Source organism: Rhizobium sp. YIM 134829 (genome assembly GCF_046546455.1).
This window is the reverse complement of the sequence record NZ_JBKHKI010000005.1, coordinates 282746-323762: the sequence shown is the minus strand read 5'-3', so window position 1 is coordinate 323762 and position 41017 is coordinate 282746. Positions and strand designations below refer to the sequence as shown.

Genomic DNA, 41017 nt, shown 5'->3' with positions numbered 1-41017 from the left:
CAGCCCGCTTGCCAGACCCGTGGTCGCTTCGGCCATGGCCTGCGCCCGGCGGCGATCCTCTTCCTCGCGGGCCAGGCGTTCCTGATCCGACAGGCTGCGCTGACGCTCGGCTTCGGATTCCATCTCGATCTTGGTCAGCGCGTTCTGTCGGAAGACCTCGACGGCTTCCGCCATCTTGCCGATCTCGTCGGCGCGGCCGGAGAAGGGGATGATGCTCTGAACATCGCCGCTAGCCAAGCCGTTCATCGAGCCAGTGATGCGCGTAATCGGGCGGCCAATCTGCGACAGCGCAAACCAGACGGCGCCGCAAATGATGAGAAATACGAATGCTGTCACAACTGACGCAATCATTACTGTCGTTTTATAAGCGTCCTGTGCCGAGGCATAAGCTTCAGCTGATCCCCTCTTCACGAAAGCCACCAGCCCATCGGTGTTGGCTTTGACTGCATCAGCGCGCTTGACAAGTTTTTCGCGCAAGATGGCGTTAGCTTCTTGCGATTGCCCAGCTTTGGACAGAGCCAGCACCTCTTTGCCGGCCTCCACGTAATCATGAGCGCCCATCTTGATATTGTCGAGGTAGCGAGACTCCTCTGCCGTCGCTGGAGTGGCCAGATACCTGGCAATATCCTCATCGATAGTCGCAATCGCCTCGGCAATTGAAGCCTCTGCGGCTGCCTTTCCTTCAGCGTCATCCCGGAGAATATGGCTTCGATACGCAATCCGCAGGTCGGCGACGCGCGCTTCGAGATCCTTAGCAATCTCAACGCTCGGCATCCAATCTCCGGCAATTGAATCGAGGTTTTGATCCAGCGTGTTCATGCTCGTCAGCGCGAGTGCAGCGAAGCCGGAAAACGACACAGCCAGAAGGGTGAAGGTGCACGCGAGTGCGACTTTGATGGTTGGGCGTCTCATGGGATCTCCGCTTCTGGGTTCACTCGCCGCGACCAAAAGTGGCAGTGATCAGTTGCGAGTGTCGGACGCCGCTACCTACAGAAGCGTAAAGGCCCTTCTAGCCAGAATTAGCGATGCGCTGCGCCTATTGTGTCATTTTGGTTGGATTTTTCGCCGATCTATTGACTGGAATAATTGCATTGGCATTTTAGCGTACGCTCCGAGTTTACCTCGAACCCAGCCCTGAGCGGTTGCTGAAGCTAAATTTGCCCTTCCAGGGCCAGCTTTCTGTTCGAGTTGCTGAGCAGAGATGGCCAGGTCACCCTTGCCGAACAGGACGTGGGTTGGACCCGCAGCCGTGTTTGTCTCCAGCGCATTACGAAAGGCTTTGCTAAGGGGATCGCGAGTTGCTCGCGCTGGAACCTTGCAGAGAAGGTGCAGGGCCATATTGCCCCCCACACGTAATGACCGGTGCCGTTAGAACTCAGCGGAACAAGAGTGTAAAGCAATTATCAGGTTCCAACTGTCAGCCATGATTGCCGATTGTCAGTATGCAATTCACTGAAGCCAACAGTCGTAGCAATGTACTGCTCTCGGGACTTTTCGATCGGGAGCATCGCCTCCGCTCGCTTGATCGCCATCTTTTGACCAGTGCTCTCGGTAATTTTCTGTTGGCTCGGGCGGGTCGTGTTGCAAACAGGCGTGATCCGTGGAATGTCTCCCGGTCAGTGCATCCTCACTTTGATCTCCGCTCAAAACCGTTCGGCAGCAGCCTTTAGAGGCGTGACATGGACGGCTGAAGGCGAGTTCAGACAGGAATTGGTACCCGGACTTGATCGCAAGCCCTGCCGCTCTCGACGTGCGTGATTTACGCGTTGCCTATGGCCGCAACGAGGTTATCCGTCGCGTTAGTCTGACCATTGGGCAAGGCGAGATATTCGGGCTGCTGGGGCGAAACGGGGTCGGCAAGACGACGCTGGTTCGTGCGATCTGCGGACGCCTAGACCCCATCAGCGGTGCCGTAAACATCGCTGGGCGGTCTGGCCGTCGTGCCCGCGAGCGCATCGGCCTGGTGCCACAGGAAATCGCGCTCTACACACACCTGACCGTTCGAGAAAATCTGCTTCTTTTCGGACGCCTTTCAGGACTCGGTGCGGACGACACCATCGCATCGGTGGATGAGATCGCAATGGCGACCGGGTTACGGCCGCGCCTGGCCGATCGGATTGCGACGCTGTCGGGCGGCTGGAAGCGACGCGTTAATCTAGCCGCTGCCCTCCTGCATAGACCGGCCTTGCTGATCCTCGACGAACCGATGGCCGGCATTGACCTCGACGCGCGCCTGACGTTGGAGGCGATGATCCAGACCCTTCAGCGCTCCGGCCTGGGTATCCTGCTGATCACCCATGATCTGCCGCAGGCCGAAGCGCTGTGCAGCCGAGTCGGCTTCCTCCAAAATGGCGCTATTGGACTGCAAGGTCGGCCAGAGGCGCTGCTGGATAGCGCCTTTGGACAAAAATACGAGATGATGGTGGAGTTCCGCGACATGGTCCCGAACGAGCATCGGCAGGCCCTTGAACGAATGGGCTTCCGGCGGATCCGTGACGAGAGGCTCTGGTCCATCATTGCTGACGACCCGTCGACCACTCTCCCGACCGAGCTTCGCAACGCCGGCATCTCGCCTACCGAAATGCGCTTTCGCAAGCCCGGGCTCGATACGCTCTTTCGTGGACTATCCGATCCGTCGCTGCCTCAGATGAATGGAGTGGCCCCATGATCCTAGCCATCGTGCGCGTCATGCTCTTGGGGCTGCTGCGCGACCGCGGTGCGGTGCTGCTCGCCTTCGTCCTGCCGCCGATGATCTTCCTAATCTTTGCATCGATCTTTTCGGGGGCGAGCCGGGATCGGTTGCCGCTCAAACTGGTGGTCGTCCGCCTGGACGGCGCGGCGATCACCATCCGGCTGGACCAGACGCTGCGGAGGGAACCCTCGTTGCAAGTGCTGGGAGACGAAGGCCTGCGGCGGGAAGACGCGGCACGCCTCATTCGCCAGGGTATCGTCGATGTCGGCCTGATCATCGGTCGCAGGGATCAAGCGAATGGCGATCCCGAGATGACCGTTCTCGTCGACCCGTCGAAGCCGATGGCCGGCGCTTTGCTCTTAGGCCAGATCCAGGAAATGGTCGCGCGCCACCTGCCGGATCTGATCCTGACACGAACGGCAGCCTCGTTCGAAACGATCGTCGGCCCGCTGACATCTGATCAACAAGCGCGCCTTGCAACCGCGGCGACCGCGCTGTCGAAGGAACCGCCAGGCGGACGGCCCCTCGGGTCACCGCTGATCGACGTGCGGACGGTGGACGGGCCGACCGGGCTCAATGCCACCATCACCTATTATTCCGGCGCGGTCGCCATTCTCTTCCTGCTCCTTTCCTCCATGCAAAGCGCGGCCACGCTCATCGAAGAGCGCTCGGCGGGCATCCTGGACCGCATTGCAGTCGGGCCTGGCGGCACGGATGTGGTCGTACTCGGCAAGTTTCTCTTCCTGACTCTCCAGGGGATGCTGCAGGTCGGCTTGATTTTCACGGTCGCCGCCCTGATCTACAAGGTTGACGTCACCGCGAGCCTCGGGCTCTGGATGCTGATCACCTTTGCGGCTGCCGCTGCGGCCGCTGGCTTGGCGCTTGTGGTGGCTGCGGTATGCACAACGCGGTATCAGGCGCAGACGGTTTCGACCTTCCTCGTGTTGGTCTGTTCGGCAATCGGCGGGTCCATGGTTCCGCGCTTCATGATGCCCGAATGGGCGCAGAGCCTTGGCCGCTTTACCCCGAATGCGTGGGCGATCGAGGCCTATTATGGCGCTGTCGGACGCGCCGAGGGGTTGCCGGATGTGTTTCCTGAGATAGTTCGGCTGATAGCACTGGCAGTGGTCGGGACGATGCTTTCGCTGATCATCTCTCGGATGCGGCTGCGCTTTTAGCATTTGATCGCTCGCGAGAAGCCCGAACCTTTCGGGCTCCTCATCATCCAGACCGCAGCGGACGTTCCGCTCCGTCCGGGACCGAGTAGAGAGGACACGTCAATGACGGCACGCGCGACCGACACGCGGCTTGGCGAAGATGACATGCTGACCGGGCTGACTTTGGCAGCGGCCATCGTCCTTGCCTGGTCCAGTCTTCATGTAGCAGCAATCTTCTTCATCGACTGGCATGGCCGGACACTGATGCTGGCGCCGTTCGTCGTTCTCCTGCAATGCTGGCTCAGTGTTGGCCTCTTCATCATCGCCCACGACACCATGCATGGCACGCTGGCGCCGGGGCATCCGCGTCTCAACCGCGCAATCGGGCGAGCCTGCGTGTTCATCTATGCCGGTTTTTCCTACCAGAAACTCTACACCAATCATCATGCCCACCACCGCCATGCCGGCACGGCCGACGATCCAGATTTCGACGTCGGGCATCCCTCCAGCTTCTGGCCCTGGTATCTGCGGTTCTTCCGCTACTATTTCGGCTGGCGCGAGTTCGGCATCCTCACCATCGCTGTCGTCGCCTATCTGATCATCCTGCGGGAGCGTTTCCCCACCATGCTGATCTTCTGGGCGCTGCCCGCCATCCTTTCCTCTCTGCAGCTCTTCTACTTCGGGACCTACCGTCCCCACCGCATCGATACCGAACCTTTCGCTGATCGGCACCGTGCGCGCAGCAACGATTTTGCACCCTGGCTATCCCTGCTAACCTGCTTTCATTTCGGCTATCATCATGAGCATCACGACGCCCCTTGGGTGCCGTGGTGGAAGCTGCCTCGGCATCGCCGGGCCCCCGGCGTCGTCCACGCTGAACTGAGATCGCAAGAATGACCCTGTTGATGACTTATCTTGTTCCTCTCGCGCTGGTCGTTTTCACCGTCGTTTTCATGGAGTGGTTTGCGGCCTGGTCGCACGAGCACATCATGCATGGCTGGGGCTGGCGCTGGCACAAGTCGCATCATGAGCCGCATGATGACACTCTGGAGAAGAACGATCTCTATGCAGTGGTCTTCGCGCTCTTCGCCATCGGCCTCTTCTGGATCGGCTCGGCCTGGTTCTGGCCGATCTGGTGGATCGCCGTCGGCATCTCGATCTATGGCCTTCTTTATTTCTTCATGCATGACGGGCTGGTTCACCAGCGCTGGCCGTTCCGCTACGTGCCGCGCAAGGGCTACCTCAAGCGCGTCTATCAGGCACATCGTCTGCATCATGCCGTGGAAGGTCGCGATGGCTGCGTGTCCTTCGGCTTCGTCTACGCCGAACCGGTCGATAGCCTGGTTAAGAAGCTGCAGAAGAACCGGCGCCAGCCGATCGACCCGCCGGTCGAGCCCGAGCAGCACCTGCCGCACTAGTCAGGGACGCTGCCACAGGTCGGTCCGCGGCCGGCCGCGTCCGGACACGCGACTGACGGCGACATCGCCGAGCGCTTGGGCGAGCAAGGCGGCCTTCTCGACCGCTGTCGTCGAAACCCGCCTCTCCCAAGCACGCGGACCCTTGGCGCGCAGTTTGCTGCCGATTTCCCGATAGACGCGACGAGCCGCTGCGATCGCCCAAGCCGAACGAGGCGGAAGGGCCGCAAGCCCGTGATAGGCCGAATAATAATAGCCCTCGGCCAAATCGAGCAGATCGAGCGCTGCGGCATGGAGCGCCGGTCGCTGCGTCGGATCCTCCGCATTCACCCTGGCGATGCCATGGCGGACGAGCAGTTCGGACGGCAGATAGACACGCCCGACGCGCGCATCGTCGATAATGTCTCGGGCTATATTGGTGAGTTGGAAGGCAAGGCCGAGATCGCAAGCACGATCGAGCGTCCTCTCGTCCCTGACCCCCATGATCATGGCCATCATCACGCCGACCACACCGGCCACATGATAGCAATAGTCCAGCGTATCATCGACGGTGTCGTAGCGACGGTTGATCACGTCCATCTCGAAGCCTTTGAGAAGCTCTTCGGGATGGCGAGTCGGGATCCGATGGCGCTCTGCCACTCTCCGCAACGCCTCGAACACTGGCTGCGGATGTTGCGCTCCCGTCAGTGCTCGTCTCGTTTCGCTCCGCAGCGCTTCCAGTCGCTGCTGCTGACCAAGGCGAAAATCGGCCTGCTGCTCCTGTCCGCCAGTCTGCCCATCGATGACATCGTCGCAGTAGCGGCACCATGCATAGAGCATCACCGCATCGGTGCGCGTCTGGCGGTCGAACAGGCGGGCAGCGGCGGCGAAGCTTTGCGATCCTTGCGCGATCGACCCTTCGCTCATGGTGAGCACTGTGTCGCTCATCCCCGTGCGTCCTCAATCATCAGCTGCGCCGTGGCCTTGGCCGAGCCGACGACGCCGGGAATACCGGCGCCAGGATGCGTGCCGGCGCCGACGATATAGAGGTTGCTGATCTGGTCGTCGCGGTTGTGGGGACGGAACCAGGCGCTCTGTGTCAGGATCGGTTCGACGGAAAAGGCGGAACCCAGATGCGCGTTCAGCTCGTCCCGGAAATCGAAGGGCGTGAAATGCCGGACCGTGACGAGATCGTCGAGAAGGCCCGGCATGTAGCGATCCTGCAGGTAGCGCAGGATCCGATCTCGATAGCGCGGCCCTTCCACGGCCCAGTCGATCTCGGCAGTTCCGAGATGCGGCACCGGCGACAAGACGTAGTAGGCGCTGCTTCCAGCAGGGGCCAGACTGTCATCGGTTACCGATGGCGCGTGGAGATAGAGCGAGAAATCATCGGCAAGCTGCGCCGTTTCGAAAATATCGGCGATCAGATCGCGATAGCGGGGACCGAAGAGCACCATATGATGCTTAAGTTCAGGATGTGTGGTCTTAAGGCCGAAATAGATGACGAATAGCGACATGGAGAAGCTCTTCTTCTCAAGTGAGCGGCCATAGCTGCGACCGCGGGCCGTGTCGCGCAGCATGTGCTTGTAGGTATGCACCACATCAGCATTCGATGCGATCTGATCGAATTCGTGGCGGGTGCCATCCTTGAGGACGAGAGCATGAACCTGTCCCTCATCCGCCTCGATCTTGTCGATCTCGGCCTTGAGGTGGATGTGACCACCGAGATCCTCAAAGAGCCGGGCCATGCCCTGGATCAGCGCGCCTGTCCCGCCCTTTGCGAACCACACACCGCCATTGCGCTCCAGTGCGTGGATCAGCCCGTATATCGAAGACGTGCGAAAGGGGTTGCCGCCGACCAGGAGTGAGTGGAAGCTGAAGGCCTGTCGCAGCTGTTCGTCCTTGATGAACTGGCTTACCTTCGAATAGACGCTGCGATAGCTTTCCAGCCGGACCAGCTGCGGCGCGGCCTTGATCATCGAGGAAAACTGCAGGAACGGCACCGTCCCAAGTTTCTTATAGCCTTCACGATAGAGGTCTTGCGAATAGGCAAGGAAGCGACGATAGCCCTCGACATCGTCCGGCGATTTGGCGGCGATCTGGCGATCGATCTCCGTCTGGTCGTTGGCATAATCGAAGCGATAGCCATCCTCCCAGCACAATTGGTAGAAGGGAAAGACCGGCAGCAGCGTCACATAATCGGACAGTTTCCGACCGGAGAGCGCCCATAATTGCTCCAGGCAGTCCGGATCCGTGATGACCGTGGGGCCGGCGTCGAACTTGAAGCCGGCATCTTCATAGACATAGGCGCGCCCGCCGGGCTTGTCGCGCCGTTCGAACAGGGTGGTCGCGATGCCGGCACTCTGGAGGCGAATGGCCAGGGCCAGGCCACCGAACCCGGCGCCGATGACGGCGGCTGACTTGGTCTCGATACTCATGGTGATCCGTTTCCTAAGAGCGGGGCTTCGCGCAGACAGGCTAGAGCCCTCAGAAGGGGAACAGGCGGCTTACCCGTCAGAATTCGGGCGGCATCACGTGCTGTTGTGCGCCCGGCATAGAAGCGCTCGATCAGCGGCGTCGGCAGCCGATAGAACCGTTCCAGAACACGATGACGCTCAGCAGGTGGAGCCGCCAGAAACAGCATGCGGTTGAGGAGACGGTAGAAGCGTTGAGCGCGATGACGCTCAAGGGCGAAGGCTTCGATCACGCGCGAGAGCTCGGGGCTGGACGCCGGCCAGTGCTCGGCGACGAGCCTTGCCAGCCGGACGGCATCCGGCAGGCTGTAGCCTGTCGTTGGGTGGAACAGTGCCGCGCGCAGCCCCGCCTGCGGAATTCCGCATGGCACTTCCGACCAGAAGCGCTTGGCATCATGGGCGAGCGTGATCGGCAGCACGCCCTCCTCTCGGCGAAGAACCTGGCGAATGGCAAAGCCCTGCCCAGTCGCGTAGGCCTCGATATCTTGGCCGAGCGCTTGCTGGTCTAGATCCGGCCCATCGGCGTAGCGCGTGTCTTCGATTAGGAGCCGGCTCGTCGACAGCGGCAGGACATAGACAAAACGGTAACCATCCTTCTGGTCGACCGTTGCATCCATGATGATCGGATGGGCAACATCATGCGGTGCTGCAAGCTCCACCTCCAGGCCAAGAAACTTCTGAAAACCAAGGACCAAGCTGCTGCTCGGCCGGAAGCCGCGGCAGTCGATCACACAGGCCGCCTCGATCCGCTGGCCGTCGGAAAGCACCACATGGTCTTCCGCCAGATGAGCCGCGGCAGCGTGCGTCTTCAGCGTCACGGCATCCAGTCCGCAAACCGCGTGAAAGACCGAGTCCGACGTCAGCGAGGCATAGCCGGACGGCAGATAGCGTCGGTGAGCGCGGAAGCGAACCTCTTGACCAGACCAGCGATGCGCCACGAGCGGCGAGAGCCAGGCCTGCTCCTCCTCCGCCACATCAGCATCGTGGAACGACCAGGTGTGAACGCCGAAGGGGCGGCCGGTTCCCTCCAGGATAAGGATCCGCGTGTTTGGATGTCGCCGGGCAAGACAGCAGGCGATCAGCGCGCTAGAAAGACCCGCTCCGACGAGAACCAGAGGCGGTCGATCGCTGCCGGCTCTTTCGAAATGCTGCGCAGTCGGTCCTGCCGCGCCGGCGCGCTGCAAGGTTTCGGCCAGAGCCTCGTGTGGTGTGGGATCGGTGTCGGTCATCCCCAGACTGGAGCGGCCTCCAGCTTCGCCTCGCGCAGCTCTTTCAAGTTCGACGATCCTGTGCAGAAACAGGCGACCCGCAGCTGCGCCGCCATGATGTCGAAATGCTCGGCGATCTGTTCCGGCGACGTGATGGCCGAGGACAGCACGGATGCGGCCTGTCCGACGAGATCTGCTCCAAGCCGAATGGCCTTCGCCGCATCGACCCCATTCCGCACGCCGCCGGAACCGATGATGAAGAGATCCGGCATTGCGCGCCGCAGAGCCGCGATCGCGAAGGCGGTCGGCTGTCCCCAGTCACTGAAGGCTGAGGCAATAGCCGCTTCGGCGGGTGTCCGCGCCCGCTGCGCTTCGACGGAGGCCCAACTGGTTCCGCCTGCTCCGGCTACGTCGATGACAGCAACGCCAAGCTCCATCAGCACGGCCGCGACCGAGGGGGAGATTGAGGAACCGACCTCCTTGACGACCACGGGTACAGGCAGGGCTCGACAAAGCGCGCCGATCTTGCCTGCCAACCCGCGCCAGTCTCGATCCCCTTCCGGCTGCACCGCTTCTTGCAAGGGGTTGAGATGAATGATCAGCGCGTCTCCCTCGATCATCTCCACCGCGCGGCGGGCATGATCGATGCCGAACCCGGTATTTAGCTGGGCTGCACCGATATTGCCGAGGATAGGAACAGAGGGCGCAAGGCGTCGCAACTCGCGGCTCATGCCCCAATCGCTGCTGGTCTCAATCGCTACCCGCTGCGAGCCTATTGCAAAGGGGATCGACTGGGCCTCGCACGCGATAGCGATATTGTGATTGATCCGTTGAGCCTGCTCCGCTCCACCGGTCATCGAGCTTACCAGGAAGGGGAAAGCCACTCTCCGGCCAAGGAACTCCGTCGATAAATCAATAGCTTCCATATCGATTTCGGGAAGGGCGGCATGCTCGAAGCGGACTGCCGCGAAGCCTGATCCGATGCTCGAGGAGATGGCCTGGCCAGCCAGCACAATGTCTAGATGCTGTTTTTTTCGATCCGCGAGCATAGGGTCCTTTGATCCGAAAACCGGTGCTACACATACCTGAGGGAAGCCGGCAAGCCGGATCACGATCGAGATATAGGTTAGGCTTGCGGAACGTCCTTCATGTTAGATCAAATTTCTTCGCAGCATCACAATAAACTTAACGAGAGAGCGCAGACTCCGTGGCTAGAGAGGGTGACCACGGAACAGGACAGCCGCTTGACCTTGCAACTTTTAAAATCTGACATCGAGAAGCGGCTAGAGGCGCTTCTCGAGAGTACAGACTATACACCGCCGAATCTCGCTGCAGCGATGCGGCATGCCATGTTGAGCGGCGGCAAGCGCTTTCGTCCGCTCCTTTTCGTCTTGACGGTGCCGCAGCTGAACCATCGGAAGGCGGCGATCGATATCGGCTGCGCCGTAGAGATGGTCCATACCGCCTCGCTGATCCTCGACGACCTACCATGTATGGATGACGCTGCCCTGCGTCGTGAAAAGCCAACGACGCACATCGTCTTCGGTCAGGCGACGGCCATTCTCGCTGGAATCTCACTGCTAACGCGCGGCATCAACATACTGGCAACGGTCGAGGGCGTGTCGGGGGAGGCGCGGGCTCGCCTTGTTGCTTCACTCAGTTTAGCGGTCGGCGCCACCGGTCTTGCCGCCGGCCAAGAGGTCGATCTCAACGGAGCTTATGCACAGGATGTCGATGTCGAGCGTAAGAATTGGCTGAAGACCGGCAAGCTATTCGCGGCCATGGCGGAGATGTCCAGCATTCTCGATGTTCGGCCGGACCATCAGTCGGAAGCATTGACCGAAATGGCCTTTCATATCGGCTCCGCCTTCCAGGCTCTCGATGATCTCCTAGACGTGATCGCGCTTAAGGAGACGCTTGGCAAGGACATCGGCAAAGATCTGGGCAAGATGACAATGGTGAGCGATCGCGGCGAGGCGGCGACGCGTTGTCTCTACATATCGCATCTCGAGGCCGCCGAGCGCGCGCTCGGCAGATGCGGTGTCGAGCAAGAGTCGATCCGTCACATGCTGCGCTCCATCCACCTGCTTGTACCGCCGCAGATCAAAGCTTTCTGAGCGGAGCGAGAGACCGCCCCACGACCGCGTTCCCGGCCGGACGTTGATCGGCTGAACCGAGTGAATTACCTCGCCGCAGGCTCGCCGCAGATGGTTTCGATCAAGGACACTGCCGCCTGCAGACCGCCCGTGCCAGCGATCGTCCGTCCGACCTCCCACGCACGGGTGGCGTAAGCGGGATCACCGAGCAGACGGGTTATGGCCGCTTTCATGGCCCGCTCAGTAAGCAGATGTGGCGAGAGGCGCAGCCCTACTCCGTGATGGACGATGCGGGCGCCAAGCCCCGGCTGATCGAAAGCAATGGGTAGCGCAAGCACAGGCGTTCCGGCGCTCAGCGCATCCATGACCGTGTTGATGCCGCCATGGGTGATGCAAAGGTCCGCCCGCGCCAGAACGGCCCGTTGCGGGGCATAATCGGTGACCCAGGTCGCCCCGAGCCCTGCTTCCTGCCGCGCATTGAGGCCGCCGCAATGGGCGACGAGCATCTGAACACCGAGTGCTTGGCAGGCTTTTGCAGCCGTTCTGAAAAGCCGGTAGCGATGTCCCTGCAGGGTGCCGAGAGACATGAACACGAAAGGCCGGTTCGGATCCACTTCAATGGGAAGATCATGAAGAGGGCCTTCGTGGCGTAGCGGTCCAAGCAGATGCAGCCGGCTTTGGTTAGAACAGCGAGGAAAGTCGATACCTTCGGTCAGCTGCGCGATGGTTGCGCGATCGGACATGCAGGAGCGGAGGTCGTGACAGCGCTCCTCCAATCCGAACCGGATAGACCACCGCTTGATCATCCGCCGCTGCTCGGTCATGAGCAGACGGGACACGCGCTCACCGCCAGCATTGCGCTTTAGACCCTTTTCGCTCCGGTCATAGGGCCAAGAAAGGAAGGGGAGCGGGACACCGTCGTCTTGCTCCATAGGGACGGCACAGGCGAGCGTGATGTGCGGACAGCCGAGGTGGCGGGCAATCAGGCCGGCGGCCGGCTCCATCTGGTCTCCGACGATGGCGTCAACTCCAAGGCGGCGGAGCATTGCCGGCCCATGGCGACACAGGGCCTCCGATAAAATGACTCCATCGTGCACCGTGCGGAGGATGCCGAGCGGACCAGCCGGTCGAGCTGCGCGGGCAATGATCGCCGCGATCTGTGAATGATTGGTTCCCTCTACCGCCTCCACCGAAAGGTCGGTGCTGATCATCGGTTCAACACCACGGTTGACCACAATGCTGATGCGATGGCCACGTCGCGCCAGCGCAACAGCCAGGGTCTCGAAGACAGCGATGTGGCTCTGGTAGGGCAAGCAGAGGAGAGCGAAATGCACGATGCCACCTTCGGTTCTGGCGTATCGAAGCTCATCCGACGCGCTCCAGGCCTAGAACGGAGTTTGCCTACGGACTGACCGTCACGCGCAGAAGACGCAGAGCGCCAGCCAGGATGCTGTCACCGATGGTGAAAAAGGTGAGGCACTCAAGGCCTATGACAAGGGCAGCGGTGAGAGATTTGGCCAATCGGGCGGAGACCGAAAAGCCAATGCAGACAGCTACCGTGTCCGAAAGGGAATTGCCGATGCTGTCGCCAGAGTAGTGTAGACTGCCCCCTTCATTAGAAAAAAGCCGGACCATCAGCGGGACGTTCTCAATGATCTCCCAGATCACGCTGCTTGCGACGGCATAGCAAACCATACGGCCAAGAGGCCATCGCGGACGGACCGAAGACAGCCAGAGGAAGAGCACACAGCCAAAGACCACATGCAGGAGTGTGTAGGGATCAGCCAGCTGTTGAGAGTTGTGAACTGGATCGAGTGTGCCTTGCCAGAGCCGGATCTCGCCGCAGGAACACACCCAGTTCCGACCAAGGAGCACGAGAAAGCTCACCTGCAACAGGAGGAGGCTTCCGCAAACCAACAGGCAGAAGATGAGAGCCGCGTCAGCTTCTCTGTCACTACATGATGTCAGCTTGTTCTTGTCGTACATCCATACCCGTTAGACGATCAAAGAGCCTCTACCGCTTTCACACGATCGCTGCAGACGTTGCTCATGCAGGCCCTGATGTTGCAGGCTCCTGTAGGGATTTCATGGGGGAGCTCGCGTCCCGAAGCGGGACCTCAAGGAGCAAAGTTCCGTCCTCCGATGAGATTTCGAACCGAACATTCCCGTCCAGTTCGTCATCGACACCATCAGGCCCGGTGATCAAAAGGGCGCTGCGCAGTGCCTCCGCTCGGGCGGCTCGCAAATCCGGCAGCACGACCCCGCCGTCGTCCTCAACGACAAGATCGTTGATTCGCAAGTTGAAATAATAGGTCGGCATCAGGGTCTCCGCTCTCGCTGCTCTCAACCTGATCTGCCGATGGGAGTTCCCTCGACTCTTCGAGAAACTCTGCAATTTTCGCAGACCACACACTAGCCAGATCGCCGCCGTGCTTAGGTGGACGGCGCCGTTTGCCCTAAGCACCCGTTGGAACAATTAAGCGGCGTCGTGGCCCCAATGGTCGCCGAGCCTGGAGGCCGTTGTTGCGAATTACGAGCGGATTACTCGCTAGCTGCAACTGGCTGAAATATAGGCGGGAGTCCGCCATCGGTGCATCGTTTGTGGCATTGTCGTCAGTAGTTTTCTATGGTGTCAGCAATGCGTTGATAGATCGAATCGTTCGTCGTCGCTAACGTAACGATTGCTAGGGTGCCCTTTTGCCTGAGACACCAGAACCTGAGGCATTGTCCTCTGCATTATTGTTTTCCGGGCCTGGAGAAGTACGGGGCCTCGGCCGCGCATTGGATTGGAGTGAGACTCCGCTGGGCGCCGTTCAAGGCTGGTCGCAGAGCTTGCGATCGACCGTCCGCACGCTCCTATCGTCACAATATCCGATGGTTCTCACCTGGGGGAAGGACTTTACCCAGATCTACAATGATGCCTACTCTAAACTAATAGGCGATCGTCACCCGTCAGGTCTTGGTGGCGATATTCGCGTGACGCTTGCGGAGGCTTGGCCGACGCTCGGGCCGATGATCGAACGGGTAATGGCGACGGGCGCTGCGAACTGGACGCCAGCTTTGCCGCTTGAAATGCATCGCTCCGGTTATCGAGAAGAAGCCTATTTTTCAGTGAGCCACGCGCCAGCGGAAGACGATCTCGGCCGGATCGTCGGCATGCTCGCCGTCTGCTCAGAGGTAACCGAGCAGATCGTTGGAGAGCGGCGCCTGCGCTTGCTGCGTGAGCTTGCGGCACGTGCCGGGGATGCCGAGGAAACGTCGCAGGCAGCCGGTGATCTAGTTGCGGCGCTTTCTGAAGGTCGGTTAGATGTTCCCTTCGCATGCCTCTACCTCTACGACAGCGACGGCCTGCACCTCGCGGCGTCGTATGGTCTGTCGGCATCTGACGTGGCGTTGAAGCAAGACTGGACGAGCGTTGATGCTCCTCACTCACCCTTGGACCGCGCACTCAAGGGAGAAACCTCGCTTCTCCATCATGTGGACGGTCTAGTCTTGGCTCGCGGCGGCGCCTATGACGATCCGGTCACGGCGGCGATCTGTTTGCCTATCATCGGAGCGCATGGAGCGGTCCTTGGCGCAGTCCTTGCCGGTATCTCTCCTAACCGCGCACTGGACGACGCCTACCGTTCCTTCTACGAGCTCCTTGCTACGCAGGTGTCGGTGGCCATTCGGAACGCGCGGGCTCGCGAAGACGAGCGTCGTCGGGCAGAAGATCTCGCAGAACTGGATCGAGCGAAGACGACCTTCTTCTCCAATGTCTCGCACGAGTTTCGCACGCCGCTAACGCTGCTGCTTGGTCCGCTTGAGCGCGCGGTTTCCGATCTCCCGGAGCGGATGCCAGCTCATCGCGAAGAGCTTGAGATCGCCCATCGCAACGCTCTGCGGCTTCTGCGTTTGGTCAACACGCTGCTTGATTTTTCTCGTGTCGAAGCGAAGCGGGTCGATGCTCACATGGCACCTTGGGACCTCGCCCGGCTTACAGCAGACCTCGCGTCAACTTTCCGCTCGACGATTGAGCGGGCCGGGCTGGAGCTTGTCGTTGACACGCCGCCTCTGTCGCGACCGGTTCTCGTTGATCGAGACATGTACGAAAAGATCATCCTAAACCTTCTTTCGAACGCCTTCAAATTCACCTTGGAAGGAACGATCAAGATCCGGCTCGAAGATATCAGTGGTAGGGCCGTGTCCATTACAGTCGAAGACACTGGCGTGGGGATCCCTGCCGCTGAACGCGATCGGGTCTTCGAGCGTTTTCACCGGATCGAGGCTCAAAGCGCAAGAAGCTATGAGGGCTCTGGCATCGGGCTTGCCTTGGTTAAGCAGTTGGTGGAACTGCACTCCGGGACGATAACGGTCGAGAGCGAAGGGTCTGGTCGGGGCACGACTTTCACCGTGATCCTACCTTATGGCGACGAGACACTGGCGCCGGACACTGAAGCTATCGACCGGCCACTCGCTACGCGCTCCGAGAGCCGGGCCTATGTCGAGGAAGCTCTTCGCTGGCTTCCTGACCCTCAAGACGAGCTTGCTGTCCCGGTCCGTTCTGAGGATCAGCGGCGTGTTCTTGTCGTTGACGACAATCAGGACATGCGCGCTTATATTCAACGTCTCCTGCACAGCCGTTACAGAGTTGCCGTGGCCTCGGACGGGGAGGAAGCGCTGTCGATCATCCAAGCCTTCCGACCTGACCTAGTCCTGTGCGACATCATGATGCCGAAGATGGACGGGTTTGCCTTGCTCGCCCACCTAAGGGCGCAGGAATCGACGGCAACCTTGCCGGTCATATTCGTGTCCGCGCGTGCTGTCGAGGAGGCGCGGGTGGAGAGCCTGACTGCGGGTGCGGACGACCATATCGTCAAACCCTTCGGCGCCCAGGAGCTACTCGCCCGCATCGACGGCGCCCTGCGTCTCGCTGCCTTACGCGGCGAAGCTGCGTCGCGCCAACGCGTTCTAGAAGCTGAACTAAGTGCTGAGAAATCGGCCAGCGCGCTAGCGCGGAGCGAACAGCATCTGCAGACCCTGACTGACGCTCTGCCGGTTCTGATAGCGCATGTCGGAAAGGATCTGCACTACCGCTTCGTGAACCGCACCTACGAGTCTTGGTTTCAACGCGAGAAGGGCAGCGTGATCGGCCGATCTGTCGCTGAGGTAATTGGCGCAGAGGCTTTCGCCAAGTTCCTGCCGAGACTGGAAGCTGTGATGGCCGGCGAGCGCCTTTGTTTCGAGGAGACGGTCTGCTATCCCGGCTTGGGCATCCGCCACGTCCGCGCCGATTACATCCCCGAGAAAAACGCTGACGGCCAAGTCGAGGGGCTCTACGGGCTTGTACAGGACGTTACCGAAGAGCGAAATCAATCGCAGCGCCTGGCTGACAGCGAACGACGGGTGCGCACGGTGCTCGATGCCGTCTCGGACGGCTTTTTCGCCGTAAATGAAGACTGGCAGGTCACGCTGTTCAACAAAGCTGCCGAAAAGGCACTTGGCGCTTCAAGAGAAGCGGTTATAGGCCGGCCGCTTGCCGAGGTTGTTCCAGAGCTCCTTCGGCCACCCTATATCACACACCTCGAAGCTGTCATGACTGCTGGTGAGGAGCGTCTGTTCGAGCTGATCGATCTGTGGGGTGCTGACCAGGTCATCGAAGTTCGGCTCGCTCCAAAGGAGGGAGGTGGCATCGCGGCATCGTTCTCCGACATCACTGAGCGAAGGCTTGCCGAGCGACACCGTGAACTGCTCGTGAACGAGCTCAATCATCGTGTCAAAAACACGTTGGCAGTCGTCCAGTCGATCGCCGTTCAGTCGTTTAAAGGCGATCTCCTGTCGGCCAATGCAAAGGCTGCATTCCAAGGGCGATTGCTTGCACTCTCGCAGGCGCACAATCTTCTGACTCGGGAAAGCTGGGACTCGGCACCCCTACAGCAGCTTATCGAGATGGCCATTAACCCGTTCGGCGACGTAAGCCGCTTCGTTCTGCAAGGTCCTGCGCTTCGCATCGCTCCCAAGGCAGCAGTCAGCCTGTCGCTTGCTTTCCATGAGCTGTGCACGAACGCCGCGAAGTACGGCTCACTGAGCGTTTCCGCCGGACGAGTTCAGATCACGTGGCGCCGGGGGTGCGAGCCGGTTCCAGTGTTCCATCTCACTTGGAGGGAGGAGGATGGCCCCTCGGTTGTCCGGCCAAGCCGCACGGGCTTTGGGTCTCGCCTCGTAGAGAAGGGGCTGGCCGCCGAGCTGCGGGGAGAGGTTGTCATCGACTATCGTATGGACGGCCTCATCTGCGAGATCACAGCGCCTCTTGCGAGCATTGAAAGTCGCTGATGCTCCTAACTGGAAGACGCGTCCTTGTGGTCGAGGACGAAATGCTTATCGCAATGACACTCGAAGATGCCTTGATCGACCTCGGTCTTGAGGTAATTGGTATCGCAATGCATCTTGACGAGGCGTTGACGCTCGCCTCCACGGAGCGGATAGACGTCGCTGTGCTCGATATCAATTTGGATGGCAGGCGGTCTTATCCAGTCGCAGACAAGCTTCAAGCACGTGGCATTCCCTTCATCTTTGCATCTGGCTATGGGCACACAGAAGACAATACAACTTTCCCGGCCGCACCCACCCTCAGCAAGCCTTACAAAACAAACGATCTGGCAGAAGCGCTCGCCCGAGTTCTAACGCCGAATGAGGGGTAGTGAGCGGAGACGCCTTGCCTGAGCTGGTATGACTTGCGCTGCCGGGCATTGCTAAGGCGGAAGGAAGTGTTTCGTAAAACAAGTAATCGTCGATCTCAGTGCAATGATATCCCGGTGCTGAACGCGCGAGCCGTCATAGTGATTATAGAAGACGCCGTTCTAATACGGCTTAGGTCAGGGTTTTCGATACGACAACAGTAAGATATACTGCCCATCCACGCAAGGTGCTTTCGGAGGAGCAGGCTGATTCATCAGCCAACGATATCAGACGGTCGAGCAGCCCCTCTAGCAGCTCTTCGGAGCAAACCGTTTAATGAGCAATAAAATCTGCATCCTGAGCACATCTAGATCCTCTACGGCAGTCTGACAGAGCCCGACCCTTCAGATAGCGCTTTACAAAGCTCACCTCCCGCTTCCAGGTTAGTACGACAAGCAAATCATCGGGCCGTAAGTAAACCGAGCAGGATCTTTGCGGCATCAAATCTCAGTTTATCCTGCTGAAAGCTTTCCAAACACACGGCCGAGCGCCTTTGCCGAATGGGCAACTAAGGTTTTCAAGCCATTCGACATGCGTCAGCAGATGCGTGGCGTTATCCGTCCAGCTGAATAATCTCTCCAAAAAGCCCGTCTTCCGGCAGTAGGCCGGGTCGCCTAGAGTGTGCGGCCGAACCGCAGACGTCCCAACTTACCGCCGGTGAACTAGGGACTTCGTCCGTGGGCGAGTGTTCTGTTATCACCTTGGGCCAACATCAAGTCCTTTCGCTCGAGATCCAAGCGTAAGCTTAAGACGACATATATCCTTGAAGGAGAAGAACGAGCTCCTAGAGATTTCCTGCGATCAATTTCCAGGAGGATCGCGATGAGTGAAGAAAAGAAGGAGCGTCGTCCGCGAGGGCAAGCCGCACTCGGCGACATCGACGAGACGAGACGTGTGGTCGAGACAATGCTCAGCCACGAATAGGAACAGCGTCGAGCTAAGACGGAACGGTTGAGGCAGCTTAGGTTGACTGCAGAAAGAGGTTCTACGAATGACGCCTGACAGGACGATGCGCTTCGAGAGGAGAGGAAGCCCGCAGACACCGCTGCTGCGGGCCTCATTGCCATGACGTCAGATTGACGATACCGAGAAGGACAGTGTCCTCTGACCTCACATCCGCAAATTAGCCCCACGACCTTGCGCTTTGCTTACGGTCACCGTCCTCAGATCGGAGTGCAGGGTCATGACCGCCAGGTGAACTTGTGGTGAGGTTCTCGTTATGAAAAAACGTCCGCCTCGCCACTGGCTCTTCCAGCTTGATGCGGAAACCTTCGTCAGTTGGATGTTTCTGCAGATTATGGTTCTTCTCGCTGGAAGCTTGCTCCTAGAGGCTGACGACGCAGCTATCTGGTTACTCGGTCAAATTCTCTAGGCTATTACCTGTCCCCGCTTCAGGTTCGCTCACCTCTTGATGCTGGGCCGTAAGCGGAAATAGTTTCCGCGATGGGGCCGCAAGCAGACTGTCCGCTCTTGGAGGGCTTCTGCCGAGAAACAGACATCTTGAGGATGTGGCTGGGCAAGCCCAGACGGCGTCAATTCGTCATGTTTGGCTGTACGGCACTCCCAACACCCGGCGAACGAAAATCATTGCTGGCACGCTGGTGGCTCCGTAAGACACCTTCGTTGCGACCATCATTGATGACCCAATGCCGCCGATTGTCTCGAACTGACGGAGGTAAGCCAGCCTGCGGGAAAGGCCACCCCCGCTTCTCGATCAACTTCTAAGCGGAGTCACGCTCAGGCTGTCCTTGCCATGGGCGGCCGGCCAAGAGACATGTTCCCTCTGAGATGGCGCGAGGTGAGACCCATTGCCTCATCGCCAATATGGAAATGCTGAATAAGTTCGCGCAACCGTGCCGTTTCCTGAGCAAGGGTGGCGCTGGCCGCGTTCGTTTCTTCCACCATAGCGGCGTTCTGTTGCGTTACTTGATCCATCTGGTTGACTGCCGAATTGACCTCTGCAAGACCGGTCGCCTGCTCCCTGGCAGAGGAGGTTATCGCCTCCATATGGTCATTGACGAGCACGATGTTCTCTCTGATCATCTGGAGCGCCTGACCAGTCTCACTGACGAGCCTAACGCCGACCGTCACTTCGGACGACGAGTTGCGGATCAGCTCCTTGATCTCCTTTGCGGCCTGGGCCGAACGTTGTGCGAGTTCCCGCACTTCCTGCGCTACTACAGCAAAACCCTTGCCCGCTTCACCGGCACGCGCAGCCTCGACTCCGGCGTTGAGCGCGAGCAGATTGGTCTGGAACGCGATCTCGTCGATGACGCCAATGATGTTGGAAATCTCGTTGGAGGATGCTTCGATCCGAGACATCGCGCCTACGGCATCGGCAACGACATTACCGGAGCGCTCAGCATTCTGGCTTGCCGTCGAAGCGGCATAACGTGCTTCCTCCGCACGTTTGGAGGCGTTGGTTACGTTGACTGTAATCTGATCAAGAGCAGCCGCGGTTTCCTCCAGCGAGGCAGCCTGCTGTTCGGTTCGCTTCGAAAGATCGTCGGCGCTCTGGCTGATTTCCCGTGTTCCAGTATCGATCTGGCCTGTCGATACGGCTACCGCACCGAGCGTGCTCCGCATCTGCGCCAGAGCATCGTTCATCGATGTCCGCAAACCTTCGAAATCCGGAGCGAAGGGGGTTTCGATGCTAAACGAAAGATCGCCGCTCGCGAGCTTCTTCAGTGCCGCCGCAATCGCATCGACAGCCTGAACGCGATGGGTCACATCGGTTGCGAACTTAACGACCTTGGTGACATTTCCCTTTGAATCGAGGATCGGGTTATAGGAGGCGTTGATCACTACGGTCTTGCCATTTCTGCCGTAGCGGGTGAATTCGGCAGCCTGGACCTCGCCGCGGCGCAACGTGTCCCAAAACGCCTTGTATTCGACCGACTGAGCATAGGCCTTGTCGACTAGCATGCTGTGATTGCATCCCTTGATCTCGTCCAGGGTGTAGCCGATAGCGTTCAGGAAATTTGCATTGGCGGTGACGATCGTACCGTCGACGGTGAATTCAATAACCCCCTGCGCGCGACTGATGGCGACCATCTGCGCATGGTAGTCAAGATTCTGCAGCCGCTCTTTAGCGTCGGCCCACTCGACTGCGAAGCCAACGGATTTATCCCGCTTGAAAAGCGGAGTGACGATCAAGTCGAACGCGCGGTGACCGACCCAGATCGTCGCGCGGTGCTGCGTTTTCAGAGCAGCGAGCATGTTGCGCTGATGAAGCGGATTTTTATGGAAGATATCGATGTTGCTACCGATGAGCTTGTCGAAGTCGAAGCGTGGCAGCTCCTTCTTCAGGTCTGGCTCCGCTTGCTTCAACAAGTTCCTGACTGCATCGTTCATATAACGAATGTTGAGACCGCTATCCGCGATCATGATGTTCGCCGTAACCAAGGCCATGGCATTGCGTTGCATGTCGGATACGGCAGAAATGTTGAACATCGTGAAAACCCTATTCAGTAACAGCAAAGGGCTTCAAGCCCAAGGCCTCGCTAATGGAATTAGACTGAATGTAGATAATTAAAATTTAGATAAAATCTTGGTAGCGAAGTTAGCGATATGTATGCACGAGCTACCCTAATTTAGGCATACGCGCTATTTCTAGTCGCTCCCTCGGTCGGGGCCTGGCATCTATCTAAGAAGGTCCATCAAACGACCGACTGATGGACATCGCATATACACCTCGTCGCGGTACCGTGTCTGAGAGCATTTTGTCCAAAAACATTTCATGAAATTCAAAGACCGGGTACGACTTGAGGTAGAAAGTAGACATATTCACTGCCGATCCGGCGGCCGCATGTAAACTTTAAGCGGACCACGGGAGGACGCCGTTGCAAATGACCGACTATAAGCGTGCGCATATGCTGCTATCCCGCCCGACTGTCTGTCCGGGCGCTGCGCTCCGGCGCGTCCGGACCAACTGGAAGAGCACGAGACAGTGAGCATGCGCTACCAGAGCGTGGCCAGTTGTTCCGCTGGCCTTCCGCCTCGGCGACGAGGAAATAGAGATCTTGCCCTCCTCCGGCATCGTCGTCGACGCAAGTAAAACCGTCTTTGCGACAATTGCAGCAGGAGCAGGCACTGAAATGGCAACCCGTTTAAAGCCGAAGTTTAGGTCAAGTTTGGTTCCTTGTCCCGGTGCTAGCTGAATATGCAGTGGATGGGCACACTATCACGGCGCTCCGGCCCGAGAGCCACCTGCCCTAATCGGCCACCCGCGTCTTCCGCGACACACTGGCAAAGTTATCCTCACACTGACACTAGACATCCGCTCATGGCGCGTTCTGGTTATTCTAGCTCAGCATGAGCGACGTCCGCTTCAGGCAGAAGCCAAATCAGACTCACCGACCGAATTGGAGGCGCAAAGCGGAAATCATTTCCGTAACGGGGGCCGAGGTATGCCGGTCTTCGGCCGCGTCTCAGGGTGGCCCCGTTGCTCGCAGCTACGATCAAGGTCTTGAAGTGCCGGTTACCTCGAAACGGGCTACGATGTCACGCATCAGCTGTTTCGCCTCAGGCGGCGTTGCGGTGTCTGTCGCCGCCGATCCCGTCCGCCTGCTGGTGCGGACGTCGCTCGCCGGTCTTGAAACGAGCGATCTTCGAGGTCAGAGCCTCGACCCGCCGGCGCAACCCGTGAATCTCTGCATTGTTCTCCTCGACCATCGCCGCGTTACGCTGGGTGATCAGCTCGACCTCCTGTACGCCGCGGGTCACCTGCGTCAGCTCGGTTGACTGTTCCTCGGCGGCGGCGGAAATCTGCGCCACCAGTTTGCGCACGTCCGATATATGGGCGATGATCTGGCTAAGCGCCCCGCCGGTTTCCTCGACCAGATGAACACCGCTTTCCACCTGCGCCGAACTAGCCGAGATCAGGGTCTTGATCTCGCGGGCGGCGCTGGCGCAACGCTGCGCCAGCTCGCGGACTTCCTGAGCAACGACGGCAAATCCACGGCCCGCCTCACCCGCGCGAGCGGCCTCGACTCCCGCGTTCAAGGCCAGAAGGTTGGTCTGGAAAGCGATCTCGTCGATGACGCCGATGATCCGCGCGATATTCTCGGACGAACGGCTGATTACACCCATCGCCTCTACGGCCCGCGCGACTACCTCGCCAGAGCGGACCGCGAATGCCTCGGTCTCGTTGACCGATTTCGACGTCTGGTGCGCGCTCAAGGCCGTGCTTCTGACGATCTCGCTCAGATGGCGCAGCGCCCGCGAACTCTGTTCGAGAGCTGCGGCCTGCTGTTCGGTGCGGTGCGCCAGTTCATCAGCCGAAGTCGCCAGATTGCCGGTCCCGCCGTCGATTTCCGAGGTTGCGGAGCGAACGTCCGACAAGGTCGCGCGCAGCGCCTCGACAGCCAGATTGTAGGTACTTGCCATCTCGGCGAAGTCGTCAGGAAGTTTTTCGTCCATTAGCGTCTCGAGGTCGCCTTCGGCAAGGCTCGCCAGCACTCCGGCCAATGCGGTCAGCGCCTGACGCTGTTCTGCGGCGATACGCCCCCGCTCGGCGCTACGGCGCTCCGCTTCTGCGCTCGACAGTTCTCGCGCCGCCTTGGCCTCCTGGTCGAGCCGAATGTTTTCGAGTGCAGCGTTGCGGAAGACACTCACCGAACGTACCATTTCGCCGATCTCGTCGCCTCGCTCACGACCCTCGATCTGTACGTCGAGATCGCCGTCCGCCAGACGCTTCATCACTTCGGTGACCCGGCGAAGCGGACCGCGCAGCGTCTCCACCAACATCAGCCCCCCGGCGATCGCCAGGAGCGTTCCGAGCACCATCGCTACGACAGAGACGTTCGCCGACCATTCGCTGTCTTCCTTGCCGACCTCCTGAGCCTGGGCGACGAAGTTCTTGAGGCCGCTCATGCCCTGCTTCAGAGTTTCCGTCGCTTCGTCCCGCGCCATGTGCCAATCGCCCTCAATGGCCAGGATGGCGCGGCTCTCGGGCTCCAGGACGTTGAGCGGCTGGCCGAGCTTGCGGGCAAAGTCCTTTAGGTGCTCGTCAGAGCTGCCAAGCTCGGACACTCTGGCGGCAGCGGCCCGCAGGGCAGCGATGTCGGCGGCCACGACCTTCTGCGCCTCGGCGCTTAGCTGGCCGCGCAGCCGTTCCATGTGCAGGTTGAGCGAATCGATAAGCGTTGAGGACTGTTCCACCTGAGCCAGCAGTTCCCTTAGCGTGTTCACCTCGCCCTCGAGCCCTGCGAACCGATCGGCCGCGTCACCCGACTTCTTGACGATCTTGGCCTGAAGATCCGACTGGAAGCGCTGGAACGTGCTCATAGCCTCGCGGACCTGCTGGCCCTTCGCGGCGACGTCACCGGCAGCGGCACCAACCCGCTGAAGATCGACGGCTGCCTTGAGAATAGGATCGAGTCCTTTCATTACCTTGGCGGCCACCAGCGGCCGGACATTCTCGAATTCCTTGATCAGCGGACCGACATAGAGGGCAGCGGATTGAACCACGCCATCGTCGCTGAAACTGCCGCGAACGGCGTTCTGCATGTTAGCGATGCGGTCCAAGATCGCCTTGAAAGCGAAGGATTCCAGCACCGCCGACTTGGCGAAGCGTTCCCTGCCCTCGAACTGCTTGCGGATGTCAACGATCCGCTGCTCGATCGCTCCGCCGAGCGCGACGATCTCGGTTGTCTGGGCGCTGATCGACGCGGCGCTGGTGTCGCGTTTCTGCTTGATCGACCACAATACGTCAGCCTTCTGGTGCATCGTTTCCGCCAAGCCGTCGATTGCGGCGAGCCGTTCGCGATCGCCTGGTGACACAATCAGCGCGTCGAGGGTTGCGACGCCTTTGCCCTGCCGATCGATCGCTGCGTCGAGAGCCGCCCTGGACGCATCGTCCGGCCGGTCGGCGAATATCTGCAAGGCCGCCTGAACGTTCTCGAAATCGTCGATGTTCTCGATCGTTGCGCGGGTGACGGTCATGTGGCCGTTGAGCGTGCTCGCCGTATAATAGCCCGCCAGTCCGACACCGGCGATCAGCAGGATGAGCGGCACCACGAAGAGAAGCACTTTCGTAACAATCTTGCGGCTTTGGAGAAGACGATCGATCAGCGACATAAAACCCTCGGGGCGACGGTTGTGCCGGCTGCGCATCGGAAGATCTGCGAGCGTCGTGCAGGATCCCCCGCTTCATGCCGGGACGATGTCCGTAGCATTGGGGATATTGCGTTGAGCAAACGTTAAACGTTACCGCGTCAGGGCTCTAAAGTGAGTAGAATCTCCGACTGATGCACACGCCGGGAGAGCCTGCCAGAGACTATTGGCCGCCATCTCGATCTGACCAAGCGAAACTTCGGCATCCATTTGACGGGAGGCCTTCAAGGTTCTGTTTTCTAAGACCTTGGCAAGAGCGGTCCGACGGTGCCGGGCCGCTGAGGACTTTGGGTGCTTGGTTGTCAAACCACATCGAACCACACGATCTTTCCTTCGCTCATCCGGAAGACGGGCTTCACCGTCTTATGCTTCAGATCATGGTAGTCCCGATTGAGGGAATTGAAGCTTGCAGCTTTAGATGGTCTGGCCGCCCGAAACCTCGATTCGTTGGCCGGTGACCCACCGGTTATCCGGTCCAAGGAGGCTGGCGACCATTGGGCCGATATCGTCGGGCAGCCCGACGCGGCCGAGTGCGGTCATGTTGGCAAACGCCGTATTGTAATCCGGAATGTCGCGCACGGCACCGCCGAGGAAATCGGTCTCGATCGCACCGGGGGCAACCGTGTTGGCAGTGATACCGCGGGCACCAAGCTCTTTGGCCAGATAGACCGTCAGCACCTCGACGGCGCCCTTGGCGGCCGAGTAGGCCGAGAAACCGGGGAAGGACACGCGGGTCAGCCCGGACGAGAAGTTCACGATGCGCCCGCCGTCTGTCAGCACTGGCAGAAGCGCTTGGGTCAGGAAGAACACACCTTTCACATGAACGTTAAACAGCGTGTCGAATTGCTCCTCGGTCGTCGACGCGAAGTCCGCCATATCGCCGTGACCAGCATTGTTGACAAGATGATCCAAGGTGTCGCGGCCCCAAGTGGCAAGCAAGGCGTTGCGAAGCCTTTCCACAAAGGCGGACAGGGAAGCGACGTTTCCGGTGTCGAGTTGCAGGGCAACCGCTTTGCGACCGACCGCTTCGATCTCGGCGACGACCGCCCGCGCGTCGGCTTCGTTGCTAAGGTAGGTCAAAACGACATCGCCGCCATGACGTGCGATGCTGATCGCTGTGTTGCGGCCGAGGCCGCGGCTGCCGCCTGTGACGAGGGAAATCGTGGTCATGGGAAATCTCCGAGTTGGTTGGGCCTTCCTTTTGCCGCATCCATCTCAATCCGCGTTGCGTAATCATGCGGAAAACTTGCCTAATTATCCAATCCTGTTGGCATCATCCCTGGCAATGTCTAGGGTAGGCATATGCCTGACACTCTTCTTGACCATGCCCGCCGCTACGCTGACGTCCATGCTGACGAGAACGGCGTGGCGGCAACATCGGTGGATGGTCTCGCGGTCCTTCGCGAAACCGCACCCACCATGCTGCAATATGCCGTATCAAAGCCGTTGGTGGCTCTGGTTCTGCAAGGCGGCAAACGCGTGTCGATGGGAAGCCGGACCTTCGACTTTGGAGCCGGCGAGTCCCTCCTTATCTCCAGCGATGTCCCGACCGTCAGCCAAATCACGACCGCCAGCCCGGCATTGCCCTACTACTCACTCGTTCTCGAACTCGATCCCGCCATCATCGCAGGCCTGGTCAGCCAGATGGGATCGTCCCCTTCGGCCAAAACTGAGCCGGTGCGCGTCGATCGGACCGACGACGATCTTGCCGATGCGGCTCGCCGACTGCTCGGCTTGCTCGATAAGCCGGACAGCCTTTCAATATTGGGGCAGCAGCTTATTCATGAGATGCACTACTGGCTCCTGAAAGGGCACCATGGAAGCGCGATCAAAACGCTTGGCGTCAGCGACAGCCACGCCCGACGCATCGGCCGCGCCGTCATGCTCCTGCGATCCCACTATGCCGAGGCAATCAAGATCGAAACCTTGGCAAATGCCGCGAACATGAGCCTGTCCGCCTTTCATGAGCACTTCCGTGCCATCACTTCGTTAACGCCGCTTCAGTTCCAGAAGCAGCTACGGCTGATCGAAGCACGACGCCGCATGTTGGTGGAAGGACGAGCTGTCGCGGAGGTGGCTTATGATGTGGGCTACGAGAGCGTGCCGCAATTCACGCGAGAATATGCTCGCCTGTTCGGGCAGCCACCCGGCCGGGACATTCGCCAGGCACGTTCGCAGACGAAGGCGGCAGCCTGACATCCTTGCAGCCTTCTTGCGTTTGCTGAAGGCAGCGCACTGGGCGATGGCTCGGGAGGCGGACATTCGGGCTTCCACCACAAAGCAGAACGTCCGTCTGTTTGGGAATCGGGCACAGGCGTTCTTGCAGCTCTGGTGGATTTCACAGAAGGTCCTCAACGCGGATCGGGAGATGGCGCACGCGGACGCCTGTGGCGTGATACACGGCGTTCGCGATCGCCGACGAGGCACCGACCATAGCGCCGTTGCCGAGCCCCTTAACACCCGCTTCGTTCGTGATGAGGTCGGGCTCGTCGATCATAGCTACCTCGATGTTTCCCACATCGGCATGAACGGCAACTAGATAGTCCGCGAGATCGCAGTTCAAATATCCCCCGAAGCGGCCATCGACATGGGTTTCCTCGAGCAAGGCGCCGCCAATACCCCAGACGACGCAGCCTTGGATCTGACTGCGGGCTGTCTTCGGGCTAACCACGCGACCGCAATCGGCAACGGTGACGAAGCGCGGGACACGAATGCGACGTGTCCGTGGCTCCACTGTCACTTCGGCAAAATGCGCGACATAGCTCATGGTGGTGAACGAGGGATAGGCGGGGCCCGCGGGGGTGAAGCCTGCCTGCCGCAGGTCATCGAGAGCGGACGCGTCCTGACCGGGCGCAAGCTGCGAGATCTCAACTTCGAGGAAGGGGCGTCTGACAGCCGCAAGCTGGCGATGCGCGTTTCCTTCGATGGCGCGGCCGGCGAGCAGTTCGGTCAGCCGTTGCTGCATGCGCCGCCCTGCGACTTCACTCGCAGGCACGACGCTCGCGGTGCCCCACGATCCAGCGGTCATATGTTGTGGCGCCGCCGATGTGTCACCGATCGCGATCTCGAGGCGATCAGGATCGATGTCGATGTGTTTCAGGAGTGCCTGGACGATGGCGGTGCGCATGCCCTGCCCCATCTCGTGGCCTGAGAGCGCGATCCGTGCGCTTCCATTTGCATTGACGCGGAAGGTGACGATGTTGGGCGTCATGCTCGACGGATAGGCCCCGCAAGCGACGCCCCAGCCGATCTGCGTCCCATCGGCAGCCACCATCGACTGCGGTGCAGGCGAGCGATTGGACCAGCCGAAGCGCCGAGCCCCTTCCTCCAAGCAGCGGTTCAGAAAGCGGGAGGACAGCGGGTTGCCGCTTACAGGGTCCCGCTTCGTGTCGTGGGCAAGGCGGAAATCGAGGGGGTCTCTTCCCAGCGCGTAGGCCATCTCGTCCACAGCGCTTTCGAAGGCGAAGCACGAGGCCTGTGGATGTGGAGCCCGCATGTAACCGGGATCCTGCCGGTCGATGCGCAGGTTGGCGGCGGTACCTAGATAGTTCGGGATATCGTACAGCCGGCATGGCACTTCGTGATACTCGTTGGGAGGGAAGAACCCGTTGCGGGATTGCTCATGTTCCGCGTTGTAGTGGACTGCGATCATCCGCCCGTCGACATCAGCGCCAAGCCTGATCCGATGAACGCTCTGCGGGCGAAACGTGGCCGTGTGGAAGATCTGGCTACGCGGCGTCACGAGTTTGACGGGGCGACCAGTGATGATCGCTGCGCGGGCAACGATGGCAGATTGGCGGAGCGCAATGCCCTTCTGCCCGAAACCGCCGCCAATGGAGGGGCTTTTCACGACGACAACCGCGGGATCGATGCCCAGAGCGCCAGCAATTGCGTTTCTCGTGCCCGTCGTGTTCTGGCACCCTTCGAAGATGGTGAGTTGGCCGTCGTGCCAGACAGCGGTGGTCGACAGGAGCTCGATCGGATTATGGTGTTGAGGGGGAGACCGATAGGTCTGGTCAATGATCGTCGTGGCGGTCTGGAGAACAGACATGGCGTCGCCAGCAATAATGTCTTCGACCGGTTCCCTTACGGCGCCATCGCTGTCCATGAAGGGCACGAAGTCTCGTGCTGAGTATTCGGGTCGGATTGCTTCGGCGCCTTCGATTGCAGCTTCAATGGTCTCTGCCAGTACAAGCGCGACAGGCTGGCCACGATAGGCGATTTCCCAAGTCAGGGTTGGCGGCGGCGGGAAGCCTTCCGACTGCTCCGGCGGCGGAGGGAAATCATTTGGCGTTAAAACGCGGACGACGCCGGGCACGGCCATGGCCGTGTCTGTCGATAGTGCGGTCATCGTGCCGAGCGCGATGCGGGCCGGCACGGTCATCGCATGAAGAACACCGGCCGCGGGGATATCGGCGGCATAGATGGGTTTTCCTCGTACCTTGTCCAGGGCGTCGATCCGAGGTCGTTCCTTGAAGGGTGTGGAAGGCATAGGTTTTCCTTTCGAAAGGCTGATACAGGCATCAGGTATCGAAGACGCTTGCTCGTTCGTTGGCAGTAGTCGTCGACTCTCACAGGAGCCGGGAGGGGTGGCGAGCAGGAACTCGGCTGCAGGTACCCAGTCAGATATCTCCGACCTCCCCGATGGGGATCTGGTCGACGCTCGTGGAATTCTAAACTAAATCGCTCTACCAGCTGCGATGAGGATTGCGTCAGCCACGGTTCGCACGCCAAGCTCGATTTTGAAGCTGTTCGAGTGTCCTGGACGGGCGTCCGAAAAGGCGGCTTGGCCGGCAGCAAGCGCTAGCTGGTTCGTCAGATTCCGCCCGTTTAGTACTGCTTCGGCACCGGCCGCGCGCCACGGACGCGTCGCCACGCCGCCGAGGGCAATGTGGGCCGCATCGACTCGGTCACCGGTCATATCGAGTGCGATCGCTGCAGAGGCGAGTGCGAAGGCAAAGGAATCGCGATCCCTGATCTTGTGATAGGTCGATTTTATGCCCGCCTTGGTGCGCGGCACCGCAAGACCGATGATGATCTCGCCCGGTTGAAGCGTAAACTCGATATGCGGTGTCGTGCCCGGAAGACTGTAGAGATTCTCAACCGGCAGAGCACGCCGGCCGTTTGGACCGATGATGTCTACGACGGCATCCATGGCCACCAGCGCAACTGGCCAGTCGCCCGGCGAAACGGCGTTGCAGGCTTCGCTGGCGCCAAGGACGGACTGACTGCGGTCGAGCCCGCCGATCGCCGCACAGCCGCTGCCGGGCACGCGCTTGTTGCAAGGATAGCCCGCACTGCCACTGCTTGTTCCGCCATATCCGTTGCGAAAGTACAGGCAGCGGGTGCGTTGGAGCAGGTTGCCTCCGACGGTCGCCATGTTGCGCAACTGCTGAGACGCCGCCTTGGAGAGCGCTTGCGAGAGAACCGGATAATCGTTTTCGATGACCGGATCGACGGCAAGGTCGCTCATGCGAACATTCGCACCGAACCGGAGTACATCGCCGTCAGTGTCGATCCTGTCGAGACCATCGATTGCGGTCAGGTCGATCAGCGTGGTTGGCCGCTCGATGTCGAGTTTCATGAGATCGTAGAGGTTTGTCCCTCCAGCCACATAACGTGCACCTTCTCCGCCGCGATGGTGCGCGGCAATGGCATCGTCAATCGAGCTGGGTCTCAGGAAGGCGATCGGCTGCATCACGTCCTCCGCATCTGGACGGCTGCGTCCTGAATGGCGGCGAGGATCCCGACATAAGCGCCGCACCGACAAATATTGCCGCTCATGGACTCGCGTATCCGCTCGGCAGAGGTCGCATTTCCTTCCTGGACGCAGGCCACAGCCGCCATGATCTGCCCCGGCGTGCAGTAGCCGCATTGAAGCGCGTCATGATCGATAAAGGCCTTCTGCATCGGGTGCAGCGACCCATCATCGCTCAGACCTTCGATGGTCGTCACCGCGTGACCATCGATCTTGGCTGCGAAGGTAAGGCAGGACGCAATGCGGCGACCGTCGACCAGAACCGTACAGGCGCCACACTGTCCATGGTCGCAGCCTTTTTTGGCGCCGGTGAGGCCCAGCCTATCGCGCAACAGGTCGAGCAGGGACGTGCGAGCATCGACTTGGATGTCGAAGGCCATACCATTGATCGTCGTCTGAACGAGGCAGGTTTTCTCCGCAGAAACAGGCAGGGCGGCCTCGTCGGCGATGGTCTGAGCTTGCATTGGCTGAGCGGTATTGACGGCGACCGCCACCGCAGCACTGCCCATCATGACGTCTCGCCTGGAGATCAGAAAGCTGCTCTTCGCGGCGTCCTGATCAGGATGGGGATCTTCGCGCATTTTCGTTCCTTTCGGTAAGACCCTGGCGGCGACCGTAAGTCCTCGACATGGCCTTCACTGCCGCTGTCAAACCAGGCTGTTCATGCTTGCGAAGATCTGGCCGTAACGCCCTCCTTTCTCCGCGGTTCGCAACGCCCGCACCCGCTCCACCAGGATTTCTCCGTCCGGGTGATCTTCATGCCCGAGGAGGTCCATGACTTCGGCAATATAGTCGGCAAGTGGCATGGCGTTCGGATCGATCGCCTGCGCCGCGCCAGCCAGTTCGGTCTGCACATAGGGAGGGGCGAGTTCCAAGACTTCGATCGAGCTCGTTCGGAGCTGAACCCGAAGCGACTGCAGCCAGGAGTGCAGGAAGGCCTTGCTGGCGCAATAGGTCGGGTAAGCCGAGCGCGGCACGAAGGCCAGACCTGACGTCGTGGTGATGACGGTCGAATGTGACTGGCCGGCGAGCAGTGGCAGAAGTTCTGCGGTTACCCTCAGCACCCCAAGGATATTCGTGGATATGACCGACTCGGCGACGCCCAACCAGTCTTTGCTGCTCGACAGATCCTCTGAGCGGGAAATGCCGGCATTGTTGACAAGAACGTTAAGCGCGGGAAAGCGCTTCCTGATGTCCGCCGCAAATGCGGATATGGCCTCAGGACTGTCGACGTCCAGCGCGAAACCCTCGACACGAGGATACGCAGTTTTGATCTCGTCCAACCGCTCTCGTCGGCGGCCCGCTATGACGACCGTGTTACCTCGGCTTTCGAAAGCTTCGGCAAGGGCAAGGCCGATTCCGCTGGTGCCACCGATGATAAGAATAGTGTTGCCGGTCAGCTTCATGACGTCTCCTTCCCAGTTTTCTTTGCTTCCACTCGCTGCTCTTGCATTCAGATGAAGGGGATCCACCGACCCGCGAACACCGCACTGATCCAGAGCAGCAAGGACATGATGGCGGAAAGTTGCGCCCTCCCCGTTCCGACGATGGCGGATAGATCGACCCCTAAATGGCCAAGGCGCAGAACAAGGGCGTTGAGACCTGCGACGGAGAGGATCGCCATTTTCATCAGGAACGCAGGATTCCCTGCGTAACTCGTGATTCTTACGGAAACGAGCAGTGACCCTGTCGAGGCAGCCAGAACGAAACCGACAAGCGCTATTCTGACCAAAGTCGGCAAGGCGCTGTCGAGGTCCCGCCCAAGCAGGCCCATGAGCCGTAGGTCTGCCACTGCGATCGAGCCGAAAAGCGTAGCGATCCCAAGGATATGCAGGGCCGAGAGGGCAGGATAGATCCAGGGTACCGTCACGATGAGCCGAACAGGGACGGACGCCTCGATCTGCTCGAGCAGCGCGATCAGCATCCGTCGACCCTCGGGGCCCAGTCTCCTGTATAGGAAGCAACTTCACCATTTGTCAGACGAAGCCAGGTACTGCGCAGTTGATGCGGCGACAGGCAATTGCGAAGCGCGACCACTGTCACGCGGTCGCCAGGCTTCAGTTTGCGTGCGAGATCATAGAACATGCGCACCGGGGACAGCTCGATGGTACGAACCTCTCCGACGTCCTCGGGCCGGACTGCCACCGGACCAAAATACTCGCCTGGGCGTCCAAGCTCGGCATCTGGAACTTCTTTTTGCCCAACACGAACGGAAAGGACCGGATGGGGAGGCGCGAAGGTCGTGGCGGTCACGACGCCTGAGATCAGGATTGGTCTGGAGGCGTCGTAGCGGCCCGTGACACCGTGATGAGCAAGCACACTACCTGCAAAACCCAAGGTGAAAATCAGGACGATGACCCTACGGGGAAATAAGCCAGACAACATGCAACGCTCCTTGGTCAAGTGCTTCGCTTTTGCGTCGAGATCAGACTAGGCGGTTGTGCTCACACGATCTATGGCCTAAGGTCCGCAATATCGTCGCAATCGTCCGGAATTGACCTTGGATCCTCTCTCAGATGTCTTGTCGCTGTTGAAGACACGCAGCTACGTCTCCTCCGGTTTCAGCGCCGGCGGTGCATGGTCGCTTCACTTCGCGATCCATAACGACGTGATCAAATGCTACGCGGTCGAGGCCGGCGGATGTTGGCTGGTGGTCGAGGGAGTAGCCGAACCCACCAAACTGGAAGCTGGCGACTGCTTCGTACTGCCGAGCGGGCGTCCGTTCCGCCTGACGAGCGATGTGACACTCGCTTCAATGGACGCCAAGTCTGCCTTTCCCCCTGCCAGCCTTGGTGGGACGGTCACGCTGAACGGGGGTGGCGACCTGCTGCTGGTCGGCAGCCGGTTCACGGTCGCCGGGCATCATGCAGGCATGCTGCTGAAGATGATGCCGGCGATTGTCCATATTCGAAAGGATGCGGACCAGGCCGCCTTGCGGTGGTCGGTATCCAGAATGCGCGAGGAGCTGCGTGATGGCAGACCCGGCGGATCTTTGATCGCGCAGCAACTCGCCCACATGATGCTCGTCCAGGCGCTGCGCCTTCATCTTGCGGAAGGGACCCATGAAATGGGATGGTTTGCCGCATTGGCCGACAACCGCCTGAGTGCTGCGCTCCTGGCCATCCACACCGATCCTGCGAGGCGGTGGACACTCCAAGAGCTTGCCACGCAGGCAGGCATGTCGCGATCGGTGTTCGCACAGCGGTTTCGGGAGGCCACCGGCGAAACGGCGATGGACTATCTCACTCGTTGGAGGATGCTTCTCGCCGGCGAGCAGCTCGAACAGTCCAGTCGGCCGCTGTCGATGATCGCTCCCTCGCTCGGCTATGAGTCCGAAAGCGCCTTCACCAACGCCTTCAAGCGCGTGATGGGCTGTCCGCCGAGGGACTTTCTCCGGACCCAGCGGCAATCGCGCCTCGAGAGTCGGGAAATACGCTGAGGAGAGCAAGAATAGGTTTCGGTAGAAGATGTTACAGCCGGTCGGATTGGAGTCATTCGAACGCCCGCCCCCAAGTCCCTAACGTGGAGATCAACGGCTACGTAGCAGGGTCGATGCCGTGATTTGATAGTTTCATTGCATTCTTTTTACTGCACTCAACCTGCCTTACAGTTCAGGTCAGTTTGCTTCTGTCATTATCTGTCAGGCCATTGTTGCGTCGGGGATGCTGAACAGCCTGCCTGATGAGGTTGAGCCCGACATAAAGCTTTCGAGGCTCCAGCGTAATCGATACCAACTCTCTGAGCCCTAAGTGTCACTGGTACATCCTGATAAAGTGACTGGCGCCCCCGGGCAGCAAAAGCTGCTTTGTCAAGGCATGCAGCGTCTCCCTGGCACCTTCACCTGATGCAACAAATCATTGCATCCCGACCACGCGGTCTCTGCTCTACCGTTGCTGTCGTACACACAGCAATTTCGGACCCGACTGAAATGGACCCGCTGATCATCACACTCTCGACGATCCCGCCGCGCTTCCGGGACCTCGACCGCACGCTCGGCTCGCTCCTTGACCAGCACGCCCCTGCCCGCGACATCCGGCTCCATATCCCGCTTCGCTACAAGCGGTACCACGATTGGGACGGACGGCTCCCCAGGGTGCCGCAGGGCGTGACGCTCGTGCGGACCGCGTTCGATTACGGTCCGGCGACGAAGATCTTGCCGGCCGTCCGAGAATTTCGAAACCAGCCGGTTGAACTCCTGCTTTGCGACGACGACCGGATCTACGATCCGGGCTGGACCAAGCGATTCCTCGCGGCGCGCAGCCTCTATCCAAGCCATGTCATCACCGAGGATGGCGGGCAGATGGCGCGGCGGTCCAACGAATGGGGCCCGAGAGCGACCCCGCGCCGGAAGGACTGGCGGTTCCGGATGAATCGTGCCGTGACGTTTGGGGCCTACCGGCCGCCGAAATGGGTCCAGTCCGGCTTCGTCGATGTGTTCAAGGGCTATTCCGGCGTCCTTCTCAAGCCGGACTTCTTGCCCGCCTTCGCCTTCGATATCCCTGACATTCTCTGGACCGTCGATGATGTCTGGCTTTCGGGCTGCCTTGCGGCCAATGGCGTTGGCATATGGGTCAACGCCAACGCGCCCCTGCCCCGCGAAGCGCGCGCCGCGCGCAAGGATCCGCTGCTGCGCTTTTCTCATCGGGGGCATGATCGCCGGCTGGCAAATCGCGCCTGCCGAACCTGGTTCCAGGACAATTTGGGGATCTGGACGGCGCAGACGCCGCGGGGAGCTGGGACGTCGGGATCGAGCGAGCTTATCCAGGGAGCGTGATGCGAACCCGCAGACCATTGGGCTCGCGATCGAGGAGGTCGATTCGTCCGCGATGCGAGTGCACGATCTCGGCGACGATCGAGAGGCCCAGTCCGAAGCCGGCGATCGTACCGCCACGGGCGGTATCGGCCTTGTAGAACGGCTCCATCACGCGCGAACGATGTTCCGGCCCGATGCCCGGACCGTTGTCGGCAACCTCGATGACAACCTCCGAGCCGAGCGTGCGAAGCGCGACCTCGACACGGGTGCCGAACTTCGAGGCGTTGTCGCACAGATTCGTCACGGCGCGCATCATGCTCAGCGGCTTGAACGACAGGATGAGCTTGGCCGGGCCGTCATAGGCGATGTCGTGGCCCATATCGCTGAACTCGGCGCAAACGGTCTGCAGAACCGAAGCAAGATCCGCCCTTTGCACGGCCTCCTGCTCGTGACCGTCCCGCATATAGCTCAGGCTCTCGTTCAAGAGATGATCGATCCGCTCGATGTCTCCTAGAAGCGGGTCGCGGATTTCGTTTTGCGGGATACGCTCGGCCCGCAGACGCAGGCGGGTCAGGGGTGTTCGCAGATCGTGACTAATGCCGCGCAGCATACGCGTTCGCGAATCCGCCATGATCGAGATGCGCCGCTGCATGCCGTTGAGCGCACGCGCCAGGGCCACGATCTCGACGCTGCCCTGCTCTTCGAAGGGGGCCGTGCCGAGCGAGAGGTCGACGCTCGCCGCCGCGGAGGCGATCCGGCGCAGCGGTCGGGTGATGGCCCAGACGGCAAAGAGCGAGAAGAGCAGGATCAGCGTCACGAGGGCGACCAGGTAGTTCGATCCGAAACTCAGTGCGTCGCTGCGGAGGAAGCCCTCCGGCAGATCTTCCAGAATCAGCATCTGCTCTTTGTCCACCTGCGCAGCCAGGACGCGCTTGCCCTCCCAGAAGGTGCGCCAGCCACCGAGCGGGACGACGCCATTGTCCGGCGGAAAGATCCAGTCGAGAACGACATGCACCAGGCGCTCGTTGGGCGAGGAGGTGGTGAAGCTCTCAGCGATCGACAGGGGCCGGAGCTGCAGCTTGAACCCGCTTCGGTTGGCGACATCGACGATCAACCGGCGCTCCTCATCCGTTGCCGACGATAGCATAATCGCCAGCGTCGTCACGCGCTCCGACAGTTCCTCGACGTCCGGCGCATTATAGTCTTGCTTGACCCAGCGCTCGAGCGTCGACCCCGCAAAGAGAACGATCACCAGGCAGATCAGAACAAGCCCGGTGATCTGCCCGAGGATCGTCGATGCAGATAGAGCAAGCAGGCGGGCCAAGTTTTCCCTCGCGGCGATGGTCGTTGCGTTAGCAGCCACTGTCCCATGGATCGTCCGCAAGATGCAGCGGTCTCTGAAAGTTTGTCGTTAAATTTTGTTTCGGGCCGTCCCGGAGCCCGGCGGCGCGAAGGAAACAATCCGCAACACAAAGACATGCCGGTCCGGCATCGCGCATGGGAGGACACTGCGTCGAACCCACTGGCTCGCTGCCCTGCGCAGCTGGCCTCGTGTCCAACGCAATGGAGCATCCATGTCTCTTCCTTCATCAACCGGCCGGCTCTTTTCCTCCTCGGCGCTCCTTGCGACGCTGTGGCTGGCAGGCATGACTTCGAATGCCGTGGCTGCCGATGCAGACGCGGTCACCCCACCGCCCGAGCCCGCCTTCGACCAGGCGCGCCTCTATCCGGAAAAGGCCGGGAAAAACTGGAGCCTGATCCTCGGCGCCGGAGCGAGCTACGAGCCCGAATATGAGGGTGCGGACTCGTTCAAGATCAGCCCGATCCCGCTCGTCGTCTTCACCTACGGGAAGTGGCTGGAGATCGATCCGACGGGCGTGACGATCAGGGCCTTCGAGCGGGACGGGTTCGCGCTCGCCGCCAAGGTCGGATATGAGGATGGGCGCGACGAGGACGATGCTGATCGGCTCGATGGGCTGGGCGACATCGATTTCGCGGCGACGGTCGGCGCCAAGGCGTACTATACGTGGAACGGCCTGGAAGTCTTCGCGCAGATCGACCAGACCATCGACGGCAGCGAGAGCCTGATCGGCACGATCGGGGCGGAGTATCAGGCGCCGGTGACCGAGCAGCTGATCCTCGGCGCCGGCGTCGAGGCGACCATTGCGAATGACAAGCACATGGAAGCCTATTTCGGCGTCAACGCCGCGCAATCGGCCCGGTCCGGCCTGCCGGAATATGAGGCGGAGGGGGGGCTGAAGCGGGTCGACGTGTCGGCTTCCGCAACCTATCTCGTCAACGAGAACTGGCTTATCCGCGGCGAGGCCGGTGTCGGCTTCCTGACCGGCGATGCCGCGGATAGCCCGATCGTCGAAAAGAAGGTCCAGCCCTCCGCGTCCCTCTTCGTCGGCTATAAATTCTAAGGATCGATCCCCGGCCTGCCCTCTGAAAAGCCGTCTTGCAAGGCTTCTCAGAGGGCCTCACTATGAGGCCACGCCAGACCCGCGCGCCCCGCTCGCCCCCTACAGCTGCTCAACCTTCGCCGTGAAGACATAGCCCCCAAGACGGACCGTCTGGAGAAGGACCGGATTTCGCGGATCCTCCTCGATCTTCTGTCGCAGGCGGCTGATATGCACGTCGATGCTGCGCTCGATTGGGCCGGCCAAGCCCGTATGGGTCAGCGACAGCAATTCCTCGCGCGTGATGACGCGGCTCGGATTGCGACAGAAGGCCAAGAGCAGGTCGAACTCCGTCGTCGTCAGCGCGACCCGCGCATGGCTCGGATCGTGGACCTGACGGCGCAAGGGATCGATCTGCCAGCCTTCGAAGCGCAGCGTGCGTTGCGCCGACGTGCTCGCCAGCCCGTAGGAGGCGCGCCGTAGCAGGCTCCTGATCCGCGCGACCACCTCGCGCGGGCTGAACGGCTTGGTGATGTAATCATCGGCGCCCACCTCCAGCCCGACAATCCGATCGACCTCTTCCCCCAGCGCTGTCAAAAGAATGATCGGCGTCGTCTTCTCGGCGCGGATGCGGCGGCAGATGCCGAGGCCATCTTCGCCCGGAAGCATGACATCGAGGATGATGAGGTCGTAGTCGTTGTTGCGCAGCAGCGCCTGGGCCACATGACCATCCTCGGCCACCGTCGGCAACATGCCGCTTTCCTGCACCGTCAGGGCCAGGAGATTGCCGATCTCTGGATCGTCCTCGACGATGAGGATTTTCGTGTTCGTCGCACTCGTAAGCATCGCGGTCCTCGGTTTGGGCGATATGCCATCAAGCATGGCGCGCGAGCTGAAGATGTTTCCGTTTATAAAGATTTGTTGCGAGCGGTGAACCGAGTTTCGCTTTTCGCTTACCGAAGTCAGAGCGGCAGGGTCCAGAGGATGGGGAGCAGGCCGGCCGACTGGGCAAGCTTGATGCAATCGAGCCCCAGCCAGGCCACGAGGAAGACGGCGCCATCCCGCAGGCCGCCGATTGCATGAGCGGAGCGTAAGGGTAAGCCGACGCCCTCCCGCCAGAGTGCGGTGTCCGGCCAGAGCCTCGGCGTCGAGCGCCTGTAGGCGTCAAAACCTTCGCCATAGCGGCTGGCGAGAAAGCTCTCCTCGCCGCGAATGGCCATTTCGAAAGCCAGGTAGGCCAGTACGCTGATGAGGATCATCGCGAGCAGGCTTCCCGTCTGCGCACCGATACCGACCACGCCGATCAGGCTGAAGAGGTAGAGCGGATTGCGGGTCATCGAATAGGGGCCCGCGGTGACGAGCTCCGCATTCTTCCTGCCGCCGATATAGAGCAAGGACCAGGCACGCCCGGCAATCGCGGTGAAGACTGCCACCGTCCCGATCATGTCCAAAACCCCTTCGACGACGGGGATCGCCGGGGGCGCTGCGGCGAAGAGCAGCAGGCCCGCGGACCCGGCCCCGAGAAGGCGAAGCGCATTGATGCGGTATGACTGAAGAAAGGGGGTTTGGAGCTGTGTCATGGTGCGGAGAGACCTCGAACGCGACGGGGGACGCTTGATTTTTCCCACGAGGCGGAGCCGCCAAGCATAAGAAAACATTGCTTCTTGTTGCGGGCTCGAAGGGAGGCCGACCGGAAATCCGGTCAGCCTCCCCTGACGCTCCGCCCGACGGGGACGGACAGAGCTTGGGCTTTCTGGATGCTAGCGCTCGGCTGCGGGCGACTGGAGAACCACGCGAAAGAGCTGTCGCGCGGCATCGCCGAAAGACGAGACGAGAAGGTGCAGCGAGGGGATGACGATCAGCGACAGGAGCGTCGAGGCCAGGAGGCCGCCGATGACGGCAATCGCCATCGGCGCGCGGAATTCGCCGCCATCGCCGACGCCCAAGGCCGAGGGCACCATGCCGCCGATCATGGCGAGCGTCGTCATGAGGATCGGCCGCGCCCGCTCGCGGCAGGCCTCGACCACGGCGTCCACGCGGCCATGACCCCGCGCCTCCCGCTCGACCGCGAACTCCACCAGCATGATGGCGTTCTTGGTGACGATCCCCATCAGCATGAGGATGCCGATCACGACGGGAAGCGAGAGGGAGGAGCCGCTGAGCAGCAGGGCCGCTGCCACGCCGCCGATCGAGAGCGGCAGGGAGGCCAAGATGGTCAGCGGCGGCAGGACGCTGCCGAACAGCAGGACGAGCACGATCAGCACCAGCATGACCCCGCCGCCCATCGCGACGGCAAAACTCCCGAAGACATCGCCTTCCGTATCGGAGTCGCCTGTCGCCTGGATTGACACGCCTGCGGGCAGACCCTTGACGCTTTCGAGCTGGTAGACCCGCTGCAACCCCTGTCCCGTCGTCACGCCTGGCGCTATGTCAGCGCCGATCTCGATCCGCCGCTGGCGGTCGAAACGGTCGATCGAGGCGACCGTCTCGTCGAAGGTGAGCTCGGCCACGGATAAGAGCGGTACTTTCCCACCCTTGCTGGACGGCACCATCAGCACCTCCAGCCGGGGGAGATCTCCCCGCATGGCTGGATCGACCGTCACCCGGATCGGGATCTGGCGCGAGGTATCGATGAAATTCGCCAGCCTGGCGTCGACATCCCCCACGGTCGAGATGCGCAGCGTGCTGGAGATCGCCGCTGCGGAAACGCCGAGCATCGCCGCCTTGTCGCTCAAGACCGACATGCGAAGTTCGGGACGCATGGCACCGCTGTCGCTTGCCGGCGCCACGAAAGTGGGGTCGGAGCCCATTTCGCGAAGGATCGCGGCGGCCGCATCCTGAACCGCTTCCCCGCGACCGAGCACCGCGAAGGACAGATCGCGGCCGCCGCGATCATTGAGGAAACGCAGGCGCGCATCAGGGATCGACGCGAAGGCCTTCGCCAGTTCCGCTTCGATCGCGAAAGACGATCTCTGCCGCTCGGTCTTGTGCTTGAGGTCGATGGAGACCACGGCATGGCGGACATCCTGCTCGCCGCCCATGCTGGCGCCGGTGCGGGCAAAGACGCCTTCGACCTCGTCCAGCCGGCTGGCGCGGGCGGAGATCTCGTCGGTCACGAGCCGCGTGTCGGCGAGCGTGGCTCCGGGCGGCAGCTCCACGGTCAGTATCAGCCGCCCCGTATCCTCCGCCGGCAGGAAGGTTGTCGGCACGGCGCTCAGCGACAGGATCGAGAGCACGAAGAGCACCGCGGCGA

Annotated in this window: 32 protein-coding genes (1 of these 32 only partly in view); 11 read left to right on the top strand and 21 right to left on the bottom strand. The window is 60.6% G+C overall.

All coding sequences use genetic code 11. The annotated features are described in order from the left end of the window. Nucleotides 1-912: MCP four helix bundle domain-containing protein (locus ACLE20_RS11930; protein WP_410940504.1), on the bottom strand; the 912-nt coding region annotated here is incomplete at its 3' end. Nucleotides 913-1723: 811 nt separating this feature from the next. Here ACLE20_RS11930 and ACLE20_RS11925 point away from each other — a divergent pair. The 4 genes from ACLE20_RS11925 (at nt 1724) to ACLE20_RS11910 (ending at nt 5267) form a co-directional block, all read left to right on the top strand. Beyond that, nucleotides 1724-2668: an ABC transporter ATP-binding protein gene (locus ACLE20_RS11925; RefSeq protein ID WP_410940503.1), complete on the top strand. Its 945-nt coding sequence runs from the start codon at nt 1724-1726 to the stop codon at nt 2666-2668. Beyond that, nucleotides 2665-3870, top strand: coding sequence for an ABC transporter permease (locus ACLE20_RS11920; RefSeq protein ID WP_410940502.1), 1206 nt, complete (start codon nt 2665-2667; stop codon nt 3868-3870). The genes ACLE20_RS11925 and ACLE20_RS11920 overlap by 4 nt, the downstream gene beginning before the upstream one ends. A 102-nt stretch (nt 3871-3972) precedes the next feature. Further along, nucleotides 3973-4746, top strand: coding sequence for a fatty acid desaturase (locus tag ACLE20_RS11915; protein ID WP_410940501.1), 774 nt, complete (start codon nt 3973-3975; stop codon nt 4744-4746). 8 nt (nt 4747-4754) lie between these two features. Then, a complete protein-coding gene (locus tag ACLE20_RS11910) occupies nt 4755-5267 on the top strand; it encodes a sterol desaturase family protein (protein WP_410940500.1) in 513 nt (170 codons plus the stop codon). Here ACLE20_RS11910 and ACLE20_RS11905 read toward each other — a convergent pair whose 3' ends face one another. The 4 genes from ACLE20_RS11905 to fni are packed head-to-tail and all read right to left on the bottom strand — an operon-like array spanning nt 5268 to nt 9974. Further along, nucleotides 5268-6191: a phytoene/squalene synthase family protein gene (locus ACLE20_RS11905; protein ID WP_410940499.1), complete on the bottom strand. Its 924-nt coding sequence runs from the start codon at nt 6189-6191 to the stop codon at nt 5268-5270. Then, entirely contained in the window at nt 6188-7681 is a 1494-nt protein-coding gene (locus tag ACLE20_RS11900) for a phytoene desaturase (protein ID WP_410940498.1), read from the bottom strand. Before ACLE20_RS11900 ends, ACLE20_RS11905 begins: the two co-directional genes overlap by 4 nt. After that, nucleotides 7678-8946 (bottom strand): lycopene beta-cyclase CrtY, encoded by a 1269-nt coding sequence (gene crtY / locus ACLE20_RS11895; protein ID WP_410940497.1) that lies wholly within the window; start codon nt 8944-8946, stop codon nt 7678-7680. The genes ACLE20_RS11900 and crtY overlap by 4 nt, the downstream gene beginning before the upstream one ends. Next, nucleotides 8943-9974, bottom strand: coding sequence for a type 2 isopentenyl-diphosphate Delta-isomerase (gene fni, locus ACLE20_RS11890; protein ID WP_410940496.1), 1032 nt, complete (start codon nt 9972-9974; stop codon nt 8943-8945). The genes crtY and fni overlap by 4 nt, the downstream gene beginning before the upstream one ends. A gap of 195 nt (nt 9975-10169) precedes the next feature. Here fni and ACLE20_RS11885 point away from each other — a divergent pair, with 195 nt between their 5' ends. After that, nucleotides 10170-11042 (top strand): polyprenyl synthetase family protein, encoded by an 873-nt coding sequence (locus tag ACLE20_RS11885; RefSeq protein ID WP_410940495.1) that lies wholly within the window; start codon nt 10170-10172, stop codon nt 11040-11042. A gap of 65 nt (nt 11043-11107) precedes the next feature. Here ACLE20_RS11885 and ACLE20_RS11880 read toward each other — a convergent pair whose 3' ends face one another. The 3 genes from ACLE20_RS11880 to ACLE20_RS11870 form a co-directional block, all read right to left on the bottom strand. Further along, complete coding sequence (locus tag ACLE20_RS11880; protein ID WP_410940494.1) at nt 11108-12355, bottom strand: glycosyltransferase; 1248 nt, start codon at nt 12353-12355, stop codon at nt 11108-11110. A gap of 67 nt (nt 12356-12422) precedes the next feature. Continuing rightward, nucleotides 12423-13007 carry a DUF2585 family protein gene (locus ACLE20_RS11875; protein ID WP_410940493.1) on the bottom strand — a complete coding sequence of 195 codons (585 nt, stop codon included), beginning with the start codon at nt 13005-13007 and terminating at the stop codon, nt 12423-12425. Between the two features lie 61 nt (nt 13008-13068). Then, nucleotides 13069-13341: a DUF6894 family protein gene (locus ACLE20_RS11870; protein ID WP_410940492.1), complete on the bottom strand. Its 273-nt coding sequence runs from the start codon at nt 13339-13341 to the stop codon at nt 13069-13071. Between the two features lie 554 nt (nt 13342-13895). Between ACLE20_RS11870 and ACLE20_RS11865 the strand changes: the two genes are divergently transcribed. Both ACLE20_RS11865 and ACLE20_RS11860 read left to right on the top strand, forming a co-directional pair. Then, entirely contained in the window at nt 13896-17333 is a 3438-nt protein-coding gene (locus ACLE20_RS11865) for a PAS domain-containing protein (RefSeq protein WP_410940491.1), read from the top strand. A gap of 26 nt (nt 17334-17359) precedes the next feature. Next, a complete protein-coding gene (locus ACLE20_RS11860) occupies nt 17360-17701 on the top strand; it encodes a response regulator (protein WP_410940490.1) in 342 nt (113 codons plus the stop codon). Nucleotides 17702-19475: 1774 nt separating this feature from the next. Here the strand turns inward: ACLE20_RS11860 and ACLE20_RS11855 are convergent. From ACLE20_RS11855 to ACLE20_RS11845, 3 genes are all read right to left on the bottom strand, one after another. Next, on the bottom strand, nt 19476-21191 hold the full coding sequence (locus tag ACLE20_RS11855) for a methyl-accepting chemotaxis protein (RefSeq protein WP_410940489.1): 1716 nt from the start codon (nt 21189-21191) through the stop codon (nt 19476-19478). Nucleotides 21192-22262: 1071 nt separating this feature from the next. After that, the gene (locus tag ACLE20_RS11850) at nt 22263-24818 is read right to left on the bottom strand and encodes a methyl-accepting chemotaxis protein (protein ID WP_410940488.1); all 2556 of its coding nucleotides are present in this window, start codon (nt 24816-24818) and stop codon (nt 22263-22265) included. Between the two features lie 450 nt (nt 24819-25268). Then, a complete protein-coding gene (locus ACLE20_RS11845) occupies nt 25269-26024 on the bottom strand; it encodes an SDR family NAD(P)-dependent oxidoreductase (RefSeq protein ID WP_410940487.1) in 756 nt (251 codons plus the stop codon). A 132-nt stretch (nt 26025-26156) separates the two neighbouring features. Between ACLE20_RS11845 and ACLE20_RS11840 the strand changes: the two genes are divergently transcribed. Beyond that, nucleotides 26157-27050, top strand: coding sequence for an AraC family transcriptional regulator (locus ACLE20_RS11840; protein WP_410940486.1), 894 nt, complete (start codon nt 26157-26159; stop codon nt 27048-27050). A gap of 142 nt (nt 27051-27192) precedes the next feature. On the opposite strand, the gene ACLE20_RS11835 is transcribed toward ACLE20_RS11840, so the two are convergent. The 6 genes from ACLE20_RS11835 to ACLE20_RS11810 form a co-directional block, all read right to left on the bottom strand. Continuing rightward, nucleotides 27193-29346 carry a xanthine dehydrogenase family protein molybdopterin-binding subunit gene (locus ACLE20_RS11835; protein WP_410940485.1) on the bottom strand — a complete coding sequence of 718 codons (2154 nt, stop codon included), beginning with the start codon at nt 29344-29346 and terminating at the stop codon, nt 27193-27195. A gap of 186 nt (nt 29347-29532) precedes the next feature. Further along, nucleotides 29533-30552, bottom strand: a complete 1020-nt coding sequence (locus ACLE20_RS11830; RefSeq protein WP_410940484.1) for an FAD binding domain-containing protein — start codon at nt 30550-30552, stop codon at nt 29533-29535. Further along, nucleotides 30552-31193 carry a (2Fe-2S)-binding protein gene (locus ACLE20_RS11825; protein WP_410940483.1) on the bottom strand — a complete coding sequence of 214 codons (642 nt, stop codon included), beginning with the start codon at nt 31191-31193 and terminating at the stop codon, nt 30552-30554. The genes ACLE20_RS11830 and ACLE20_RS11825 overlap by 1 nt, the downstream gene beginning before the upstream one ends. Nucleotides 31194-31259: 66 nt before the next feature. Then, the gene (locus ACLE20_RS11820; protein WP_410940482.1) at nt 31260-32018 is read right to left on the bottom strand and encodes an SDR family oxidoreductase; all 759 of its coding nucleotides are present in this window, start codon (nt 32016-32018) and stop codon (nt 31260-31262) included. A gap of 47 nt (nt 32019-32065) precedes the next feature. Next, the gene (locus ACLE20_RS11815) at nt 32066-32536 is read right to left on the bottom strand and encodes a DUF6644 family protein (RefSeq protein ID WP_410940481.1); all 471 of its coding nucleotides are present in this window, start codon (nt 32534-32536) and stop codon (nt 32066-32068) included. Beyond that, nucleotides 32530-32997 carry a hypothetical protein gene (locus ACLE20_RS11810; RefSeq protein WP_410940480.1) on the bottom strand — a complete coding sequence of 156 codons (468 nt, stop codon included), beginning with the start codon at nt 32995-32997 and terminating at the stop codon, nt 32530-32532. The genes ACLE20_RS11815 and ACLE20_RS11810 overlap by 7 nt, the downstream gene beginning before the upstream one ends. A 115-nt stretch (nt 32998-33112) precedes the next feature. Between ACLE20_RS11810 and ACLE20_RS11805 the strand changes: the two genes are divergently transcribed. Then, complete coding sequence (locus tag ACLE20_RS11805) at nt 33113-34051, top strand: AraC family transcriptional regulator (RefSeq protein WP_410940479.1); 939 nt, start codon at nt 33113-33115, stop codon at nt 34049-34051. Nucleotides 34052-34540: 489 nt separating this feature from the next. Next, complete coding sequence (locus tag ACLE20_RS11800) at nt 34541-35386, top strand: glycosyltransferase family 2 protein (RefSeq protein ID WP_410940478.1); 846 nt, start codon at nt 34541-34543, stop codon at nt 35384-35386. On the opposite strand, the gene ACLE20_RS11795 is transcribed toward ACLE20_RS11800, so the two are convergent. Continuing rightward, nucleotides 35370-36689, bottom strand: a complete 1320-nt coding sequence (locus ACLE20_RS11795; RefSeq protein ID WP_410940477.1) for an ATP-binding protein — start codon at nt 36687-36689, stop codon at nt 35370-35372. The two genes, ACLE20_RS11800 and ACLE20_RS11795, sit on opposite strands and share 17 nt — an antisense overlap. Nucleotides 36690-36939: 250 nt before the next feature. Between ACLE20_RS11795 and ACLE20_RS11790 the strand changes: the two genes are divergently transcribed. Continuing rightward, a complete protein-coding gene (locus ACLE20_RS11790) occupies nt 36940-37788 on the top strand; it encodes a MipA/OmpV family protein (protein WP_410940476.1) in 849 nt (282 codons plus the stop codon). Nucleotides 37789-37887: 99 nt separating this feature from the next. Here the strand turns inward: ACLE20_RS11790 and ACLE20_RS11785 are convergent, their stop codons facing one another. The 3 genes from ACLE20_RS11785 to ACLE20_RS11775 all read right to left on the bottom strand — a co-directional run. After that, nucleotides 37888-38610 carry a response regulator transcription factor gene (locus ACLE20_RS11785; RefSeq protein ID WP_410940475.1) on the bottom strand — a complete coding sequence of 241 codons (723 nt, stop codon included), beginning with the start codon at nt 38608-38610 and terminating at the stop codon, nt 37888-37890. Between the two features lie 116 nt (nt 38611-38726). Continuing rightward, a complete protein-coding gene (locus tag ACLE20_RS11780) occupies nt 38727-39344 on the bottom strand; it encodes a methyltransferase family protein (RefSeq protein ID WP_410940474.1) in 618 nt (205 codons plus the stop codon). 180 nt (nt 39345-39524) lie between these two features. Beyond that, a protein-coding gene (locus ACLE20_RS11775; RefSeq protein ID WP_410940473.1) for an efflux RND transporter permease subunit crosses the window boundary here: on the bottom strand, nt 39525-41017 show its 3' end. Its footprint extends 1570 nt past the window's final position; 1493 of the gene's 3063 nt are visible here — the last part of the coding sequence; its start codon lies beyond the right edge, outside the window — the gene reads right to left on this strand; the stop codon is at nt 39525-39527.

Coding starts and splice junctions, on each gene's coding strand:
- ACLE20_RS11920 (WP_410940502.1), top strand. CDS start 2,665: ATGATCCTAGCCATCGTGCGCGTCATGCTCTTGGGGCTGCTGCGCGAC.
- ACLE20_RS11915 (WP_410940501.1), top strand. CDS start 3,973: ATGACGGCACGCGCGACCGACACGCGGCTTGGCGAAGATGACATGCTG.
- ACLE20_RS11910 (WP_410940500.1), top strand. CDS start 4,755: ATGACTTATCTTGTTCCTCTCGCGCTGGTCGTTTTCACCGTCGTTTTC.
- ACLE20_RS11905 (WP_410940499.1), bottom strand. CDS start 6,191: ATGAGCGACACAGTGCTCACCATGAGCGAAGGGTCGATCGCGCAAGGA.
- ACLE20_RS11900 (WP_410940498.1), bottom strand. CDS start 7,681: ATGAGTATCGAGACCAAGTCAGCCGCCGTCATCGGCGCCGGGTTCGGT.
- crtY (WP_410940497.1), bottom strand. CDS start 8,946: ATGACCGACACCGATCCCACACCACACGAGGCTCTGGCCGAAACCTTG.
- fni (WP_410940496.1), bottom strand. CDS start 9,974: ATGCTCGCGGATCGAAAAAAACAGCATCTAGACATTGTGCTGGCTGGC.
- ACLE20_RS11875 (WP_410940493.1), bottom strand. CDS start 13,007: ATGTACGACAAGAACAAGCTGACATCATGTAGTGACAGAGAAGCTGAC.
- ACLE20_RS11870 (WP_410940492.1), bottom strand. CDS start 13,341: ATGCCGACCTATTATTTCAACTTGCGAATCAACGATCTTGTCGTTGAG.
- ACLE20_RS11865 (WP_410940491.1), top strand. CDS start 13,896: ATGGTTCTCACCTGGGGGAAGGACTTTACCCAGATCTACAATGATGCC.
- ACLE20_RS11855 (WP_410940489.1), bottom strand. CDS start 21,191: ATGTTCAACATTTCTGCCGTATCCGACATGCAACGCAATGCCATGGCC.
- ACLE20_RS11850 (WP_410940488.1), bottom strand. CDS start 24,818: ATGTCGCTGATCGATCGTCTTCTCCAAAGCCGCAAGATTGTTACGAAA.
- ACLE20_RS11845 (WP_410940487.1), bottom strand. CDS start 26,024: ATGACCACGATTTCCCTCGTCACAGGCGGCAGCCGCGGCCTCGGCCGC.
- ACLE20_RS11840 (WP_410940486.1), top strand. CDS start 26,157: ATGCCTGACACTCTTCTTGACCATGCCCGCCGCTACGCTGACGTCCAT.
- ACLE20_RS11835 (WP_410940485.1), bottom strand. CDS start 29,346: ATGCCTTCCACACCCTTCAAGGAACGACCTCGGATCGACGCCCTGGAC.
- ACLE20_RS11830 (WP_410940484.1), bottom strand. CDS start 30,552: ATGCAGCCGATCGCCTTCCTGAGACCCAGCTCGATTGACGATGCCATT.
- ACLE20_RS11825 (WP_410940483.1), bottom strand. CDS start 31,193: ATGCGCGAAGATCCCCATCCTGATCAGGACGCCGCGAAGAGCAGCTTT.
- ACLE20_RS11820 (WP_410940482.1), bottom strand. CDS start 32,018: ATGAAGCTGACCGGCAACACTATTCTTATCATCGGTGGCACCAGCGGA.
- ACLE20_RS11815 (WP_410940481.1), bottom strand. CDS start 32,536: ATGCTGATCGCGCTGCTCGAGCAGATCGAGGCGTCCGTCCCTGTTCGG.
- ACLE20_RS11810 (WP_410940480.1), bottom strand. CDS start 32,997: ATGTTGTCTGGCTTATTTCCCCGTAGGGTCATCGTCCTGATTTTCACC.
- ACLE20_RS11800 (WP_410940478.1), top strand. CDS start 34,541: ATGGACCCGCTGATCATCACACTCTCGACGATCCCGCCGCGCTTCCGG.
- ACLE20_RS11790 (WP_410940476.1), top strand. CDS start 36,940: ATGTCTCTTCCTTCATCAACCGGCCGGCTCTTTTCCTCCTCGGCGCTC.
- ACLE20_RS11785 (WP_410940475.1), bottom strand. CDS start 38,610: ATGCTTACGAGTGCGACGAACACGAAAATCCTCATCGTCGAGGACGAT.
- ACLE20_RS11780 (WP_410940474.1), bottom strand. CDS start 39,344: ATGACACAGCTCCAAACCCCCTTTCTTCAGTCATACCGCATCAATGCG.